Annotated in this window: 55 protein-coding genes (2 of these 55 running past the window's edge); 37 read left to right on the forward strand and 18 right to left on the reverse strand. The window is 55.1% G+C overall.

Annotated features, from left to right (window positions below; all coding sequences use genetic code 11):
- On the reverse strand, positions 1-221 hold the start of the coding sequence (locus tag ACRQ84_RS02195) for a HutD/Ves family protein (protein ID WP_483817071.1). The gene continues 319 nt to the left of window position 1, outside the view; only the first 221 of its 540 coding nucleotides appear in the window; its start codon is at positions 219-221; its stop codon lies off the left edge, out of view.
- On the reverse strand, positions 218-1,573 hold the full coding sequence (locus ACRQ84_RS02200) for a formimidoylglutamate deiminase (RefSeq protein ID WP_483817072.1): 1,356 nt from the start codon (positions 1,571-1,573) through the stop codon (positions 218-220). Before ACRQ84_RS02200 ends, ACRQ84_RS02195 begins: the two co-directional genes overlap by 4 nt.
- An 85-nt stretch (positions 1,574-1,658) precedes the next feature.
- Between ACRQ84_RS02200 and hutI the strand changes: the two genes are divergently transcribed.
- The 7 genes from hutI to ACRQ84_RS02235 all read left to right on the forward strand — a co-directional run bounded on the left by hutI (position 1,659) and on the right by ACRQ84_RS02235 (position 8,639).
- A complete protein-coding gene (gene hutI, locus ACRQ84_RS02205; protein WP_483817073.1) occupies positions 1,659-2,876 on the forward strand; it encodes an imidazolonepropionase in 1,218 nt (405 codons plus the stop codon).
- The gene (hutG, locus tag ACRQ84_RS02210) at positions 2,873-3,664 is read left to right on the forward strand and encodes an N-formylglutamate deformylase (RefSeq protein ID WP_483817074.1); all 792 of its coding nucleotides are present in this window, start codon (positions 2,873-2,875) and stop codon (positions 3,662-3,664) included. Before hutI ends, hutG begins: the two co-directional genes overlap by 4 nt.
- A 377-nt stretch (positions 3,665-4,041) precedes the next feature.
- A complete protein-coding gene (locus tag ACRQ84_RS02215) occupies positions 4,042-4,893 on the forward strand; it encodes a transporter substrate-binding domain-containing protein (RefSeq protein ID WP_064740679.1) in 852 nt (283 codons plus the stop codon).
- A gap of 12 nt (positions 4,894-4,905) precedes the next feature.
- Entirely contained in the window at positions 4,906-5,625 is a 720-nt protein-coding gene (locus ACRQ84_RS02220) for an ABC transporter permease (RefSeq protein ID WP_483817075.1), read from the forward strand.
- An 11-nt stretch (positions 5,626-5,636) separates the two neighbouring features.
- Complete coding sequence (locus ACRQ84_RS02225) at positions 5,637-6,365, forward strand: ABC transporter permease (RefSeq protein WP_483817076.1); 729 nt, start codon at positions 5,637-5,639, stop codon at positions 6,363-6,365.
- Position 6,366: 1 nt separating this feature from the next.
- Positions 6,367-7,161: an ABC transporter ATP-binding protein gene (locus ACRQ84_RS02230; RefSeq protein WP_064740682.1), complete on the forward strand. Its 795-nt coding sequence runs from the start codon at positions 6,367-6,369 to the stop codon at positions 7,159-7,161.
- Entirely contained in the window at positions 7,158-8,639 is a 1,482-nt protein-coding gene (locus ACRQ84_RS02235; RefSeq protein WP_483817077.1) for an HAL/PAL/TAL family ammonia-lyase, read from the forward strand. The genes ACRQ84_RS02230 and ACRQ84_RS02235 overlap by 4 nt, the downstream gene beginning before the upstream one ends.
- Before the next feature lie 83 nt (positions 8,640-8,722).
- Here the strand turns inward: ACRQ84_RS02235 and ACRQ84_RS02240 are convergent, their stop codons facing one another.
- A complete protein-coding gene (locus ACRQ84_RS02240) occupies positions 8,723-9,358 on the reverse strand; it encodes a flavin reductase family protein (RefSeq protein ID WP_064740684.1) in 636 nt (211 codons plus the stop codon).
- Between the two features lie 127 nt (positions 9,359-9,485).
- Here ACRQ84_RS02240 and rlmF point away from each other — a divergent pair, with 127 nt between their 5' ends.
- Positions 9,486-10,412: a 23S rRNA (adenine(1618)-N(6))-methyltransferase RlmF gene (rlmF, locus tag ACRQ84_RS02245; RefSeq protein WP_483817078.1), complete on the forward strand. Its 927-nt coding sequence runs from the start codon at positions 9,486-9,488 to the stop codon at positions 10,410-10,412.
- Between the two features lie 2 nt (positions 10,413-10,414).
- On the opposite strand, the gene ybiO is transcribed toward rlmF, so the two are convergent.
- The 6 genes from ybiO to rhtA form a co-directional block, all read right to left on the reverse strand.
- Entirely contained in the window at positions 10,415-12,691 is a 2,277-nt protein-coding gene (gene ybiO, locus ACRQ84_RS02250; RefSeq protein WP_483817079.1) for a mechanosensitive channel protein, read from the reverse strand.
- A 156-nt stretch (positions 12,692-12,847) separates the two neighbouring features.
- Positions 12,848-13,570: a glutamine ABC transporter ATP-binding protein GlnQ gene (glnQ, locus tag ACRQ84_RS02255; protein WP_483817080.1), complete on the reverse strand. Its 723-nt coding sequence runs from the start codon at positions 13,568-13,570 to the stop codon at positions 12,848-12,850.
- On the reverse strand, positions 13,567-14,226 hold the full coding sequence (gene glnP, locus ACRQ84_RS02260) for a glutamine ABC transporter permease GlnP (RefSeq protein WP_007887744.1): 660 nt from the start codon (positions 14,224-14,226) through the stop codon (positions 13,567-13,569). The genes glnQ and glnP overlap by 4 nt, the downstream gene beginning before the upstream one ends.
- A gap of 83 nt (positions 14,227-14,309) precedes the next feature.
- Positions 14,310-15,056, reverse strand: coding sequence for a glutamine ABC transporter substrate-binding protein GlnH (glnH, locus tag ACRQ84_RS02265; RefSeq protein WP_064740688.1), 747 nt, complete (start codon positions 15,054-15,056; stop codon positions 14,310-14,312).
- Between the two features lie 322 nt (positions 15,057-15,378).
- Positions 15,379-15,882, reverse strand: a complete 504-nt coding sequence (dps, locus tag ACRQ84_RS02270; protein ID WP_036620516.1) for a DNA starvation/stationary phase protection protein Dps — start codon at positions 15,880-15,882, stop codon at positions 15,379-15,381.
- 297 nt (positions 15,883-16,179) lie between these two features.
- Complete coding sequence (rhtA, locus tag ACRQ84_RS02275) at positions 16,180-17,088, reverse strand: threonine/homoserine exporter RhtA (protein WP_064740689.1); 909 nt, start codon at positions 17,086-17,088, stop codon at positions 16,180-16,182.
- A 379-nt stretch (positions 17,089-17,467) separates the two neighbouring features.
- Here rhtA and ompX point away from each other — a divergent pair, with 379 nt between their 5' ends.
- Positions 17,468-17,980 carry an outer membrane protein OmpX gene (ompX, locus tag ACRQ84_RS02280; RefSeq protein WP_483817081.1) on the forward strand — a complete coding sequence of 171 codons (513 nt, stop codon included), beginning with the start codon at positions 17,468-17,470 and terminating at the stop codon, positions 17,978-17,980.
- Between the two features lie 138 nt (positions 17,981-18,118).
- On the opposite strand, the gene ACRQ84_RS02285 is transcribed toward ompX, so the two are convergent.
- A complete protein-coding gene (locus ACRQ84_RS02285; RefSeq protein ID WP_064740691.1) occupies positions 18,119-18,313 on the reverse strand; it encodes a hypothetical protein in 195 nt (64 codons plus the stop codon).
- 202 nt (positions 18,314-18,515) lie between these two features.
- Here ACRQ84_RS02285 and mntR point away from each other — a divergent pair, with 202 nt between their 5' ends.
- From mntR to ACRQ84_RS02320, 7 genes are all read left to right on the forward strand, one after another.
- Positions 18,516-18,974 (forward strand): manganese-binding transcriptional regulator MntR, encoded by a 459-nt coding sequence (mntR, locus tag ACRQ84_RS02290; RefSeq protein ID WP_008102536.1) that lies wholly within the window; start codon positions 18,516-18,518, stop codon positions 18,972-18,974.
- Between the two features lie 20 nt (positions 18,975-18,994).
- Positions 18,995-20,104, forward strand: coding sequence for an SLC13 family permease (locus ACRQ84_RS02295; RefSeq protein ID WP_483817082.1), 1,110 nt, complete (start codon positions 18,995-18,997; stop codon positions 20,102-20,104).
- A 115-nt stretch (positions 20,105-20,219) separates the two neighbouring features.
- Positions 20,220-21,350: an HlyD family secretion protein gene (locus ACRQ84_RS02300; protein WP_483817083.1), complete on the forward strand. Its 1,131-nt coding sequence runs from the start codon at positions 20,220-20,222 to the stop codon at positions 21,348-21,350.
- Positions 21,347-22,915 (forward strand): DHA2 family efflux MFS transporter permease subunit, encoded by a 1,569-nt coding sequence (locus ACRQ84_RS02305; RefSeq protein WP_483817084.1) that lies wholly within the window; start codon positions 21,347-21,349, stop codon positions 22,913-22,915. The genes ACRQ84_RS02300 and ACRQ84_RS02305 overlap by 4 nt, the downstream gene beginning before the upstream one ends.
- 1 nt (position 22,916) lies before the next feature.
- On the forward strand, positions 22,917-24,446 hold the full coding sequence (locus tag ACRQ84_RS02310) for an efflux transporter outer membrane subunit (protein WP_064740696.1): 1,530 nt from the start codon (positions 22,917-22,919) through the stop codon (positions 24,444-24,446).
- 416 nt (positions 24,447-24,862) lie between these two features.
- The gene (locus ACRQ84_RS02315; protein WP_008102525.1) at positions 24,863-25,264 is read left to right on the forward strand and encodes an H-NS family histone-like protein; all 402 of its coding nucleotides are present in this window, start codon (positions 24,863-24,865) and stop codon (positions 25,262-25,264) included.
- Positions 25,265-25,456: 192 nt separating this feature from the next.
- Positions 25,457-27,049 (forward strand): ABC-F family ATPase, encoded by a 1,593-nt coding sequence (locus ACRQ84_RS02320; RefSeq protein WP_176970927.1) that lies wholly within the window; start codon positions 25,457-25,459, stop codon positions 27,047-27,049.
- A 420-nt stretch (positions 27,050-27,469) separates the two neighbouring features.
- Here the strand turns inward: ACRQ84_RS02320 and moeB are convergent, their stop codons facing one another.
- Both moeB and moeA read right to left on the reverse strand, forming a co-directional pair.
- Complete coding sequence (gene moeB / locus ACRQ84_RS02325; RefSeq protein ID WP_064740697.1) at positions 27,470-28,222, reverse strand: molybdopterin-synthase adenylyltransferase MoeB; 753 nt, start codon at positions 28,220-28,222, stop codon at positions 27,470-27,472.
- A complete protein-coding gene (moeA, locus tag ACRQ84_RS02330; protein ID WP_483817085.1) occupies positions 28,222-29,457 on the reverse strand; it encodes a molybdopterin molybdotransferase MoeA in 1,236 nt (411 codons plus the stop codon). Before moeA ends, moeB begins: the two co-directional genes overlap by 1 nt.
- A 317-nt stretch (positions 29,458-29,774) precedes the next feature.
- Between moeA and ACRQ84_RS02335 the strand changes: the two genes are divergently transcribed.
- The 5 genes from ACRQ84_RS02335 (at position 29,775) to gsiD (ending at position 36,091) form a co-directional block, all read left to right on the forward strand.
- The gene (locus tag ACRQ84_RS02335; RefSeq protein WP_483817086.1) at positions 29,775-30,740 is read left to right on the forward strand and encodes an isoaspartyl peptidase/L-asparaginase family protein; all 966 of its coding nucleotides are present in this window, start codon (positions 29,775-29,777) and stop codon (positions 30,738-30,740) included.
- 9 nt (positions 30,741-30,749) lie between these two features.
- Entirely contained in the window at positions 30,750-32,606 is a 1,857-nt protein-coding gene (gsiA, locus tag ACRQ84_RS02340) for a glutathione ABC transporter ATP-binding protein GsiA (protein ID WP_483817087.1), read from the forward strand.
- 63 nt (positions 32,607-32,669) lie between these two features.
- Entirely contained in the window at positions 32,670-34,205 is a 1,536-nt protein-coding gene (gene gsiB / locus ACRQ84_RS02345; protein ID WP_061717205.1) for a glutathione ABC transporter substrate-binding protein GsiB, read from the forward strand.
- A gap of 49 nt (positions 34,206-34,254) precedes the next feature.
- Positions 34,255-35,175, forward strand: a complete 921-nt coding sequence (gsiC, locus tag ACRQ84_RS02350; protein ID WP_483817088.1) for a glutathione ABC transporter permease GsiC — start codon at positions 34,255-34,257, stop codon at positions 35,173-35,175.
- A 10-nt stretch (positions 35,176-35,185) separates the two neighbouring features.
- Entirely contained in the window at positions 35,186-36,091 is a 906-nt protein-coding gene (gsiD, locus tag ACRQ84_RS02355) for a glutathione ABC transporter permease GsiD (protein WP_064740702.1), read from the forward strand.
- 178 nt (positions 36,092-36,269) lie between these two features.
- On the opposite strand, the gene ACRQ84_RS02360 is transcribed toward gsiD, so the two are convergent.
- Positions 36,270-37,931 carry a methyl-accepting chemotaxis protein gene (locus tag ACRQ84_RS02360; RefSeq protein ID WP_483817089.1) on the reverse strand — a complete coding sequence of 554 codons (1,662 nt, stop codon included), beginning with the start codon at positions 37,929-37,931 and terminating at the stop codon, positions 36,270-36,272.
- 115 nt (positions 37,932-38,046) lie between these two features.
- Between ACRQ84_RS02360 and ACRQ84_RS02365 the strand changes: the two genes are divergently transcribed.
- Positions 38,047-38,496 carry a DUF4385 domain-containing protein gene (locus ACRQ84_RS02365; RefSeq protein ID WP_483817090.1) on the forward strand — a complete coding sequence of 150 codons (450 nt, stop codon included), beginning with the start codon at positions 38,047-38,049 and terminating at the stop codon, positions 38,494-38,496.
- Here ACRQ84_RS02365 and rimO read toward each other — a convergent pair.
- Complete coding sequence (rimO, locus tag ACRQ84_RS02370; RefSeq protein ID WP_064740705.1) at positions 38,493-39,818, reverse strand: 30S ribosomal protein S12 methylthiotransferase RimO; 1,326 nt, start codon at positions 39,816-39,818, stop codon at positions 38,493-38,495. The two genes, ACRQ84_RS02365 and rimO, sit on opposite strands and share 4 nt — an antisense overlap.
- A gap of 329 nt (positions 39,819-40,147) precedes the next feature.
- Here rimO and ACRQ84_RS02375 point away from each other — a divergent pair, with 329 nt between their 5' ends.
- From ACRQ84_RS02375 to ACRQ84_RS02385, 3 genes are all read left to right on the forward strand, one after another.
- Positions 40,148-40,783 carry a carbonic anhydrase gene (locus tag ACRQ84_RS02375; protein WP_007887698.1) on the forward strand — a complete coding sequence of 212 codons (636 nt, stop codon included), beginning with the start codon at positions 40,148-40,150 and terminating at the stop codon, positions 40,781-40,783.
- A gap of 118 nt (positions 40,784-40,901) precedes the next feature.
- Complete coding sequence (locus ACRQ84_RS02380; protein WP_064740706.1) at positions 40,902-41,558, forward strand: DUF3313 domain-containing protein; 657 nt, start codon at positions 40,902-40,904, stop codon at positions 41,556-41,558.
- A gap of 104 nt (positions 41,559-41,662) precedes the next feature.
- Positions 41,663-42,793, forward strand: coding sequence for a PQQ-dependent sugar dehydrogenase (locus tag ACRQ84_RS02385; protein ID WP_483817091.1), 1,131 nt, complete (start codon positions 41,663-41,665; stop codon positions 42,791-42,793).
- On the opposite strand, the gene ACRQ84_RS02390 is transcribed toward ACRQ84_RS02385, so the two are convergent.
- Positions 42,794-43,450, reverse strand: coding sequence for an HAD family hydrolase (locus ACRQ84_RS02390; protein WP_064740708.1), 657 nt, complete (start codon positions 43,448-43,450; stop codon positions 42,794-42,796).
- 275 nt (positions 43,451-43,725) lie between these two features.
- On the opposite strand from ACRQ84_RS02390, the gene ACRQ84_RS02395 reads away from it, so the two are divergent.
- Positions 43,726-44,931, forward strand: coding sequence for a serine hydrolase (locus tag ACRQ84_RS02395; protein ID WP_483817092.1), 1,206 nt, complete (start codon positions 43,726-43,728; stop codon positions 44,929-44,931).
- Positions 44,932-45,071: 140 nt separating this feature from the next.
- Here ACRQ84_RS02395 and ybjG read toward each other — a convergent pair whose 3' ends face one another.
- Together ybjG and ACRQ84_RS02405 are read right to left on the reverse strand one after the other, a co-directional pair.
- A complete protein-coding gene (gene ybjG, locus ACRQ84_RS02400; RefSeq protein ID WP_483817093.1) occupies positions 45,072-45,677 on the reverse strand; it encodes an undecaprenyl-diphosphate phosphatase in 606 nt (201 codons plus the stop codon).
- Between the two features lie 363 nt (positions 45,678-46,040).
- Positions 46,041-47,729 (reverse strand): aspartate:alanine antiporter, encoded by a 1,689-nt coding sequence (locus ACRQ84_RS02405; protein WP_064740711.1) that lies wholly within the window; start codon positions 47,727-47,729, stop codon positions 46,041-46,043.
- Positions 47,730-47,980: 251 nt separating this feature from the next.
- On the opposite strand from ACRQ84_RS02405, the gene ybjM reads away from it, so the two are divergent.
- On the forward strand, positions 47,981-48,352 hold the full coding sequence (gene ybjM, locus ACRQ84_RS02410; RefSeq protein ID WP_483817094.1) for an inner membrane protein YbjM: 372 nt from the start codon (positions 47,981-47,983) through the stop codon (positions 48,350-48,352).
- 33 nt (positions 48,353-48,385) lie between these two features.
- On the opposite strand, the gene ACRQ84_RS02415 is transcribed toward ybjM, so the two are convergent.
- The gene (locus ACRQ84_RS02415; protein ID WP_064740713.1) at positions 48,386-48,649 is read right to left on the reverse strand and encodes a GrxA family glutaredoxin; all 264 of its coding nucleotides are present in this window, start codon (positions 48,647-48,649) and stop codon (positions 48,386-48,388) included.
- 170 nt (positions 48,650-48,819) lie between these two features.
- Here ACRQ84_RS02415 and ACRQ84_RS02420 point away from each other — a divergent pair, with 170 nt between their 5' ends.
- From ACRQ84_RS02420 to rlmC, 10 genes are all read left to right on the forward strand, one after another.
- The gene (locus ACRQ84_RS02420) at positions 48,820-49,071 is read left to right on the forward strand and encodes a DUF1418 family protein (protein ID WP_483817095.1); all 252 of its coding nucleotides are present in this window, start codon (positions 48,820-48,822) and stop codon (positions 49,069-49,071) included.
- A 15-nt stretch (positions 49,072-49,086) separates the two neighbouring features.
- Positions 49,087-49,809, forward strand: a complete 723-nt coding sequence (nfsA, locus tag ACRQ84_RS02425; protein WP_483817096.1) for an oxygen-insensitive NADPH nitroreductase — start codon at positions 49,087-49,089, stop codon at positions 49,807-49,809.
- A gap of 17 nt (positions 49,810-49,826) precedes the next feature.
- Positions 49,827-50,729, forward strand: a complete 903-nt coding sequence (gene rimK, locus ACRQ84_RS02430; protein WP_064740716.1) for a 30S ribosomal protein S6--L-glutamate ligase — start codon at positions 49,827-49,829, stop codon at positions 50,727-50,729.
- Between the two features lie 87 nt (positions 50,730-50,816).
- Positions 50,817-51,296 carry a YbjN domain-containing protein gene (locus ACRQ84_RS02435; RefSeq protein ID WP_064740717.1) on the forward strand — a complete coding sequence of 160 codons (480 nt, stop codon included), beginning with the start codon at positions 50,817-50,819 and terminating at the stop codon, positions 51,294-51,296.
- Between the two features lie 372 nt (positions 51,297-51,668).
- Positions 51,669-52,778, forward strand: coding sequence for a spermidine/putrescine ABC transporter substrate-binding protein PotF (gene potF, locus ACRQ84_RS02440; RefSeq protein ID WP_064740718.1), 1,110 nt, complete (start codon positions 51,669-51,671; stop codon positions 52,776-52,778).
- Between the two features lie 114 nt (positions 52,779-52,892).
- The gene (potG, locus tag ACRQ84_RS02445; protein ID WP_064741203.1) at positions 52,893-54,026 is read left to right on the forward strand and encodes a putrescine ABC transporter ATP-binding subunit PotG; all 1,134 of its coding nucleotides are present in this window, start codon (positions 52,893-52,895) and stop codon (positions 54,024-54,026) included.
- A gap of 9 nt (positions 54,027-54,035) precedes the next feature.
- Positions 54,036-54,992 (forward strand): putrescine ABC transporter permease PotH, encoded by a 957-nt coding sequence (potH, locus tag ACRQ84_RS02450; RefSeq protein WP_483817097.1) that lies wholly within the window; start codon positions 54,036-54,038, stop codon positions 54,990-54,992.
- The gene (gene potI, locus ACRQ84_RS02455) at positions 54,989-55,834 is read left to right on the forward strand and encodes a putrescine ABC transporter permease PotI (RefSeq protein WP_008102460.1); all 846 of its coding nucleotides are present in this window, start codon (positions 54,989-54,991) and stop codon (positions 55,832-55,834) included. Before potH ends, potI begins: the two co-directional genes overlap by 4 nt.
- A 74-nt stretch (positions 55,835-55,908) precedes the next feature.
- On the forward strand, positions 55,909-56,376 hold the full coding sequence (locus ACRQ84_RS02460; protein WP_483817098.1) for a YbjO family protein: 468 nt from the start codon (positions 55,909-55,911) through the stop codon (positions 56,374-56,376).
- A 48-nt stretch (positions 56,377-56,424) separates the two neighbouring features.
- On the forward strand, positions 56,425-57,284 hold the 5' portion of the coding sequence (gene rlmC / locus ACRQ84_RS02465) for a 23S rRNA (uracil(747)-C(5))-methyltransferase RlmC (RefSeq protein ID WP_483817099.1). 277 nt of this gene lie beyond the right edge of the window; 860 of the gene's 1,137 nt are visible here — the first part of the coding sequence; the start codon lies at positions 56,425-56,427; the stop codon falls past the right edge of the window.

Below are 57,284 nucleotides of genomic sequence, written 5' to 3' on the forward strand. Positions count from 1 at the left end.
TGTTCACTCTGCAGTAAAACGCTGTCGCCGTGCAGTAAGGTAATTACCCGGTCAATGCCGGGAAAGGGCGAAAACGGCCCGTCGGCGGAGATGGTGGCGATGCTGGCGCGCCAGGCAAATTGCGCTTCACCCGGCGGATAGCTGATGATTTCGCGCGTTTCGCCGCCGCCGTTGCGCCAGCGGCTGACGGGAAGCTGCTCATAGACAAAGCGCGTTCTCATTGCAACGCCCTCATCGCCACGGCAAAGCGCGTCGCGGCGTGCTCTTCTGCCACATGATGGCCTTCACTGATCACCTGTTTGCCCGCCACGAATACGTCACGAATCTGTTCGCGCTGCCCGCCAAACAGCCAGCGGTTTAACAATGAAGCGCTGTTGACGCTGCTGAGGAACGCGTCTTCAGCCAGCACCAGCCAGTCGCCACGTTTGCCAATCGCCAGTTCGCCCGCTGGCAAACCACATGCCTGCGCGCCGCCCTGTGCGGCTTGCTGCCACAGCAGATCGCCCACGGAAGGTTGATGGGGCAAGGTGATACGGTTACGGCGACGATCGCGCAGTCGCTGGCCGTACTCCAGCCAGCGCAGTTCTTCCAGTGCGCTGAGCGACACGTGGCTGTCGGAACCAATCCCCCAGCGGCCGCCGCGAGCAATATATTCCACCGCCGGGAAAATGCCGTCGCCGAGATTAGCTTCGGTGGTCGGACACAAGCCCGCCACCGCGCCGCTTGCTGCCATGCGCTGAATTTCGTCGTCATCAAGATGGGTGGCGTGAATCAGGCACCAACGCTGATCGACTTTAAAGCGATTGAGCAGCCAGGCCACCGGGCGTTCGCCGCTCCACGCCAGGCTATCGTTCACCTCTTTTTCCTGCTCGGCGACGTGAATATGCACCGGCACCTCCTGCGGGCAGGCGGCTAATACGTCGTTCATCTGCGCTTCATTCACCGCGCGCAGCGAATGGAAGCAGATGCCATGATTAAGCAGCGGCTTCTCCGCGCTCCAGCGCGCCACGCGCTGCTGCTGTTGCAGGTAGGCATCGGTTTGCTGAATGAAGCGGCGCTGGCCGTCGCTGGCCGGCTGCGAACCAAAACCGCTGAAGCTGTAGAGCACCGGCAACAAGGTTTGGCCAATGCCTGCGCGCTCCGCCGCTGCTATCAGTGCGAGCTGCATAGCGTCATCGGCGTAGGGTTTGCCGTGCGGATCGTGATGCAAATAGTGGAATTCCGCCACCTGGCTGTAGCCGCCTTTCAGCATGTCGATGTAGAGATACGTCGCAATATCACCGACCTGCTCGGGCGACAGGCGCTGCACCATGCGATACATCAGATCGCGCCATGTCCAGAAGCTGTCTTGCGGATCGCCTGCCACTTCGGCCAGTCCCGCCATCGCGCGCTGGAAGGCGTGCGAATGCAGATTAGCCATCGCCGGAATCACCGGCCCGGCAAGACGCGTGGCCGTGCCGGGCTCACTGTTGGGGGTGATCTCGGTGATGTGTCCGGTCGTGTTGGTGGCGATCAGCACGCGCTCATGCCAGCCGTCGGCCAACAGTGCGCGTGGGGCAAAATAGGTTGTCATGGTTGATCCTGCATGGCGGAAAGTTGTATATACATATACATACTTTGATGCGTAGTGTAAATCGCCGAACGTGAAGGGGAGTGGGATGGCAGAAACGAAGCAGATCGACAGCCTGTGGCTGGGGGCCGACATCGTTACGATGCGTGACGGACACTACAATCTGATTGCCGACGGCGCGCTGGCGGTCGATCAGGGGAAACTGATTTGGGTGGGGCCGCGCAGCGAATGCCCGGCGTTTACCGCGCGGGAACAGCACCAATTTTCCGGCGGCATCATCACCCCCGGTTTGGTGGATTGCCATACGCATCTGGTGTTTGGCGGCGATCGCAGCCAGGAGTTTGAGCAGCGTCTCAATGGCGTGAGCTATGCGGAGATTGCGGCGCAGGGCGGCGGCATTCTCTCCACGGTGCGCGCCACGCGTGCGGCAACCCAGCAAGAGCTGGTGGCAAGCGCGCGCTGGCGGCTGGATCGTCTGCTGGCGGAAGGCGTCACTTTGGTTGAGATCAAATCCGGTTACGGCCTTGATGAAGCTAGCGAGCTGACCATGCTGCGCGCCATTCGCGAGCTGGCGGAAACGGTGCCCGCCGATGTAAAGGCCACTTGCTTAGCCGCGCACGGTTTCCCACCGGAGTTTAAAGACAACCCGCAAGGCTGGATCGATATCATCTGCCAACGCCTGTTACCGCAGGTGAAAGCCGAAGGATTGGCGGATGCGGTGGATGCGTTCTGCGAGCATTTAGCCTTTTCACCGCAGCAGGTCAGCGCGGTCTTCGATGCCGCTCAAGCCTTAGATTTGCCAGTGAAACTGCACGCCGAGCAGCTTTCGGCGCTGGGCGGCGCGGCGCTGGCGGCGGGTTACGGCGCGCTCTCCGCCGATCATCTGGAATACGCGACGGAAGCGGACGCAAAAGCCATGGCGCAGCACGGCACCGTAGCGGTGTTGCTGCCGGGCGCGTTTTATCTGCTGCGCGAAACGCAACGTCCACCGGTGTCGCTGTTCCGTGAACACGGCGTGCCGATGGCGCTGGCCAGCGATGCCAATCCGGGCACCTCACCGGCGCTTTCGCTGCGTCTGATGCTCAATATGGGCTGTACGCTGTTTGGTTTAACGCCGGAAGAGGCATTAGCGGGCGTGACTTTGTGGGGCGCCAAAGCGCTGGGATTACAGCACTCGCACGGTTCGCTGGAAGCAGGCAAGGTAGCGAATTTTGTTCACTGGCCGCTGGCGCGTCCGGCAGAGCTGGTTTATTGGCTGGGCGGCGAATTGCCGTGCCAGATTATTTATCGTGGAGAAGCGCAATGACACCTTTTCATTTCACCGCCGGTAAGATTCCGCTGCTGGTCAGCATTCCCCACGCCGGCACGCAATTAACGCCGGAAGTGGACGCCGGCTTGGGCAACGCGGCGCGCGGCTTGCCGGATACCGACTGGCATTTACCGCTGCTGTACGATTTTGTACGCGATCTCGGTGCCAGCGTGTTGATTGGTCACTATTCACGTTTTGTCATCGACCTTAACCGTCCAGCGGATAATCAGCCGCTCTATACCACGGCGACCACCGGCTTATATCCCGAAACCTTGTTCGACGGCAGCCCAACCTTTGCAGCGGGTAAAACGCCGAGCGCCGAGGTGCGTCAGGGTTATCTGGACACGATCTGGCAACCGTATCACCAGCAGTTGCAGCAGGAACTGGCGCGGTTGAAAACGCAGCACGGTTACGCGCTGCTGTTTGATGCGCACTCGATCGCCTCGGTGATTCCCCGCCTGTTTGACGGACGTTTACCGGATCTCAACATTGGTACCAATGATGGCGCCAGTTGCTCAACGGCGGTGATCGACGCGATCAAACAGGTGTGTAATGCGCAAAATGATTACAGCTGGATCGCCAACGGACGTTTTAAAGGCGGTTACATCACTCGCGCGTACGGCCAGCCGGAGCAGGGTGTGCAGGCGGTGCAGCTAGAGCTGGCGCAGCTAAATTATATGGACGAAACGCCGCCGTTTGCCTGGCAGCAGGATCGCGCTGCGCAGCTGCAGAAGGTGCTGAAACCGCTGATGCAGGCGTTTATTGAAGCGGGTAAACCGGTTTAAACCCGCTCCCAACATCCGTAGGGTCGCCATTTATGGCGACCGATTTACCCGGTGCGTACATCCAGACGGTCGCCATGAATGGCGACCCTACGTGCACCATAGTGATGCACACCTCGCCTCCTTGTGGTGCGCTGTTTACGTTCATCGCGTGATTATCCCCTGATTTTACGGCTTTGCTGATTTGGCATAGCGCTTGCTAGGTTGTATGTACAAGTAAAGACCACGCAGCGATTATTCATTTTTATACTGGCTGGCTCACAAAAAGCTTATGCCGACAATGATCTGCCGCAGGCTAACTTGTATATACATGAAAGGTCATCTGTGAGTATTGCATGAGCAGAGACTGCCAAACTTGATTAATAGCCAGGAGAAGCCGCATGACGCACCGCGCCCCGATTCGCCGTTTTTGCCTCACGACCCTGTTTGCCAGCCTGATGATCAGCGGCGTTGCCGTACAGGCGAAAGAGTGGAAATCGATCACCATCGCTACCGAAGGCAGCTATGAACCCTGGAACCTGACGCTGCCAGGCGGCAAGTTAGGCGGCTTTGAACCCGAGCTGATGGACGATCTGTGCAAGCGCATGGGCATCCAGTGCAAGCTGGTGGTGCAGAACTGGGACGGCATGATCGCGGGCCTGAATGCCGGTAAGTACGACGTGATCATGGATGCGATTGTCATCACGCCGGACCGCAAAAAAGTGGTCAACTTCACCACGCCTTATGCCTCAACCCCGGCGACTTTCATCACCACCAAAGAGAGCCCGCTGCTGCCGGCCGATCACAACATCATCAAGCTGCATGACGATGAGAAAGAGATCAACGCGGCGATTGCCCCCCTGAAAGCGGCGCTGAAGGGCAAAACCATCGGTATCGCCTCCGGCACCGTGTACACCCCGTTTATCGATAAGTACTTCAAAGGCGATACCGAGGTACGTGAATACACCTCATCGGCGGATGCGATGCTCGACCTGCAGTCTGGCCGAATCGATGCGGTGTTCGATGACGTGACCTTTGCGCAATCGATGCTGGCGCGCAAAGAGAACAATAATCTGGTCTTCAGCGGCCCACAGCTCGGCGGCCCAATTTGGGGCGAGGGCGAAGCGATGGGCGTGCGCATGGCGGATAACGATCTAAAAGCCAAGCTGGATGAGGCGATCCACGCCGCGTTGGCTGACGGCACGGTGAAAAAACTCAGTGAGAAATGGTTTAAAACTGACGTAACCCCGTAAGTGAGGTGAAAGATGATGAGCCTGCTGAGTTTTGGTGCTGATGGTTGGGGCCGCATGATCCTGAGCGCGGCCTGCACCACGCTGCTGCTGTCGCTGGTGGCGCTGATGATTGGAGCGGTGGTTGGTTCTGGTGTGGCGGCCGCCAAGTTATCGCCTCAACGCTGGCTGCGCTGGTTAGGTGAAAGCTATTCGGTGGTGTTTCGCGGCATCCCGGAACTGCTGGTGATCTACCTGTTCTATTTTGGTGGATCCGGCCTGATTACGCTGGTTGGGCAGATGTTCGGCGCGGATGGCTTTATCGAAGCGCCGCCGTTCCTGATTGGTGCGCTGGCAATCGGGCTCATTTCTGGTTCGTATCAGGGCGAAGTGTATCGCGCGGCGCGTCTGGCGCTGGCTAAAGGCGAAGTGGAAGCCGCAGTGGCGATTGGTATGCCGCGCTGGCGCATTGCCCAACGTATTCTGCTGCCGCAGGTGGTGCGTTACGCGCTGCCGGGTATGTCGAACGTGTGGCAGATGAGCCTGAAGGATTCGGCGCTGGTATCGGTCACCGGCATTGTCGAGTTGATGCGCGCCAGCCAGGTTGCGGCCGGATCCACGCGCGATTACTTCACTTTCTATCTGGTTGGCGGCGCCTGCTATCTGGTGCTGACGCTGGTGTCTAATCATGCGTTTCGTCGGGCGGAGTCGCGCCTCGGTCGTGCGTGGCAAAGTCGCACTGCGGCACAGCATTAAGGAGCAGCAGCATGATCGACTTCGCTTTTCTCTCTGATACCTTTCTCAAGCTGAGCGCCGCGCTGCCGGTGACGCTCGGGCTGTTTATCAGCGCCTTTCTTTGCGGCGGCGTGCTGGCGATGGGTATTTTGTCATTGCGCATGAGCCGCTGGCGGGTGCTGAGCGGTTTCGCGCGCGGTTATATTCTGGTGTTTCGCGGTTCGCCGCTGATGATCCAACTGTTCCTCATCTATTACGGCCTGGGGCAGTTTGGCGTGATCCGCCACAGCTTCGTCTGGCCGTTCCTGCGTGAGCCGTTTATCTGCGCGGTGCTGGCGCTGTCACTGTGTACCGCGGCCTATACCGCCGAGATTCTGCGCGGCGCGCTGCTCGCCGTGCCAGCCGGACAAGTGGAAGCCGGTCTCGCCTGCGGCATGTCGCGCTGGCTGCTGCTGCGCCGCATTATCGCGCCGATCATGCTGCGCTATGCGCTGCCGGCGTACTCCACCGAAGCGATTTTGCTGGTGAAATCCACCGCGCTTGCCAGTCTGGTGACCGTTTGGGACGTCACCGGCGTGGCGCAGCAGATCATTCAGCGTACTTATCGCACCATGGAAGTCTTTGTCTGCGCGGCGGCGATCTACCTGATCCTCAACTTTATTATCGTCCAGCTGTACGCGCTGTTAGAGCGCCGTCTGAGTGTGCAACATCGTGTCGCAAAAAAGCCGTTGCCCGCCGTTAAACCGCTTGCCGGAGAGTAATATGCATTCCACATCACCCGTAACCTTATCCGCCACCGATATCCATAAATCCTTTGGCGCGATGGAAGTGCTCAAAGGCATTTCGCTGCAGGCACACCAAGGCGATGTCATCTCGATTCTTGGTGCCAGCGGCTCGGGCAAAAGTACCTTGCTACGCTGCATCAACCTGCTGGAAACGCCGGATGCCGGTGTCGTTAGCGTCGGCGGCGAAACCATTGAGATGAAGCGCCATGCGCGTGGCCATCAACTGGCGGCCAATCCAAAACAGATTGAGCGCTTGCGTTCGCGCCTTGGCATGGTGTTCCAGAGCTTCAATCTGTGGTCGCACATGACGGTGCTGCAAAACGTCATTGAAGGCCCGCACTATGTGCTGAAGCGCGACAAAAAAAGCTGCATCGCTCAGGCGGAGCAACTGCTGGATCGCGTGGGCTTACTGAATCGCAAAGATTTCTACCCAGCGCAACTTTCGGGCGGTCAGCAACAGCGCGTAGCGATTGCCCGCGCGCTGGCGATGGATCCAGAAGTGATGCTGTTCGATGAACCAACCTCGGCACTCGATCCGGAACTGGTGGGCGAAGTGTTGAAAGTGATGCGCAGCCTGGCAGAAGAGGGGCGCACCATGCTGGTGGTGACGCACGAAATGGGCTTTGCACGTAACGTCTCTAACCGCGTGGTATTTATGCATCAGGGCACCATTGATTGCCAGGGCGCGCCGGAAGAGATGTTTGGCGTACAGGGATCGCAGCGCTTTAAGCAGTTTATTTCCAGCCATCACGGTGCGGAGCAGCCAGCATGACCGTGGTGTGGGGCGATAGCCCATTAACCTGGCAAGAGCTGGTACAGGTGGCGCGGCACGACGCGGAACTCAGTTTGAGCGTCAGCGCCTGGCAGCGCATTGCGCAAGGGCGCACCATTGTCGATGAGATTGTGGCCAGCGGCCAGATCGCATACGGCATCAATACTGGCCTGGGCGCGCTGTGCAACATCACGCTGCCGGAAGAGCAGCTCAGCCAGCTGTCGCGCAATACGCTGCTGAGTCACGCCTGTGGCGTGGGTCCGCTGCTGACGCGTGAACAGGCGCGCGCCATTCTGTGTGCGGCAATTGCCAATTACAGCCACGGTAAATCGGGTGTGTCGGTGGCGCTGGTGCAGCATCTGCTGGCGCTGCTCAATCAGCAGATTACGCCGCAGGTGCCGTCGCAGGGTTCGGTGGGCTACCTCAGCCATATGGCACATATCGGGTTGGCGCTGATGGGTGTCGGCGACGTTGAGTATCAAAACCAGATTATGCCCGCTGCGCAGGCGTTAACGCTGGCGGGTTTGCAACCCTATCGTCCGGGCGCCAAAGAGGGGTTGAGCCTGGTCAACGGTACGCCGTGCATGACCGGTTTATCCTGCCTGGCGCTGGATGATGCGGCGCGTTTGCTGGATTGGGCGGATGTCACCGGCGCGATGAGTTTTGAGGCGCTGCGCGGACAGCTGGTGGCCTTTGATGCCGAAGTGATGGCGCTGAAAGCCAGTCCGGGCATGCAGATGAGCGGCCAACGCTTACGTGAACTGCTCGGCGACAGTCCGCTGCTGGCGGCAAGCATTGGCATTCGTACTCAGGATGCGCTCAGCCTGCGCTCAATGCCGCAGGTGCACGGGGCCAGCCGCGATCAGTTCGATCACGCGGCGCGCCAAATTGAGACCGAACTGAATGCCTGCACGGACAATCCGCTGGTGCTCGGCACGCCGGATAACTGGCGCGTGGTGTCGCAGGCTAACCCGCACGGCGAATCGGTGGCGATGGCGGCGGATCTGCTAGCGATTGCCATGGCGGAAGTCGGCAGCATCGCCGAGCGGCGGCTTGATCGTTTAGTTAATCCCTTGGTGAGCGGTTTACCGGCGTTTCTGGTGGCGCAACCGGGCGTCAACTCCGGCATGATGATCGCGCAGTATGTGGCGGCGTCACTGTGTGCGGAGAATCGCCAACTGGCACAACCGGCGGTGCTGGATAATTATGTCACGTCCGGTTTGCAAGAGGATCATCTCAGCCTTGGCACCGGCGCGGCGCTCAAGCTGCTCAAGCTGGTGGGTAACGTGTGGCAGATTCTGGCGATTGAGTATTTGCTGGCGGCGCAGGCGCTGGATTTCCACGGCGAACAGCAACTGGCGCAAGGCACGGCGCAGGCACTACGTCGCCTGCGCGTGGTGGTGGCCAACTGGCAGGAAGATCGCTGGCTGGCACCGGAGATCGCCCGCGCGGTTGAGGTGTTGAAAAGTGGGTTGTAGCGTGAATTTACGCGGTCGCCATGAATGGCGACCCTACAAACCGCATTGGCCCAGCGTAGGGTCGCCATTTATGGCGACCAGGCTTACGAAGATCGTCTCGCATCCGGGCGCACCAAATCAAAGCGCAGTTCTTCGCTGATGCCGTAATAAGCCGAGGGGCCACCGGCGCGCAGGATCGGCTGTGCTTTGGCGGTTTGGTAAATGCCATTCTCCAGCAAGGCTTCATCAATATGGATGGCGACGGCTTCGCCCAGCACCAGCCAGCTATCAATCGGGTTGCCTTGGGCATCCTGCAGTTGAATCAGCTGCGTCAACTTACACTCAAAGTTCACCGGGCTTTCCGCCACCATGCTGACATTGACGTGTGAGGCAGCAAGCGGCGTTAATCCCGCCAGCGCAAATTCATCTTGTTCAGATGCCACCGAAGCGGAGCTCTCATTCATCGCCTCGGCCAGCGGGCGCGTCGCCAGATTCCAGACAAACTCTTTGGTCTCCGAGATATTCTGCACGCTGTCTTTCCAGCCGCTGCTGGCGAAGCCGATAATTGGCGGGTGGTAGTTAAAGCAGTTAAAGAAACTGTAAGGCGCTAAATTGCGTACGCCGCTGGCGCTTTGCGAGCTGACCCAACCAATGGGGCGTGGACCGACGATGGCATTCAGCGGATCGTGCGGCAAACCGTGTCCAGCGCGTGGCTGATAAGAGTAACGTTGACGTGTCATAACTATCCTTAAAGGGGAAACTGAGTTTACTGCACTAATCTCATCTAATACGGTGAATTCGATTAAGCGCATTGTGCGATGCCGCGAGCCAGAGTATCTTACGCCCGCGCTATTTTCCGGAGAAACTATGAACAAGCCAGCCGCCGCGTCACCTTTCCATCCGCGTAACCGCCACCAAGGCCGTTATGATTTTGCTGCTCTGACCGCAGCCCATCCGCCGCTGGCGGTGAAAGTGCGTCCCAACGGCTACGGCGAGTTGTCGGTGGATTTCGCCGATCCCGAAGCCGTGATGCTGCTGAATCAGGCGCTGCTGAAGCTGTTCTATAATCTCAACTGGCAACTGCCGAAAGGCTACCTTACGCCGCCGGTGCCGGGGCGTGCTGATTATGTGCATGCGCTGGCCGATCTGCTGGCGAGTGACAACGGCGGTGTGATTCCGCGCGATTTGGATGTGATGGATATCGGCTGCGGCGCGAACTGCATTTATCCGCTGATTGGCAACGCCGAATATGGCTGGCGCTTCACCGGTACCGATATCACCGCCGAAGCGATTACCGCTGCGGGTCAGATCGTGGCGAGTAATCCGGGCTTGCAGCGCGGTGTTCGTCTGCGCCGTCAAAAGGATGCGTCGGCCATTTTTGCGGGCGTGGTGCACAAAAATGAGCGCTATCACGCCGTGCTGTGTAATCCGCCGTTCCACTCTTCCGCGCAAGAGGCCGCCACTGTGGGTCAGCGCAAAACGCGTAACCTCGGCTTAGGTAAAAACGCACCGCTCAATTTTGGTGGGCATCACAGCGAGCTATGGTGTGATGGCGGTGAGCGCAAGTTCGTCGGGCAGATGATCGCTGAAAGCGTGGCGCAAGCAGACCATATTGGCTGGTTCACTTCGCTGGTGTCGCGTAAAGAGAATCTACCCGCGCTGCGTGACCAGCTGCGCGATCTCGATGCCTATGAAGTCCGTATCATCGAAATGGCGCAGGGGCAGAAGCAGAGCCGCTTTATCGCCTGGACGTTCCAGCCGCCAGCGACACGCGCTAAACGACTGAAACGCTAGCCTCATTGTGCCGGTGGCAACGCCGGCAAGGTTGCCGCAGAGGTGATATCGCTGCCGGTCTGCATGACTTCCACCGTTTGATGCGGCGCTTTAATGCCGGCCGCATCAAAATGCTTCTTCACCTTATCATCCAGCGCAAAACGCACCGTCCACTGCTTGAGCGGCTGCGTGGTGAATGACACGCGCACGGTAAAGGATTGGTTGGTTAATCCGACTAATCCGGCAAAGCTCGGCTCGCCAATGACCATGCCACGAATATCCGGGTTCTCCAGCAGATCTTTTACCGCAGCTTGCAGCGTTTGGTTCACGCGTTCGCTATCTTCACTGCGATCCACATCATAGTTCGCCACGAACGAGCCAATGCCGCGCACAAAGTTGGCGAATGTGGTGATCGATGACCACGGAATAATGTGATACGCGCCGGTATCCTGACGCACGCCCACCGAGCGGATCGACATACGTTCCACCGTGCCGGTGATTGGGCCAATCGTCACCAGATCGCCAGTGTTCATGCCGTTTTCAAACTGAATAAAGATGCCGGTGATGATGTCCTTCACCAGCGTTTGCGAACCGAACGACACCGCCAGACCGAGCGCACCGGCACCGGCCAGCAGCGGCGCAATATTCACACCCACTTCCGACAGTAAAATCATGATGGTGATGGTGCTGATCACCACCGCCAGCGCGTTACGGAACAGCGTCAACAGCGTGCGGGTACGCGCACTCGGCATTGGACGGCCGTGTGAATCCGAGGCAAGACGGCTTTCGATCAGGCTCGCCAGCAGCGTCCAGCCCACCGCCGACAGCAGCACAATCATCACGATACGAATCAGCACATCGACCATTTTTTGGCCGGTACCGAGCGTGAGCCAGTGCCAGAGATCAAACAGATTCCACGCGTTGAGCAGCAGCAACAGCGTGGCAAATACGGTAACCACGCGCGCCAGTTTCAGCAGCGCTTTCACCCAATCATTGACGCGTTTTTGCAGCTCGGGATAGTTGCGGCGCATATCGGGCGACAGCGTGACGGTTTTGCTGATCCAGCGCGTCAGCATGCCGGAAATCAGCGCAGCGATAACCACGATGGCCAGGCTGCGCACCGTGGCGGACATCATAAACTTCAGGCTGTCACCGGGATTGAAGATGGAGAACAGGAACAGCGCGATAAAATAGGCGCTGGCCAGCCAGTGCCAGACCATGCCGAAGGCGCGGATAAACAGGGCAAAGAAGCTCATGCTGCGATCGGCGAGACGCGACAGTTCTTGATGGATATTGCTTTTGTTGCGGAAAATCAGCCACAGCGCCCAGCCGGTCATGATCCCCATAATCAGCATGTTGACCAGCGCGGCCACCTGAATATTGACCTGATTGGAGACAATCGGTACCACCACCAGTAAACCGTAACCGATGATGCCGCTTAGCCAGCTCAGACGCGTGTTCCAGTAACTGGCGCGCGCATCTGATAAGTGGAAGAAGCGCAGTGCCGGGAAATGCGGGCAGAAAATCAGGCGCAGAACCGCTTTGAAGAATTCAATCAGTGCGAAGGCGTTGAGGAAAAGCCCTTGCTGATAGGCAATGGTGCGGTTGCCGTCGTGATAGTTGTCGCTGATGATTTGACCGACAAACAGCGTTAATGCCAGCAGCACAATATCGAGAACGAAGGCCATCATGATGGTGGCGGGCAAGTGCAACCACTTGGTGCGTTCAAGGTTTTGATGGCGCCCCCAGCGGCCCATACGTCGCCAGACCGGCCACATCAGGCGCCGTGTTAGCCAGTACAAAGCAAACACCGCGGCGGCGAGGGCGGCAAAGTATTTCAGCGCGTTGAGGAAGGTTTGCTGGTTAAAAGACTTGTGTGGCGCATTGGTGATGTTGTCATGCAGCTGGACAAACTGCGCGGCCACCGCGCCGCCATATTGGCGCGTTACGCTGGTGACGCTCTCCAGCACGGTGGGATCGTCCTGAGTGGCCTGCGGCGGCGCGAGCACCGGGTGTTCATCGGTGGATTTGCTGTTAGCGGCCTGGCGCAGTTGATCGATCAGCTCCTGGCGTGAGGTGTTGTTATCCAGAATATTGGCCAGCGCGGCATACGCGGCTTTTTTCTCTTCTACGCTGGGTTCACCTTCGGCTGGTGTCTCAGCGGCGGGCTTTTGCGACTGCTGTGCCGCAACGGCCGCCTGCGGCAGATTAACGGCCTGCGCCGGGGCGATGACAAACAGAGTGAACAAACTGAAAAGTAACCACAGGGTGGAACGACCGGGTGGGCTGGCAGACAACATCGCTTTCTCCTTGAACGGCACAAGAGAGAAGTATAGTCAGTGATGGAAGGTACAGATTCTGAAAGGAAAATTGATTTGTGTGTGGGGCGGTGGGGAAGAAGGTCGTCATCAATGACGACCTTACATAATCGGTCGCCAACCACGGCGACCAAGCTATCAGGATACGTGCTGCAGGAACTCGCGCAGACGATCGCTTGGCGGGTTAGTGATCAAATCGTCCGGGTTACCATCTTCCGCGATGGTGCCTTTGTCGATAAAGATCAGACGTGAAGCGACTTTCTGGGCGAAACCGACTTCGTGCGTCACGATGACCATCGTCATGCCTTCTTCCGCCAGATCTTGCATCACTTTCAACACTTCGTGACGCAACTCAGGATCGAGGGCTGAGGTGGGCTCATCAAACAGCATCATCTTTGGTTTCACCGCCAGCGCACGCGCAATGGCTACGCGCTGTTGCTGACCACCAGAAAGCTCCGACGGGAAGTGATGCGCACGTTCGGCAAGGCCGACCTTGCCCAGCAGTTCGCGCGCCAGTTTATGCGCTTCTTCTTTCTTCGCACCACGCACGCGAATCGGGCCAAAGGCGACGTTATCCAGCGCGCTCATCTGTGGGAACAGATGGAACTGCTGGAACACCATGCCCGCTTCCTGACGAATCAGGCGCTCATCCACTTTCGGATCATTGACCTTCATACCATCGACAATCAGATCGCCGGTGGTGATCTCTTCCAGCTTGTTAATGCAGCGCAGCAGCGTAGATTTACCGGAACCGGATGGCCCGATAATCACCACCACTTCGCCCTGGTTAATCTTCAGGTTGATGTTGTGCAGAACCTGAGTCTGGCCGAAATTCTTCGAGACGTTTTTAAATTCAATCACAGAATTTTCATCCTTTTCTCAATACGGCGCAGCACAAAGCTCAACACCAACGTAATAACCAAATAGATGATGGCAACGGCGCTCCAGATTTCCAGCGCACGGAAGTTGCCGGCGATAATCTCCTGACCCTGACGCGTCAGTTCGGCCACGCCAATCACGATAAACAGCGAGGTATCTTTGATGCTGACAATCCATTGGTTACCCAGCGGTGGCAGCATACGGCGCAGTGCCAGCGGCATGATCACGTAACGCAGGGTTTCGCGGCGCGACAGGCCCAGCGCCAGACCTGCTTCACGGAAGCCTTTGTTGATCGACAGCACCGCACCGCGCGTGATTTCTGCGATGTAGGCACCGGAGTTGATCATGATGGTGACCACTGCGGCGCTAAATGGATCGATACGCAGATCCGGGAAGGCCATTGGCAGGGCGAAGTAAATAAACATCACCTGCACCACGATTGGCGTACCGCGAATCAGTTCGATGAAAACTAAGGCGATGTTGTTGGTGATCCAGCCGCCGTAGGCGCGGGCAAAACCGGCAACCAGGCCGATAATTAAACCGCCGACCAGGCCGAGGACCGAGATCAGCAGGGTCATTTTGGCACCTTCGATTAAAATCGGCAGGGCAGGCCAAATGACGCTCCAGTCAAACTCCATGGTGTGACTCCAAATCTGTTGCGTGGAAATGTAAAAAGCAGGGAGTGTTATGCTCCCTGCTGCAAAATCGGCTGAGGCCGGAATTATTTTGGTTCAGTACCGAACCATTTTTTATAGATGGTGTTGTATGTGCCGTTGTCGCGCAGGGTTTTCAGTGCGCCGTTCACTTTTTCACGCAGATCGTCGCTGCCTTTCGGGAACGCGATGCCATACTGCTGCGCTTCAATCGACTCGCCAACCGCTTTAAAGCGGCCTTTACCGGCAGTGTTAATGAAGTACAGGATGTTAGGGGTATCATGCAGCACGGCATCAGCACGTTGGGTGCCTAACTCCATGTACGCGTTGTCGATGTTAGGGAACTGACGCAGGTCTTTCGATTTGATGTGGGCTTTCGCGTAATCAACCGAACCGGTGCCGCTTTTCACTGCGACCACTTTACCGTTCAGATCGTCGATACTCTTCACATCTTTTTCATTCTCGCGCACCATCACCAGCAAACCGCTTTTGTAGTAGCCGTCAGAGAACTCGATGGCTTTTTTACGTTCTTCGGTAATGGTGATACCCGCCAGCGCCAGGTCAATGTTTTTGGTTTGCAGGGCGGGAATGATGCCGCTGAAATCCATTGGCTTGAAGGCGTAATCGAGTTTCAGTTCTTTCGCGATGGCATCCCACAGATCGATATCAAAACCGACGTATTTATCGCCTTGTTTGAACTCGAAGGGAACGAATGCAGTGTCGGTTGCGACGATCAGTTTTTTGTCTGCTGCGGTGGAGGAAAGCGAGAAGGCCAGCGCCAGCGCGGCCACGGAGACTTTAATCAATGACTTCATCATTTTTTTCCTTATTACCCTTCAGGCCTGATGGCCCGATGTACGGCCTATCATATGAAAAAATTATGCCAACTTTTCATTTTGATCGAAATCAGTAGTTTTAAGCACTTGCTGACACGATTTTGCGCAGACGAAAAGTTTTGCACCTTATTGGTGCTTCATTTTGGTGCGTAGTGCTGTTGTGGTGCAGGCACAGTGTGCACCAAGGGCGGGGAGAGCGAAAGAAGGGATTAAGGAATTGTTAACAACGTCAAAAAAAGCACCATAATGTTACAGGCGTAAAAAAAGGCGGGATAACCCGCCTTCGTTATTACACTGAAATTTATTCGATATTTGATTCGATAAACCACAGGAATTTATCCAGATCGCGCGATGCGGCTGTGAAAATATCCGCGGTGTCTTCATCGCTTACTTCTGTGATAGCTTTACGGGTATCATTCGCCACAATCGCATAACGATCGGCCAGCGCTTTCAGATGATCCTGCACGCTATGAATGTTTAGCGGATAGCTTTTCAAGGGTGTTTTGTCGTTCACGATCTGAGTGGTACCCAGCGCCACACCGCCCAGCTGAACCACACGTTCAGCGATAGTGTCCTGGTGATCGGTAATGGCGGTACGGAAACCATCCAGCATCTCATGTACGCCAATAAAGTTGGCGCCACGCATGTTCCAGTGCGCCTGCTTGGTGATCAGCGACAGGTCAATAAACTCCACTACCAGACGGTTGAGCACCTCGATGGTCGCTTTTTTATCGCTATCAGCGACGTCATTACGGGTGTAAATCAGATCAGACGATTTAGTTTTAACCAGTTTTGCGGTACTCATCATTAATGTCCTCTTATTGATGGTTGTCCTAATCAAGCACGGAAATAAGTATAGCAGCAGTTTTTTAATTTGCAGGCTTGATTAAGTCAATGGCAGGGATAGATAAATCTTAATATTGCTCATGGATTGTGCTTTTTTATTTTTAGTTGTTTAAAAACATAGGCTTGATGCTTGTGTTAATTATTTATTAATCGTGTTGCAAAATAATAACAGAGAATGCTTCAAAATCTCGGTGAAAGTGATAATGAGAATGCTTAAATATTTAGCCTGCCGTCAAGCAGGCTGAAATAAGCCTATTTATTGCGGGTTGGCAATATCCACTTCGCTTATTTTGGCGCTTTTTTGTTTCATGGTTAGCGTCGAGCCTGCCGAGGCGATGATGATCGCCAGTAACGCCAGCCATTGCTTCAGCGTTAACAACTCACCGAGGAACAGCATGCCTGAAAGCGCGGCCATCGCCGGTTCCAGACTCATTAAAGTGCCAAAAATGCGCGCCGGCAGACGCGTCAGCGCCATCATCTCAAGAGAATAAGGAATGGCGCTGGAAAGCAGGGCGATCAGCAGCGCCAGCGGCAGCACATCCCAATGCCAGATTCCCGGTGCGGCAAATATCAGGCCGAGCGGCACAAAAATGACCGAGGCAATCAGCGAGCCCATCGCGACGGTTGCCGGACCATGTTCGGCGCCAGCACGTTGCCCCGCAAGAATATAGACCGCCCAGCAAGCGCCGGCTCCCACCGCCAGCAGCGCACCAAGTGGATCGATATGACTCATCCCTTCACCGATCGGCAACAGGAACCACAAACCGATCACCGCCAGCAGCACCCATATAAAATCGAGTGGGCGGCGCGCGCCAATCAAGGCCAGCGTTAGCGGTCCCAGAAATTCTAAGCCCACCGCCACACCAAGTGGCACAGTACGAATGGCTAAATAAAAGAGATAATTCATGCAGCCAAGCGCTAAGCCATACATCAGCAACGGTTTGCGCTGCTCACGCGTGAAACGCAAACGCCAGGGTTTAAAAATGATGCAGAGGATCAGGGTGCCAAGACCAAGACGTAGCGCGGTAATGCCCGGTGCGCCAACGGTAGAAAACAGCGATTTCGCCAGTGAAGCGCCGCCCTGCAGTGAGAGCATCGCAATCAGTAATACGGCAATAGGGAACAACACCGGGGCCATATTTTTGGTCGTTAGAGGCGCAGACATCCTGTAATCCATTCCTTTTATTTATTAACAGCAGAGTAACAAGCGCTCAGTGTAAAGGAATCTGCAGCAAATAAGGAGGCGCGATGCGGGGAAATAAAACGCGCTGACCGGTCAGAATTTAGCCATTTTTAGTGCCATTTCCGTAAAGAAACGTCAGGTTAGTTTAGGAATTTACTTAAAGGCATTTTTTGTGATCGGAAATTTTGTTGCAGGAATATGATGGTTTTTATAAGTAAAATGAATGACATAGGAAACTTCATTAACTTTCTGTTACACCAAACAATCTGTTAGACAACAAAATGCGGGCAGAGTTTCTTGCTGTTTTTTGTTATATTTATAGCGTTGTCAGGAGAGAAGTATATTCACATTTGAGGTGGTTATGAAAAAAATTGCATGTCTTTCAGCATTGGCTTGTGTACTTGCAGTTTCTGCAGGTTCTGCCATGGCACAAAGCACCGTTACCGGTGGTTACGCTCAGAGCGATTATCAAGGCGTTGCTAACAAAGCAAACGGCTTCAACCTGAAATATCGTTACGAAGATGGTTCTAACCCACTGGGTTGGATCGGTTCTTTCACCTACACCGAGAAAGATCGTACTGATGCTGGCGCTTATAACAAAGCTCAGTACTACGGCATCACCGGTGGTCCAGCTTACCGTCTGAACGACTGGGCAAGCATCTACGGTGTTGTAGGTGTGGGCTACGGTAAATTCCAGCAGAACGACACCTCTGTACGTTCTAAGTCTGATACCAGCGACTACGGTTTCTCTTATGGTGCGGGCATGCAGTTCAACCCAATCGAGAACGTCGCACTGGACGTAGGTTACGAGCAGAGCCGTATCCGCAACGTCGACGTTGGCACCTGGATTGCTGGCGTAGGTTACAGCTTCTAAGTTCTTGCTTAGACCAGTTGCACAATGAACGGCCCTTCGGGGCCGTTTTTTTATGGGTGCAATAAGCGATTTACCCACGTTTATAAACACAAAGCCCGCTACATGAGCGGGCTTTGCTGAAAAGAATGAGTGGGAACGTTAGCCGCGCCAGATCAGTTTTGGGCACGGACGTTCAACCAGCTGTTTGCCGGTGAGCTTTTCAATCAGCATCAAACGCAGCGCAAATGGCGAGCGGGTAAACAGGCACAGCAGCGATTTCAGCTCAAAAGCCGGTTTGCTCTGTTCAGCCTGGAAACATTTGCCACAGTCGAGGCAGTTTTTCATGGTAGTCATGTTCACCTCCCGAGTGAATGACGACATTTTCTTTGTAGCCTTTGTAAGCTATTCGCTTACATTATCAACAAAGATAGCATTGGCTATACTCTTTAGCCAACACTATTTAGGAAAAATTTGTGCTTATTTGAGCCTGGTTTACAATGGGCGCAGCCAGCCCGCACCGTAGGTAAAGTGCGGCAGATAATAAAGAGGAAGTTGAATGAGTCGTCGTGCAAAAATTGCCACCAACATGCCCCAGGGCCCGCTAAAAGAGATCGAGGAGCATGTCGAAGGATTTCGTCAGGTGCGCGAGGCGCATCGTCGTGAGCTGATCGATGACTATGTAGAATTAATCTCTGATTTGATTCGCGAATTTGGCGAAGCGCGTCAGGTGGATATGGCCGCACGTCTGGGCGTTTCCCAGCCCACCGTGGCGAAAATGCTGAAGCGTCTTGGCACCACCGGCTTAGTCGAGCAAGTGCCATATCGCGGCGTGTTCCTGACCGCTGAGGGTGAGAAGCTGGCTGAAGCGAGCCGCGTTCGTCATCATATTGTTGAAACCTTCCTGTTGGCGCTGGGCGTAAGCCCGGAAACCGCACGCCGAGATTCAGAAGGCCTTGAACATCACGTCAGTGATGAAACGTTGGCCGTCTTCCAGAAATTTTACGAGAGTCGTTAACCACAAGGCCTTTCGCCATCATGCCCAATCTGCTTCGTTCCTTAATGCGCGATCGTATTTTGCATTTGTTGTTGTTATTGGGTGTGATCATGTTGCCGCTGGCGAATTTCCGCTGGTCGCAACTGCCGACTGCCGTTGACTGGCATACCATCATGACGCTCACCGGCCTATTGATGTTAACCAAAGGGCTGGAAAACAGCGGCTATTTTGATGTGCTCGGCGCGCGCCTGATCCAACGCTTCCAGCACGAACGCGCGCTGGCGTTGTTCATGGTTTGCGCCGCCGCGTTACTCTCTACTTTTCTCACTAACGATATCGCACTGTTTATTCTGGTGCCACTGACGTTGACGCTGCGCAAATTCTCGCGCCTGCCTATTTCCCGTCTGATCATTTTCGAAGCGCTGGCGGTAAACGCCGGCTCGTTATTAACGCCGGTTGGCAACCCGCAAAACATTCTGCTGTGGAGTCACGGTACGCTCAGCGTGCCCGGCTTTATTGCGCAGATGGCGCCATTGGCGGCATTTTTGATGCTGACGCTGATGGCGCTCACTTGGTGGAGTTTCCCGGCACGCACAATTCAAAAGCATGAGCAAGGTGAAGCCCTGGCGTGGCGCAAGTCTTTGTTCGTCGTCAGCGTGGTGTTGTATATAGTGTTTATCGTCGCGCTGGAGCTTAAAATGACCGGCTGGGCGCTGCTGCTGGTAGCGGCCTGTTTCCTGATCATGGCGCGCAGCGTGTTGATCAGCATTGACTGGAGTTTGCTGCTGGTGTTCGTGGCGATGTTTATCGATGTCTTCCTGTTAATGCATTTATCCTGGCTGCAGCCGCATTTTGCCGCCATTGGTCAGCTCGGTGAAGGCGGCCTCTACCTGCTGGCGATCGGCTTCTCGCAAATTATCAGTAACGTTCCCGCCACCATTCTGCTTTTGCAGAAAGTGCCACCCTCCGACGTGTTAGCGTGGGCGGTGAATATCGGTGGATTTGGCTTACTACCAGGATCGCTCGCCAATCTCATTGCCTTACGTATGGCGCAGGATGCGCGGGTTTGGTGGCGCTTCCATCTGTTTTCTATCCCGATGCTTGCCTGGTCGATGGCGGGCGGATGGCTGCTGTTGCACCTATTGCGCTAGCCGAGTGCCAATGTCGGCTTGTGTAAAGTTGCATTGGCATTTGTCAATTTCCCATCTAAGGTTATGTTGACCGTTTTTGCCCGGGAATCGGGACAACTGCCTACGATGAAAAATTATGAGTGAAAACCAGAACCAACCGTCTGAACGCGATCAGCAAGATCCGCAAAACACCTCTAACACCCATCAAGATAACAACGAACCAGAACGTAAACGTCCCGGAAAGAAGCCGCTGATTTTTCTCGCCATTGTTGTGGTGATTATGATCGTGGTGGGATTATGGTTCTGGCTGACGACCCGCAACATTGAAAGCACTGACGATGCCTTTACCGAAGGCAATGCGGTCACCATCGCGCCGAAAGCGGCCGGTTATGTGGTGAAGTTGCTAGTGAGAGATAACCAGCGCGTGAAGCAGGGCGATTTGCTGGTGGAGATCGACGCGCGTGATAGCGAAGCGCAGCGCGATCAGGCAAAAGCCCAGCTTGGTCTGGCACAAGCGCAGTTGCATCAGGCGCAGGCGCAGTTAGCCTTGTCCCGTGTGCAATATCCGGCGCAGCGCGATCAAGCCCTCGCCGATCAAGCCAAAGCGCAAGCGAATTTGCTCAATGCGCAGGCCGATTATCGTCGTCAACGCGGCGTTGATCCGCGTGCAACTTCACAACGCAATATTGATACGGCCGCCGCGCAGCTGCGTTCAGCAGAAGCGCAACTGCAAAGTGCTAAGGCGCAGGTCGAAGTGGCTTCACAGGTGAAGCTACAAATTCGTCAGCAGGAAACCAATGTGGAAGCGCGCGAGCAGCAGGTTGAGCAGGCACAAGCGCAGCTCAATACCGCTGAATTGAATCTCTCTTATACCCAGGTTCGCGCGCCTTACGATGGCTTTGTCACCAAGCGTAATGTGCAGTTGGGCACGCTGGTGCAGGCCGGCAGCGCACTGTTCTCACTGGTTTCGCCTGAAATCTGGATTAACGCCAACTTCAAAGAGTCGCAGCTGGCGCGAATGAAGCCGGGCGATAAAGTCGACATTAGCGTAGATGCCTGGCCGGATATGAAACTGGAAGGGCATGTGGATAGCGTACAGATGGGTTCAGGCTCGCGCTTCTCCACTTTCCCGGCGGAAAATGCCACCGGCAACTACGTGAAAATCGTGCAGCGCGTGCCGGTGAAAATCGTCATCGATAAGGGATTAGATGCCAATCATCCGCTGCCGCTGGGCTTGTCGGTTGAACCGAAGGTGACAGTGGAATGAGTGCGAGCGAAAGCTGGCGTCCGGCCAGCAATCCGTGGCTGGTCGCCATAACGGTTACGTTGGCGGTGTTTATGGAGATTCTCGACACCACCATCGTCAACGTTGCGCTGCCGCATATTGCCGGTTCGCTCTCCTCCAGCTATGACGAATCGACTTGGGTGTTAACCTCTTATCTGGTGGCAAACGGCATTGTGTTGCCGATCTCGGCGTTCTTTAGCCGACTGTTTGGCCGCAAGCAGTTCTTCCTGATCTGCATCGTGATGTTCACCATCTGCTCCTTCCTGTGCGGCATTGCCACCGAGCTGTGGCAAATTATCTTATTCCGCATCCTGCAGGGCTTTTTTGGCGGTGGTTTGCAGCCGGTACAACAATCGGTGCTGCTTGATTACTTCAAAGCAGAAGATCGCGGCAAAGCTTTTGGCCTGTCGTCGATTGCCATCATCGTTGCACCCGTCATCGGTCCCACGCTCGGCGGCTGGATCACCGATAACTACAGCTGGCGCTGGGTGTTCTTCATTAACATTCCGGTCGGCATATTAACCGTGATGGCCATTTATCAGCTGCTGGAAGATCCGCCGTGGGAGCGTAAGTGGGATAAAGGTCGCCTGAAGATCGATTACATCGGGATCAGCCTGATCACCTTAGGGCTCGGCTGTTTGCAGGTGTTTCTCGATCGCGGTGAAGATGAAGATTGGTTCGCCTCACACTTTATTCGGCTGTTCGCCATGCTGGCGGTAATCGGCATTATTGGGGCCATTTATTGGCTGCTGTATGCGCGTAAGCCGGTAGTCGATCTCACCGTAATGAAAGATCGCAACTTCTGGGTGGCGGGCTTGCTGATGGCGGGCATGGCGATGATTCTGTACGGCAGTTCGGTGGTGCTTCCCCAACTGGCGCAACAGGATCTTGGCTACACCGCAACCTGGTCGGGGCTGGTGCTGTCGCCCGGCGCGATATTGATCGTGTTGACGATACCCATCGTGCTGAAGCTGATGCCGATAGTGCAGACGCGCTACATCATCGCCTTCGGCTTCACCTGTCTTGCCAGCGCGTTCTTCTATTCCACCACGCTGACGCCCAATGTCGATTTCACCACGCTGGTGATGATGCGTAGTGCGCAGTCGATCGGCCTCGGCTTCTTGTTTGTGCCGCTGACGACGATTGCGTTTATCACCGTGCCGCAGCGATTAAATGCCGATGCGTCGGCGCTGTTCACCATGTTCCGCAACGTCGCCGGCTCGATCGGTATTTCGCTGTCGACGGCGGGGATTACCGAACGCATGCAGACGCGATCGGCCACCATGGTGCACAACATGTCGCCGCTCAATGAGCCTTACAATCTCACGCTGCAACACTGGGCTGACTCGATCCGCAATTTCACCACCGCTGTGGGCGATCCGCTGGTGCTGGCGAGTGGGCAGCTCTATCAGGAGATGATCGCGCAGGCGCGCATTCTGGCGTACATCGACGTATTTATGGGCCTGAGTATCGTGGCTCTGCTATTGATTCCATTTTGTTGGTTGCTTTCGCCGATTAAGAGCGAAGGCGGTGCAGGAGCACATTAAAATGAACAAGTTTTCGCGCTCTACGCCGTCACTGACGTTGCTGGCGCTGTCCCTGTTGCTGGCCGGATGCGCCGTAGGACCTGATTATCAGCCACCGCAGGCGCATACGCCGGGCGGTTATCACGATCTGCCTTCACAACAGGCTTCGAAGCCACTGGCGGCGGCGACCCATCCGCTATGGTGGAAAAGCTTTAACGATCCGCAGCTCGATAGCCTGATTGAGCGCGCCATTGCCGGTAATTTAACGCTGCAACAATCGGTGCTGCGCATCGCCGGTGCGCGTGAGCAACTGGCGCAGGCGCGCGGCGGGTTGTTCCCGTCGCTTAACGGCTCGGCGAAAGTCACCCGTCAGCAGTTGGGTTTAAAAGGCTTGCTGAAATCCAACGGTGTTTATGATCAAGTCGATAGCGATGTTGCTAATCAGCTGAACGGTTTAGACCATTCTGTGACTTTATATCAGGGCAGCTTTGACGCCAGCTGGGAGTTGGATCTGTGGGGCAAAGTGCGTCGCCAGATGGAAGCCGCTGATGCGCAGCAGCAGGCGGCGATTGAGCAGCGCAACGATGCGTTGGTGTCGTTGGAAGCCGAAGTGGCACGCGCCTATTTGCAATTGCGTGGTTCACAGGCGGTGCTGGCCACCTTGCAGCAGCAAATTGACGTCGCGCAGCAAACCTGGGAATTGACGCAAAGCCAGCAGAAAAACGGCTTAGCGCCCACGACGGATGTGGAAAATGCACGCGCACAATTGGCATCGTTGAATGCGCAGTTACCGCAATATCAGGCGCAGCAACTTCAGGCAATGAACGGTTTGGCGGTGCTGCTGGGTAAAACGCCTGGCGCGCTGGATAACGAACTGATGAATAAAAAACCGCTGCCCGATTTGCCAAAATTGGTGCCGGTCGGCATTCCGTCCACGCTGGCGCGCCGACGCCCGGATATTCGTCAGGCCGAAGCCACGCTGCATGCACAAACCGCCAATATTGGCGTGTCAGTGGCCGATCTCTTTCCCAGCCTGTCGCTCACTGGCCAGCTTGGCGTGCGAAATACCGATGCCAGCTATCTGGATGACTGGAGCAGCCACTTCTTTAGCGTGGGTCCGTCGCTGTCGATTCCTATTTTTCAGGGCGGACGTTTAGTCTCAAGCGTAAAATTGGCGCGCGCTCAGCAAGCCAGCGCGGCACTCGATTATCGTCAAACAGTATTAACTGCATTACAGGATGTGGAGAACGCGCTGGTAAGTTATCGTGCCGATCAGCAGCAGGTTATCGCTTTGGATGAGACCACCGGCGCATTACAACGCGCATTTGATTTGGCCAGCGACAGTTATCGTCAGGGTATTTCCACCTTCCTGGATGTATTAGATGCGCAGCGACAATTGGCGCAAGCCAAAGCACAATCGACGCAGGCGCGCATGCAAAGTGCGCTTGATTTAGTGGCGTTATATAAAGCGCTTGGCGGTGGCTGGGAACCCTATCAAAATGTCAACCTACCAGACTATTCTGTGTTTGGTCCCGCAACGGAAGTGCATTAATTTTACTTAGCAGCCGGTTAATCACCGGCTTTTTTATCGGCACGATAAGAAAAAATGAGATTCTTCTCTCATCCTCAGCAATATAATAATCCCCTATGAAAAGAGGTTTTCCGTTACACCATTAATCCTTTCTTACCTTTATGCTCACTAATGCTGCGCCGCTCAATAGCCGCTAAATGATTGTTTAATCCTTGGTAATATTGGTTTGAAATCGATTCCAGTTCCAGCATTAGGAACAGGCGAGGGTTGTTAATTCAGGGTTAATTAAAGCGGTTATCCCAGTTTTAAACCACAACGTAAGAAATATGTAAGCAACTTCAGATTAATCCAGGCAATAAAATTAATTTATTTTTTTATTTGAATTAGGTAATCTTGCCACTACAGTTTATTTAACCCCCTTAAGCAAGGACATTGTGATGAGTGACGCATTTAAAGTTCTGAACAACATTCGCACATTACGTGCGCAGGCTCGTGAACTGCCATTGACCGATCTGGAAGAAATTCTGGAAAAATTAACTGTTGTTGTGACTGAACGTCGTGACGAAGTAAACGCTGAAGAAGCGCAGAACCGCGAAAAAGAAGAGAAGCTGTCTAAATATCGCGAAATGCTGCTGGCTGACGGTATTGACCCGAACGAATTACTGGGTGCTCTGGAAGTTGGTAAAAAACGCGCTAAGCGTGCACCACGTCCAGCAAAATATTCTTATACCGACGAAAACGGTGAAGTAAAATCATGGACCGGTCAGGGCCGTACGCCAGCTGCGATTAAAAAAGCACTGGATTCAGGTAAAAGCCTCGACACTTTCCTGATCAAATAATCCGCACAATCCTTGTAAGTGGGAGCCGGGGGCAAATGCCCCCGGCTTTTTTGTTGTTTTTATTTCTGTATGAGCAACAACACCTTTAGCCTATTGCAACGTCTGCCTCTGGCGCAGAGGTGGCGTCCGGGTGCCCGCTTCTGGCATAATGCCCGCTGTTTTTTCCTCCACTGCGTAACAAAGGTCAATGCCGTGTTAGTTTCCAGCAATATCACCATGCAGTTCGGCAGTAAGCCGCTGTTCGAAAATATCTCCGTTAAATTTGGCGGCGGTAATCGTTACGGTTTAATCGGTGCGAACGGCAGCGGTAAATCTACCTTTATGAAAATACTGGGCGGCGATTTGGCGCCAACGGGTGGAAATGTTTCCCTCGACCCAAATGAGCGTATCGGTAAGTTACGTCAGGACCAATTTGCCTTTGAGCAATATAGTGTGCTGGACACCGTGATCATGGGCCACAATGAATTGTGGGCAGTGAAGCAAGAGCGTGACCGTATATATGCATTGCCAGAAATGAGCGAAGAGGAAGGCTATAAAGTGGCCGACCTTGAAGTCGAATACGGCGAGATGGACGGTTACAGTTCGGAATCACGTGCCGGTGAATTATTACTGGGCGTTGGCATTCCGGTGGAGCAGCATTACGGTCCGATGAGCGAAATTGCGCCGGGCTGGAAATTGCGTGTCCTTTTAGCGCAGGCATTATTTGCCAATCCAGATATTTTGTTGCTCGATGAACCGACCAACAACCTGGATATCGATACCATTCGTTGGTTGGAGCAAGTGCTCAACGAACGTAACAGCACCATGATCATCATTTCGCATGACCGTCACTTCCTGAATATGGTGTGTACACATATGGCGGATCTGGATTATGGCGAACTGCGCGTTTATCCAGGTAATTATGACGAATATATGACCGCGGCTACGCAGTCACGCGAACGTTTATTATCGGATAACGCCAAGAAGAAAGCGCAAATTGCCGATCTGCAATCGTTCGTGAGCCGTTTTAGCGCCAACGCCTCTAAATCACGCCAGGCAACTTCACGTGCTAAGCAGATTGATAAAATTAAGCTGGAAGAAGTCAAAGCGTCCAGCCGTCAAAACCCGTTTATCCGTTTTGATCAGGATAAGAAGCTGTTCCGTAATGCGCTGGAAGTGGAAGCGCTGACCAAAGGTTTTGATAACGGTCCGCTGTTTAATAAACTCAACCTGATGTTAGAAGTCGGTGAGAAATTGGCGATTCTCGGTGCTAACGGTATCGGTAAAACCACGCTGCTGAAAACGCTGGTCGGTGAACATACGCCGGATAGCGGTACGGTGAAATGGTCTGAAAATGCGCGCATTGGTTATTACGGCCAGGATCACGCGGAAGACTTCGCTGACGATTTGACGGTATTCGACTGGATGAGCCAGTGGAAGCAGGAAGGCGATGACGAGCAGGCGGTGCGCAGTATTCTCGGTCGTCTGCTGTTTGGTCACGACGAGATTAACAAGCCCGCTAAGGTGCTGTCAGGTGGTGAGAAGGGCCGCATGCTGTTTGGCAAGCTGATGATGCAGAAGCCGAACATCCTGATCATGGATGAACCAACTAACCACCTTGATATGGAATCGATCGAGTCGCTCAACATGGCGCTTGAGATGTATGAAGGGACGTTGATTTTCGTCTCGCATGACCGTGAGTTTGTTAGCTCGCTGGCCACGCGCGTGATGGAGATGAAAGCCGATCGTATTGTCGACTTCACCGGTAACTATGAAGATTACCTGCGCAGCCAGGGCATCGTTTAACGGTGAAAAATCCGGTGCGCATGCATGCGCACCCTACGGGATTGTAAGGTCGCCATTCATGGCCTAATGCCGATCAGTTAAGCAATGAGCCACTTTCGTTCGCCACAGACTGGAGCAGTTTCATTACTGCCGTGCGGCGACCGAGCAGAGGGCACCAGGCCGCGCCCTCTGCACTCCCCGGCCCTGCGCCAGCCCAGCCCGCCGCTACGCGGTTCCTTCACTCACTCACGATTCCTGACGGACCGACGGCGATTCGCTCCTGCTCAGCGCCGCCTCTCGCCGCATCCCTGCGGCTCGCCCTGGAATCCCTCACTCGCTCAGCGGGTTGGGATGTCGCCTCAACACCCACGCTGCAGTAATAATGCCCATGACTGACTCATCATCGCTGTAACGCCTGTAGGGGCGTCATTTATGGCGACCTTATTTCCCGCATACCTCACAATGCGCATCCTGCGCCACCTTCATGCTGCGGAACTCCGCACTCATCGCGTCGTACATCAGTAGGCGCGCGCGCGCGGGTTGACCGAAATCTGTCAGCACTTTTAGGGTTTCCATCGCCTGCATTGCGCCGATCACGCCAACCAGTGGCGCCATCACGCCGGCTTCCACGCAGCTTAACACCTGATCGCCAAACAAACGGCTGATGCAGCGATAGCACGGTTCGCCGGGCTGCCAGGTAAATACGCTGAGCTGGCCTTCCATGCGAATCGCTGCGCCGGAAATCAGCGGCACCTTATGCTGGAAACAGAGGCGATTGATCTGCTCGCGGGTGTCGACGTTATCGGTGCAATCCACCACCGCAGCGTGCCGCGCAATTAACGCGCCGAGCTGCGCATCATCCAACTGCGCATCAATCGGCTCCAGTTGGCAATGCGGATTGATCGCCGCCAGCTGTTGCTGCGCCGAGGTGACTTTCGCTACGCCAATTTTCGCATCGCTGTGCAGGATCTGGCGCTGCAGATTGCTGAGGCTAACGGTATCGAAATCGAGCAACGTGAGATGTCCCACACCCGCCGATGCCAGATAGGGTGTTGCCGCACAACCGAGACCGCCGAGGCCGATCACCAACACGCGTGCTGCCTTCAGCGTCTCCTGGCCATCAAAATCAAAACCGCGCAGTACGATTTGGCGGTTATAGCGCAGCATCTCTTCATCGCTCAACTCAACGCTCATTAGCCCTCCAGTAGACTGTTAAAGGCTTCGATCTCCACCCATTCACCCGGTTCCACATCACCGCGATCGCGCTCGAGCACCACAAAACAGTTGGCCAGCGCAAACGAGCTGAACACATGCGAACCTTGCGCGCCGGTGCTGCGCACTTCCAGCACCCCATCATCACCGCGGCTGAGAATGGCACGCTGGAAGTCGAGACGTCCCGGCGATTTCTTCAAACGCTGTGTGGCGCGCGCGCGTTGGCGCAGCGGCATAATGCGCGTGGTCTGGCCGGTCAGCGTCGCCAGCAGCGGCTGCACCAGTTGGTAGAAGGTCACCGCTGCAGACACCGGATTGCCTGGCAACCCGCAGAACCAGCTGTTGGCCAGCCGACCAAAGGCAAACGGTTTGCCCGGCTTAATTGCCAGTTTCCAGAAGGTGATAGCACCCAACTCTTCCAGCATTGCCCGGGTAAAATCAGCCTCGCCAACCGACACGCCGCCGGTGCTGATCACCACATCGGCCTGGCGATCGGCTTCGGTAAAGGCAGTACGCAGCGCTGCCTGGTCGTCGGCAACCACGCCGAGATCGATCACTTCACAACCCAGCTTATTAAGCATTAACGCCACGGTAAAACGGTTGGTATCGTAAATCTGGCCTGCCGCCAGCGGTTGACCGACCGCCTGCAGTTCATCACCGGTAGAGAAGATGGCCACGCGCAGTTTGCGCAGCACGCTCACTTCAGCAATTCCCAGCGACGCCAGCAGCGGCAGTTCGGCGGCACCGAGGCGCACACCGGCGTCCAGCACCTGCTTGCCCGCCTGAATATCTTCGCCGATGCGACGGATGTTCTGCGCGGCCTGCACCGGTGCGGTTATCACAATGCCATCGTCGCGCTGCTCGGTTTGCTCCTGCATGACCACGGCATCACAACCCGCGGGAATCGGCGCGCCGGTCATGATGCGAATCACGCTGCCTGCTGGCCATGCACCGTTAAACGGCGCACCGGCAAATGCTTTACCGGTTACCGGCAACACGCGATCGGGGGCGATATCGGCGAGGCGCACGGCGTAACCGTCCATCGCGGAGTTATCAAATGACGGCACATCGAGCGGCGAGTTAATGGCTTTTGCGGTGATGCGTCCGGCGGCTTCAAACAGCGAAACGTTCAGCGAATCGCTAATTGGCGTGAGCTGTTGCAGCATCTTTTGCTGCGCGTCTTCGAGGGAGATTAATCCTGCGGTAAAAGGTTCCATGTCTATCTCAGCCTGGTTAATTTCAGATGCGGTCTATTATGGGTAATGCGTGGACGTTAAGCGAGAGCGCGTTTTACGCAATCATTACACATTCCATAGCGGCGCAATTTATTACGCGATAAATCGCGCCGCTACGGAATGTGCGCCCTGAGGTGTTGAGCGAAAAAAGCATAATCCACAATAAAAGGTTATGACCGCGCAGGCAGTTTATGCTTTACAAGATGGGAGTGCCTTCCTATAGTCGAAAATCGCCAAAAAAAGATGAAAACCATTCTAAATCAGTGTTTTTGGTTCTGATTTCTTAACAGGGTACGGTTATGGCTAAAGCAGTTATCGCTATTCACGGCGGTGCGGGCGCGATTACGCGTGCGGCAATGAGCGCCGAAAAAGAGCAGCACTATCGTCAGCAACTCACCGCAATCGTTACCGCAGGCCAGCAGATTCTTGCTGCGGGTGGCAGCGCTTTAGATGCCGTTACCGAAGCCGTGCGCCTGCTGGAAGAGTGTCCGCTGTTTAACGCGGGCAAGGGCGCGGTGTTCACCCATCAGGGCACGCATGAACTTGATGCCAGCATTATGGATGGGCGCACGCTGGACGTGGGCGCGGTGGCGGGCGTCAGCCACATCCGCAATCCGATTCTGGCGGCGCGCAAAGTGCTGGAAAATAGCCCGCACGTGCTGTTTATCGGCGCGGGCGCAGAAGCCTTTGCCGCGGCGCAAGGCTTAGCGCCGGTCAGCGCCGATTATTTTTCCACGCCGGAGCGTTGGGAACAGTTACAGCGCGCGCTGCACAGTCAGCAGATGGTGCTTGATCACGACGGGGAAGCAAACAGCCACAGCGACGATCCGCTGGACCCCGATCGCAAATTCGGCACCGTCGGTGCAGTCGCGCTCGATCTTCAGGGTAATCTGGCCGCCGCCACCTCAACCGGCGGCATGACCAACAAACAGGCCGGTCGCGTGGGCGATTCGCCGCTGGTCGGCGCGGGCTGCTACGCCAGCAACGACAGTGTTGCGGTCTCCTGCACCGGCACCGGCGAAGTGTTTATCCGCACTTTAGCGGCCTATGACGTCGCCGCGCAGATGCATTACGCTGGACGTTCGCTGCAACAGGCCACTGCCAACGTCATCCACGACAAAGTGCAGGAGCTGGAAGGCAGCGGCGGGCTGATTGCGATTGATGCCGCGGGCAATGTGGCGCTGCCGTTTAACAGCGAAGGTATGTATCGCGGATTCGCTTACGTGGATGGCGATGTTGAGGTAGCGATTTACCGCGACAGCTAAGGAGCAGGCATGACGGACCAACAGCTGCAGTTTGCGCCGGAGCAGGTTCTGGCGGTGCGCGATCTTAACGTGCGCTTTGAGCATGAAGGGCGTATTACCGAAGCGGTGCGTAACCTGTCGCTCGACCTGCATCGTGGTGAAACCCTGGCGCTGGTGGGCGAATCGGGCTCGGGTAAATCCGTCACCTCGCTGGCGCTGATGCGCTTGATTCAGCAGGCCGGCGGCGAGGTGAGCGGAGAAATCCAGCTGCGTCGCCGCAATGGCGAGGTGCTGGATGTGATGCGTGCCTCCAACGGACAAATTCGCAAAGTACGCGGCGCCGATATGGCGATGATCTTTCAGGAGCCGATGACCTCGCTCAATCCGGTGTTCACCGTCGGCGAGCAGATTGCGGAATCCATCCGTTTGCATCAGGGGAAAAGTCACCAGCAGGCGCTGGCGGAAGCGCGGCGCATGCTCGATCTGGTGCGCATTCCCGAAGCGCAAAATGTGTTGTCGCGCTATCCCCATCAGCTTTCTGGCGGCATGCGCCAGCGCGTAATGATTGCGATGGCGCTGTCGTGCAAACCGGCGCTGCTGATTGCTGATGAACCCACCACCGCACTCGACGTCACCATTCAGGCGCAAATACTGCAACTGATCCGCGTGCTGCAAAAAGAGATGCAGATGGGGGTGATTTTTATCACCCACGATATGGGCGTGGTGGCAGAGATGGCCGATCGCGTGCAGGTGATGTATCGCGGCGATGTGGTGGAGCGCGCGCCGGTGCAGCAGCTGTTTGCCGAACCGCAACAGCCCTATACCCAAGCGTTACTGGCGGCGGTGCCCAAGCTCGGCGCGATGCACGGCCAGCCGCTACCGGCTAAATTTCCCTTATTACATGTCAACGGACGTGAGGAACAGGCGCAACCGCAGGACACGGTTCGCCACGATCGCCCGCCGATTTTGCAGGTGCGCGATTTAGTCACGCGTTTCGATATTCGCAGTGGTTTGCTCAATCGCGTCAAGCGACGCGTACACGCAGTGGAGAAGGTCAGTTTCGATCTTTATGCCGGTGAAACGCTGGCGCTGGTGGGGGAATCCGGCTGCGGAAAATCCACCACCGGACGTTCACTGCTACGGCTGGTGGCCAGCCAGGGCGGCACCATCACCTTTGACGGCCAGCGTATCGATGCGCTGCAGGGCAATGCGCTGGCATCGCTGCGCCGCGATATCCAGTTTATCTTTCAGGATCCTTACGCCTCGCTCGATCCGCGTTTAACGGTGGGTTTCTCGATTATGGAACCGCTGCTGGTGCATAAAACTCTGGACCGGCGTCAGGCAGAAAAACGCGTCGCCTGGCTGCTGGAACGCGTCGGCCTGCTGCCGGAACATGCGCAGCGTTATCCGCACGAATTTTCTGGCGGTCAGCGTCAGCGCATCTGCATTGCGCGCGCGCTGGCGCTTAACCCGAAGGTGGTGATCGCTGATGAGTCGGTGTCGGCGCTGGACGTGTCGATTCAGGCGCAGATCATTAATCTTATGCTCGATTTGCAGCGTGAGTTTGGTATCGCTTTCTTATTTATCTCGCACGATATGGCGGTGGTGGAACGCATCAGTCATCGCGTGGCGGTGATGTATCTCGGACAGATTGTGGAGATGGGGCCGCGTCAGGCGGTGTTTGAACAGCCGCGCCATCCTTACACCAAAAAACTGATGGCCGCGGTGCCGGTGGCCGATCCGGCCCATCGGCATCGTGAGCGGGCGCTGATGGTGGATGAGATCCCCAGCCCGATTCGCCCGCTGGGCGATGAGCCGGAAGTGGCGCCTTTACTGGAAGTGGCACCGGGCCATTTTGTCGCCCGGCACGCGATTAGCGGCGCCTGAGCAGCAAACAACCGCACATCTTAGGATGTCGCGCATGACAGGGATTACAGGAGAACGATAACGATGCACCATATTATGCGAAAAGGGGTTATCACTGCCGGTTTGTTGAGTTCGGCGCTGGCGCTGCCCGCGTGGGCGGCGAAAGATGCGGTGATTGCGGTGGCCTCGACCTTTACCACACTCGATCCTTACGATGCTAACGATACGCTGTCGCAAGCGGTGGCGAAGTCTTTCTATCAGGGCTTGTTCGGCTTCGATAAAGACATGAAGCTGACCAATGTGCTGGCGGAAAGCTATCAGGCGAGCAGCGATGGTCTGACGTACACCATCAAGCTGCGTTCCGGCGTGAAATTCCAGGATGGCACCGATTTCAATGCCGAAGCGGTGAAAGTTAACCTCGATCGCGCCAGCAATCCGGATAACCATCTCAAGCGCTATAACCTGTTTAAATATATCGCGACCACCGAAGTGGTCGATCCGAGCACGGTGAAAATCACCCTCAAGCAACCGTTCTCGGCCTTCATCAACAACCTCGCGCACCCTGCGGCGGTGATGATTTCACCGACCGCGCTGAAGAAATATGGCAAGGATATTGGCTTTCATCCGGTGGGAACCGGCCCGTTTGCCTTTGATACCTGGAACCAGACCGACTTCGTGAAAGTGAAGAAGTGGGATGGCTACTGGAAAAAAGGCTATCCGAAGCTGGATAGCATTACCTGGCGTCCGGTGGTGGATAACAACACCCGCGCGGCAATGCTGCAAACCGGTGAAGCGAGCTTTGCTTTCCCGGTGCCGTTCGAGCAGGCCAAACTGCTGGAAGGCAACAGTAAGCTTGATGTGGTCACTACGCCGTCGATCATGCAGCGCTACATCAGCCTTAACGTCACGCAAAAGCCGTTTGATAACCCGAAAGTGCGTGAAGCGCTGGAGTACGCGATCAACCGTCAGGCGCTGGCGAAAGTCGCCTTTGCCGGTTACGCCACGCCAGCTACCGGCATCGTGCCGCCGAGCATCGACTTTGCGCAGAGCTATCCGGCGATCAAATACGATCCGGCTAAAGCGCGCGAACTGCTGAAAGAGGCGGGCTTCCCGAACGGTTTTGAAACCACGCTGTGGTCATCACATAACCACAGTACCGCGCAGAAAGTGCTGCAGTTCACCCAGCAGCAGCTGGCGCAGGTGGGCGTGAAGGTGAAAGTGACGGCGATGGATGCCGGTCAGCGTGCCGCTGAAGTGGAGAGCAAAGGGCAGAAAGAGAGCGGTGTGCGCATGTTCTACACCGGCTGGTCCGCTTCAACCGGTGAAGCCGATTGGGCGCTGACGCCGCTGTTCGCCACCACATCATGGCCGCCAGCCATCTTCAACACCGCGTTTTACAGCAATCCGCAGGTGGATAAAGATCTCGCCGATGCGTTGAAAACCACCGATCGCGATCAGAAAGCCAAGCTGTATAAAGACGCACAGGATCGCATCTGGAACGACCATCCGTGGATCCCGCTGGTGGTCGAGCAACTGCTGTCAGCCAACAATAAAAACCTCAGTGGTTTTTATGTCATGCCCGATACCTCATTCAATTTTGATGAGGCCGATCTGAAGTAACAGGCGCGGCCAGCCTTGCGGGGCTGGCCGATGCTGCCCAGGATTTTGCATGCTCAACTATTTTCTCAAACGATTATTGGGACTGATTCCCACGCTGCTGATTGTGGCGGTGCTGGTGTTCCTGTTTGTCCACCTGCTACCGGGCGATCCGGCGCGCCTGATTGCTGGCCCGGAAGCGGATGCTTCGGTGGTGGCGCTGGTGCGTCAGGATCTCGGCCTCGATCAGCCGCTCATCAAGCAATTCTGGCACTTTATGCTCAATGCGGTGCAGGGCGATTTCGGCCATTCGCTGGTCTCGAAGCGACCGGTCATTGACGAAATTGCCGCGCGTTTTTTCCCCACGCTGTGGCTGACGCTCAGCAGCATGGTGTGGGCGGTGATTTTCGGCATGACCATTGGCATTACCTCAGCGGTGTGGCGTAATCGCTGGCCGGATCGCATTGGCATGACGCTGGCGGTGTCAGGTATTTCGTTCCCGGCCTTTGCGCTTGGCATGTTGCTGATGCAGGTGTTTTCGGTCGAACTGGGTTGGTTGCCGACCGTCGGCGCGGATAGCTGGAAACACTACATTTTGCCATCGCTCACCTTGGGAGCCGCGGTGGCGGCGGTGATGGCGCGTTTCACCCGCGCATCATTCGTGGAAGTGATGCAGGAAGATTACATGCGCACCGCACGCGCCAAAGGGGTACGCGAATCGCTGGTGGTGGTGAAACACGGCCTGCGCAACGCGATGATCCCCGTGGTGACCATGATGGGCCTGCAGTTTGGTTTCCTGCTCGGCGGCTCGATTGTGGTGGAAGTGGTGTTCAACTGGCCAGGCTTAGGCCGTTTGCTGGTGGATTCGGTTGAGATGCGCGATTACCCGGTGATTCAGGCCGAAGTGTTGCTGTTTTCGCTGGAGTTCATCCTGATTAACCTGATTGTCGATGTGCTGTACGCGGCAATCAACCCGGCAATTCGCTACAAGTAAGGAGTCGCAATTGAAGAACTGGCGACGCGCCGCGGCATTAACCACTCTGCCGACTATCACGGAAAACCGGGTACGCACGCCGTGGCGCGAATTCTGGCGACGCTTTCGTCGTCAACATGTGGCGCTGCTGGCTGGACTGTTTGTGCTGCTGCTGATTGTGGTGGCCTTTATCGCACCGCTGATTGCGCCGTTTGATGCAGAGAACTATTTCGATTACGACCGGCTGAATGAAGGCCCGTCGCTGCTGCACTGGTTTGGCGTCGATTCGCTGGGGCGCGATATCTTCAGCCGCGTGCTGGTGGGAACGCGCATCTCGCTGATTGCCGGTTTCTTCTCGGTGGCGATTGGCGCGCTGATCGGCACCGTTTTAGGCCTGCTGGCCGGCTATTACGAAGGATGGTGGGATCGCATCACCATGCGTATTTGCGATGTGCTGTTCGCCTTTCCCGGCATTCTGCTGGCGATTGCGGTGGTGGCGATCATGGGCAGCGGCATGAGCAACGTGATTGTCGCGGTGGCGATCTTCAGCATTCCGGCATTTGCCCGTTTGGTGCGCGGCAACACGCTGGTGCTGAAACATCAAACCTATATTGAGTCGGCACGCAGTATTGGCGCCTCGGACTGGACCATTATTATGCGTCACATCCTGCCCGGTACGGTGTCGTCGATTGTGGTCTATTTCACCATGCGAATCGGGACTTCGATTATTACCGCTGCGAGCTTGTCATTTCTGGGGTTGGGTGCGCAACCGCCCACGCCGGAATGGGGCGCGATGCTCAATGAAGCGCGCGCCGATATGGTGATTGCGCCGCACGTGGCGATCTTCCCAAGCCTGGCGATTTTCCTTACCGTGCTGGCGTTCAACCTGCTCGGCGATGGCCTGCGCGATGCGCTTGATCCGAAATTGAAGACCTGATGGGAAACCCGGTGCGCATAAATGCGCACCCTACAAAACCGTAGGGTCGCCATTCATGGCGACCGTTTCAATCACCGCACACCTCCGGCCGCTCATTGATAGCGACCGTTTCAGTCACCGCACACCTCCGGCCGCTCATTGATAGCGACCGGTGCGAACGGCACACCGATTTATAGCCTCAAAACGTTTCCCAGTTGTCATTACTGTGCGCGGTGGCAGGCTGCACGCGGGTTGGCGCGGCCGCCGGTTTACTTACTTTCGCTACCGGCACGATCGCCTGGCGCGTGCCGGTTTTGAAGCGTGCGACAGCCGATGAGAGGCTGCTGGCCTGCTGCTCCAGCGAGGCCGACGCGTTCGCCGATTCCTGCACCAGCGTGGCGTTCTGCTGCGTCACCCGATCCATCTCGTTCACCGCCTGACCAATCTGGTCGATGCCGCGACTCTGCTCATCAGATGCCGACGCAATCTCGCCCATGATGTCGGTGACGCGGGTGACAGCGCTAACGATCTCCTGCATGGTTTCACCGGCACTGCTCACCTGTTGCGAACCGGTGTTCACTCGCTGGACTGAATTCTCAATCAGCAGTTTGATCTCTTTGGCGGCCTGCGCGCTACGCTGCGCCAGATTACGCACTTCACCTGCCACCACGGCAAAGCCGCGGCCCTGTTCACCGGCACGCGCCGCTTCTACCGCCGCGTTGAGCGCGAGGATATTGGTCTGGAAGGCGATGCCATCAATCACGCTGGTGATGTCAGCGATTTTCTTCGAACTGTCAGCGATATCGCGCATGGTTTTCACCACGCCATCCACCACGTTGCCCCCTTTATCAGCGGTTTCCGAGGCGGTTTTCGCCAGCTGCGTGGCCTGACGCGCATTATCGGCGTTCTGTTTCACCGTGGCGGTTAACTGTTCCATGCTCGCGGCGGTCTCTTCCAGTGACGCCGCTTGTTGCTCGGTGCGTGAGGAGAGATCGTTATTGCCGGTGGCAATCTCGCTGGCGCTGCCAAAAATCGCATCCGCGCTATCACGCACATTGTTGATGGTGCTTAGCAGCGACTGCTGCATATGGTTGAGGCTGGCAGCAATCGATGCCATTTCACTGCGGCCTTCCACCTGCAAACGGGCAGAGAGATCGCCGTCGGCGAAGCGCTCCATCTGCTGCTGTACCTGCTTCATTGGCGCCAGCAGAATGCGACGCACCAGCATCCACACGGCAATCAGCAACAGCACCACCACCACCGCCATTACGGTGACTAACACCAACATGTACTGATAGGTATTGTCATATTCCGCATTGCGCTCGGCCAGCAGTTGCACGTTCTGTTCGCGCCACTGCTTGTAAGCGGCTTCCAGATCGTCCTGCGCCTGCTGAGCATCAAGATTGCCATAGGCGGCATAATCATTGGCTTGCAGGAACGCCGCCGACTGTTTTAGCAATTCAGCGAAGGCAGCAAACTTAGCGTCGACTACACTGGCTGAATCCGCGCTTTGTCCGGCCATGCGCGGCATGTTTTTGTAGCGTTCATAATGTTGCTTTGCCTCATCCAGTGACGCACCGGCGCTGATTAGCAGCTTGTTGATGGCGGCGACTGACGCTTCATCCGTCTGTTTTTTCAGGATACGAATGGCAACGCGGTTGATGATCACGCGGGTTTTTACCAACGTTTGCCAGCCGTCGGCCAGCTCGCGCTGCTGATGTGACAGCTGATTGCTGGTGGTGAAATTATGCTGACCGTTAATCAGTGAGGATAAAAACAGCGAGCCGGAAATCGCCTGCATTGCGGTGAAAACCACCAATATCATCATGATGGCCGTCACAATTTTCATTCGTTTAAACATAGGTGCGTCTCTGAGGAAGTAGGCTAATAGTTAGGTTATCGGTGTAAAAGCACACCGCTTAAGTGCCAGCAGGAAATAATTACGTCACGGGATGATGAGAGGCAGGAAAAAACAGATGAAAGCGTTTAATTATGAGCAAGATTTCAAGCACATCGACTTTCGCCAGCAGCCCGATCTTTATCAGGTGGGACGCGGCGAGCAGGGCGTGCTGATGGTCGAACCTTACAAAAGTGAGATTCTTCCGCACTGGCGTTTTCGCACCGTGGAACTGGCAAAACAATCTTCCCAGCAGATCATGCAGCTATTTGAGGCGTATCGCGCGCAGGACGATTTTGTCGGCATGGACATGGCGCGCAAATATATTCAGATGGGTTATACGCGGGCGCGCCGTTACAGCAATCATCAGGGCGGGCGCAAATATGACGAGGCGGGCAACGAACTGCCGCGCACCACAGAAAAAGAAAAGGCCGCTGCGGCGGCCGTTTTCAAAGCGTGCTGGGATAAACTGCGCGCGGATACTGACTATCTGGCGCGCAAGCGTGCGCACCAGCAGAAGTATGGTTAAACGCGCGTGCCCCAGAGATCGTATTCGTCGGCGTGTTCGACTTTAACGCGTACCACGTCGCCGACTTTTACCTGACGATCGCCGTTCAGATAGACCGCGCCATCGATTTCCGGGGCATCAGCCATGCTGCGGCCCACCGCGCCTTCCTCGTCCACTTCATCAATCAGCACCAGCACTTCGCGGCCGATTTTCTCCTGCAGACGTTCGCTGGAGATCTTCTGCTGCAGCTGCATGAAGCGATCGAAACGATCCTGCTTTATCTCGTCCGGTACCTGATCCGGTAGCTGGTTCGCGGTCGCACCCTCCACCGGGCTGTACTGGAAGCAGCCAACGCGATCGAGGCGCGCTTCCTGCAGGAAGTCGAGCAGCATCTGGAAATCTTCTTCGGTTTCTCCAGGGAAACCAACGATGAAGGTTGAACGCAGCGTCAGCTCCGGGCAGATTTCACGCCAGCGCTTAATGCGCTCCAGCGTACGCTCTACCGCGCCAGGACGCTTCATCAGCTTCAGGATACGCGGACTGGCGTGCTGCAGCGGAATATCGAGGTACGGCAGAATCTTGCCTTCGGCCATCAGCGGGATGACGTCATCCACATGTGGATAAGGATAAACGTAGTGCAGACGCACCCACACGCCGAGTTTGGCTAACTGCTCGCACAGGCTCACCATGCTGGTTTTCACCGGCGATCCGTTCCAGAAACCGGTGCGATGTTTTACATCCACGCCGTAAGCGGAGGTGTCTTGTGAGATCACCAGCAGCTCTTTCACGCCCGCCTCGACCAGACGTTTGGCTTCGTCGAGCACCGAGCCGATGGGACGGCTATCAAGATCGCCACGCATGGAGGGAATGATGCAGAAGGTACAGCGATGGTTACAGCCTTCGGAAATTTTCAGATACGCGTAATGGCGCGGTGTCAGTTTGACACCTTGCTCCGGCACCAGGCTGAGGAACGGGTTGTGCTCCGGCTTTGGCACATAGGTGTGCACATGCGACAGAACCTGTTCGTAGCTGTGCGGGCCGGTGATCTCCAGCACCTTAGGATGCACTTCGCGGATTTGATCCACTTTGGCGCCCAGACAGCCGGTGACGATCACTTTGCCGTTTTCGTTAAGTGCTTCACCAATCGCTTCCAGAGATTCCTGTACGGCGCTATCAATAAATCCACAAGTGTTAACGATGACGATCTCTGCATCATCGTAGCGTGGCACCACGTCATAGCCTTCAGTCCGCAGTTCCGTCAGGATGCGTTCAGAGTCGACGAGGTTTTTCGGACAGCCGAGGGAGACGAACCCCACGCGTGGTGGATTTTTGACATGGCTCATAAGGATAAAAATTCATCATATTTAGTGTGGATAGGGGGGCGATTGTACAGAGGTTGCAGAGGAAAATGTATAGGCTGTGTAAGAATCTCCTTAAGGGGTAACCAATATGTTGTGATTATGCTTAACTCATTTGGCGGTGCGTTTAATTCGTTGTGGCGCACCCTCTACGCGCCCGGCTGCAGAGGGTCATCCGAGTTGTGTAAGCGGGCGCCTTTTGCTTAAATGTTGGGTCGGTGAAGGTAAGTTGTTATCTTCACTGAAAATTTCAAATCGCACTGATGGTGAATCCTCACTGCCAGGGCAGAAGTGGATAATGTGAGAGCAGACATATGCAAGAGATCGTCAAAGGTTTTCTGAATTTTCAACAGAATGTGTTCCCTGAAAGGAAGGATCTTTTCAAAAGTTTGGCATCCAACCAAAATCCCAAAGCCCTGTTTATCTCCTGCTCAGACAGCCGTCTGGTGCCAGAGCTGGTGACGCAGTCAGAGCCTGGCCAGCTGTTCGTGATCCGTAACGCCGGTAACATTGTGCCGCCGTTTGGACCCGAGCCAGGTGGTGTGTCAGCAACCATTGAGTACGCGGTCGTAGCGCTGGGTGTGACCGAAATTATTATTTGTGGTCACTCCAACTGCGGAGCCATGAACGCGATTGCTTCTAATGCCGATCTGGAAACCATGCCAGCGGTCGATCACTGGTTGCACTACGCTAACGCGGCTAAAGCGGTGGTGGAAGAGCGCAACTACGATAGCGTGGAGAAACGTCTCAATGAGATGGTGAAAGAGAACGTGATTGCGCAGCTGCACAATATCAAAACACACCCTTCCGTGGCGGTGGCGCTGCGTAAAGGCAAAGTTCGCCTGCACGGGTGGGTTTATGATATTGAGAGCGGCGGGATTATCGCGCTGACCAAAGGCGGTGAATCCTTCATTTCATTGTCGGAAAATCCAGAAACCTGCTTCGAGTAATTCCCGCTAACCACCTGCAAAGCAGGTGGTTTCTCTTCGCATTTCATGAATATTTCCCACCGCGCTGAAAACCAACCTCTACACTTGAGAAGCAATTACCTCTGATAAGGGCTTTCTCATGCGATTTCCCCTTTTTGTTCCTGTGTTAACGCTGGCATTGCTGGCGGCGGGCTGTACTTCTCATGTCGCTGACAAACAACAATATTCGGGCTTTCTCGGCGATTACAGTCAGTTGCAACCGGAAAAATCACCGAGCGGCAAACCAACGCTACGTTGGGTATCTCCCGATTATCGCGATGCGGATTATCGCGGCGTGGTCTATACGCCAGTGGTCTATTATCCGGTGCCACATCCCAATGCACGTGTCAGCCAGCAAACGCTGGACGAGGTGCGGAGCTATACCGATAGCCAGCTGAAACGTGCAATCTCTGAGCGCAAACCGCTGGTAACACAAAAAGGTCCACAAACGCTGGTGGTGAAAACGGCTATCACTGCGGTGTCGGCTGAAAACAAGGGCATGCAATTCTATGAGGTGGTGCCGGTCGCGGCGGTAGTGGCGAGTACCATGGCGGCCACCGGACATCGCACACAAGAGAGTGCACTGTTCCTGGAAGTGGAAGCGGTTGATGGACAAACCGGTAAGCCGCTGATCAAAGTGGTGCGTAAAGCCTTCGGCAAGCCGTTGCCGAACAGCAGCACGCCAATCACACTCAACGATCTCCGTCCGGCGATTGATGAGATGGTGCGCGATGTAGTGGCGTTTTCCACACCGTAACGTCGAGCCCGGCCTTGCGCCGGGCTTAATGTTTTGTAAATCCGTCCCATCCTTTGTTACGCGCTGACTACCCTTAACGGCAGACCGTGATAAAGGAGAATGCCATGCGATTACTGCCCGCCGCGCTTCTGTTTGGCGCCTTAAGCTGTTCCTCCCCGCTGCTCGCTGCCGATGTGCAGGTGCAGGTTTTGCAAGACAAGCTCGATCATCCGTGGTCGGTGGCCTTTCTGCCCGACAATCAAACGCTATTAATTACTGAACGATCCGGCCAACTTCGCAGCTGGCAGCCAGGCCGAGGCTTGTCGCAGCCGATCGGCGGTGTGCCAAAGGTATGGGCGAATCGTCAAGGTGGCTTGCTGGATGTGGTGCTGGCGCCGGACTTCACCCAAAGTCGCCGCGTGTGGCTCAGCTACACCACCGCAGATGAGAGCGGTCGCGCCGGTGGCGTGGTGGGTTTTGGTCGTCTCAGCGATGACAACCGCCAGCTCAATGATTTCAAGGTCGTGCTGGAGCAAACGCCAAAGCTATCGGGTGGCGCCAATATCGGCACGCGCCTGGCTTTTGATCGTCAGGGCTTTCTCTATATCGCCTTTGGTGACAACTTTGCCAGCAGCAGCGCGCAACAGTTGGATAAGCTCTCCGGCAAAATCGTGCGTCTGACCAAAGACGGTGAAATCCCGCCGGACAATCCGTTTGTCGATCGTCAGGGCGCGCGCGCTGAAATTTGGTCCTACGGCATGCGCAATCCGCAAGGGCTGGCGCTCAATCCGTGGACGCAGCAAATGTGGGAAAGTGAACACGGTCCACGCGGCGGCGATGAGGTAAATATCCCAGAGAAGGGCAAAAATTACGGTTGGCCGCTGGCGACGCACGGCATTGACTACAGCGGCCAGAAAGTTCCGGAAGCAAAGGGCAGTGAGGTCGAGGGAACAGAGCAACCGCTGCATTACTGGAAAGTCTCACCGGCCATCAGCGGCATGGCGTTTTACAACAGCGCACGTTTCCCGCAGTGGAAAAACTCACTGTTTATCGGCGCGCTGAAGGAAAAGAGCCTGATACGTTTACAGATCAACGGCGAAAAAGTGGTTGAAGAGCAGAGATTACTCGGTGACCGTGGCGAGCGCATTCGTGATGTGCGGCAGGGGCCGGATGGTTATCTTTATGTGCTGACCGATGCTGCTAACGGCAAGTTACTGAAAGTGGGGCTGACGGACGCCAGCACCCCGCAAGGATAGTTATCGCACCCAGTTACACACTTCCCATCCGCGCTGTTGCGCTTCCTGCAGCAGCAGCGGATTAGGATTTACGACCCACGCATGATCGGCATGCGTCAGCAGCGGTAAATCATTCATCGAATCACTGTAAGCCCAGGTGCGTTCAAAGTGTTGATCCTGCTGTAACGCTTTCCAGTCACTCAGGCGCGTCACTTTGCCTTCGCGATAGGTCATGGTGCCGTAAGTGTGTCCGCTGTAGCGTTCATCCACCACTTCTACACCAATCGCCAGCGCACCGTGTACACCAAGACGATCGGCGATGGGAACGGCCAGGTGATCGCCGCTGGCGGTGATGATCATTACCGTGTCGCCGCGCTGCTGATGCCACTCAATGCGCTCGCGGGCGGCGGGGTAAACGCGGGGCATGATGTCGCGATGGATAAAGCGGCGCACCCAGCCTTCAACGGTCATGGTGGCCATGCCCGCTAATGGTGCCAGCGTGGTGTTCATATACTCTTCAATTGATAACGTGCCGGTGTGATATTTCTCCATCAGGATTTTTTCCTGATGAATGATCTCTTCGGGGGCAAATCCCTGTGAAACCAACCAGCGCAGCCACAGGCTGGTGCTGTCTTCACAAATCAGGGTTTCGTCCAGATCGAAAATGGCTAAGTCCATCGCTGTTCTCCTCAGGCTGACTGGATTCAGGTTAGCGGAAATTTGTGACTGGCTTAACCGTTCTGCGAAAAATCGGAATTACACGCAATTTTTATCGGCATGTTTAGGGGGAAAGGTGGCGGCGCTGCACGGTTGCTGCCAGGGTTACTCTAATAAACTCTATAAAACTTTACGATTGGACGGTTTTTTTCGCTGTCCTTAACCGTTAGCGTGGGGCGAGACATGTCTTGCCTGCAAGAAAATCGAGATTTAACAAGGACAATCTGGTCACGCTCATGAGAAAAAACACCTTCGCTTCTGTCTGGCGGCCGCTGGCTGCATCTTCACTCCTGTTACTTTTTATTCCCACTGCCACCCTGGCTGTACAGGCACCTGCGGCACCGCAAATTGATGCCAAAGCCTGGATTTTGATGGATTACAACAGCGGCAAAGTGCTGGCGGAATCTAATGCCGATCAGCGTCTCGACCCCGCCAGCTTGACCAAAATGATGACCAGCTATGTGGTCGGCCAGGCGCTGAAATCAGGCAAAATCACCAACGATGACATGGTCACCATCGGCCAGGATGCCTGGGCAACCGGCAATCCAAAACTGCGCGGTTCGTCGCTGATGTTCCTCAAACCTGGCGACCGTATTCCGGTGTCAGAACTGAATAAAGGTGTGGTGATTCAATCCGGTAACGATGCCTGTATCGCGCTGGCGGATTATGTCGCGGGCAGCCAGGATTCGTTTATCGGTTTGATGAACAACTATGTCAAAGCGTTTGGCCTGCAAAACACCCATTTTATGACGGTGCACGGTCTGGATGCCGAAGGGCAGTACAGCACCGCGCGTGATATGGCGATTATTGGCCAGCGTTTGATTAGCGATGTGCCGGAAGAGTATGCGCTGAATAGTGAAAAAGAGTTCACCTTCAACAAAATCAAACAGATGAACCGAAATCGTCTGCTTTGGAGCACCAATTTGAAGGTGGATGGCATCAAAACCGGCCACACCTCCGGCGCAGGCAATAATTTGGTGGCGTCGGCAACAGAAGGGGATATGCGCCTGATTTCCGTGGTGCTGGGTGCCGCGACGGATGCGACGCGTTTCCGCGAAAGTGAGAAATTACTGACGTGGGGCTTCCGCTTTTATGAAACCGTCACGCCAATTAAGGCCGACAAACCCTTTGCTCAGCAACGCGTATGGTTTGGCGATCGCAGTCAGGTGAATCTTGGTGTGGCAAAAGACGCAGCGATTACCGTGCCGAAAGGGCAGATGAAAAACCTTAAAGCCAGTTTTACCCTCAACGCGCCCCAGCTGGAAGCGCCGCTGGAGAAAAATCAGGTCGTCGGCACGATTGATTTCCAGCTGGATGGCAAAACCATTGAACAACGTCCGTTGGTCGCAATGGAAGCAGTACCGGAAGGCGGCTTTATAGGTCGGATTTGGGATTTCATCATGATGAAATTCCACGGCTGGTTCGGGAAGTGGTTTAGTTAAGTGTCAGGAAATAAACGGTGCGCATCAATGCGCACCTGGTCGCCATGAATGGCGACCCTACGAACTCAATAGTGAGTTAAGAACTCTTAAAGGCGTACTTCTGGCAGTTGTAGGGGCGCCATTCCTGGCGTCCTTATCGCTCACTCGCGAATCCAACCCTTCTTAATCGGCATGGCAAACAGCGCACGATATACCTGATGTGTAAATGCCAGCATCCGCTCACCATAAAGCTGCCACGCCATGTGCGACGCCAGACAACCCAGCAAGCCAACCAAAAATCCGCCCAGCATATCCATCGGCCAGTGCACGCCAAGATAGACGCGGGACCAGGCGATGGCGCTGCCGACCACCAGTAAAAGCACACCTGACCACAGGCGATGCCAGAAGATAAACGCCAGTGCAAAGGTGAAAATGGTCGTGCCGTGATCGCTCGGATAGGAATCGTCAGGCCGGTGCGACAGGAACTGATGGCCAAAACCAATAGCGAACGGACGCGGATGCGGCAGCAGCTGTCCGACGCACCACGAAATGCTCAGCGCGTAAAGCAGCGCCATGCCGGTTTTTAGCACCAGCTCGCGTTGAGACTGCACTTGAGCGCGCGGTCCCCACAGCCACAGCGCCACAATCAGCAGCGGCACGATGGCAATCACATCTTTGGCGATAAAAGTCGCCAGACTAATCAACCACTGCGGTGAATCCTCTGTGGCGTTGATCCATAAAAAGAGCGTGTGGTTCAGTGCTTCCATCACGATTCCTTGTCCTCGTCTTGTTTACCCAAAAAACACCAGCATAAAAATTGCCAGCAAAATAAAGCTGATAGCCTAGAAGCGTCCGAACCAGGATTAAATAGTCGTGCTCTTAATCTTATCGCGGGTTGTTGGAGTGTTTAACTTTGATGAAAGTTGCATGAAGATTTAAAAATACGACATCAGGATGGCAGAGTGGCAATTTAATCTGAGGAAAACCTTAAGCGGCAGAATTGCAGCCATAAAAAAACCCGCAAGTCAGTGACCGGCGGGCTCCACAATTTGGGGATTTCAAAGAAAAGCAGTGGCACTTATTCAGACTGCGACCCAAAAAGAAAGTTCGAAATAGCGTCAAATATATTTTTAGAACGGCAATAGTGGCCAGACGATGACGATCAAGGTGCCTGCCAGAGTCAGTAATACGTTGGCAATCGCATAGGTACCTGCATAGCCCAAGGCTGGAATACTGCTGCGCGCGGTATCGCTGATGATCTCCATCGCTGGCGCACAGGTGCGGGCGCCCATAATGGCACCAAACAGCAGGGCGCGGTTCATGCGCAGCACGTAAGCACCGAACAGATAGCAAATCACCACCGGCAGCAAACTCACCAATAAGCCGCTGAGCAGCATCAACGCGCCAGCACTGCCAAAGCCGTGCTGCAAACCGCTGCCCGCGCTCAAACCAACGCCCGCCATAAATACCATCAGGCCAAACTCTTTTACCATCGTCAGCGCACCCTGCGGGATATAGCCAAAGGTGGGATGGTTAGCGCGCATAAAGCCGAGCATGATGCCGGCGAACAACAACCCAGCGGCGTTACCGATGCCGAAGCTGAAATTACTGAACTGAAAGGTGATCATCCCGACCATCAAACCGACAATAAAGAACGCGCAGAAGGCGAGCAGATCGGTGATTTGACTGTGAATAGCGATAAAGCCAATGCGATCGGCCAGGCTTTTCACACGGCGCGCCTCGCCGCTCACCTGCAACACATCGCCTTTGTTCAGCATAATGCTGTCATCAATCGGCATTTCAATCTGGCTACGGATCACACGATTGAGGAAGCAGCCGTGATCGGTCAGCTTGAGGTGGCTCAGACGCTTGTTAACTGCGTTATGATTTTTCACCACGATCTCTTCCGTGACGATGCGCATATCCAGCAGGTCGCGATCGAATACTTCTTTGCCGTTACGGAAGCTAGGATCCAGACGCGCGTGCGCATCGGGATAGCCCACCAGCGAGATATCATCGCCCAGTTGTAACATCGCATCGCCGTCGGGGCTGGCGAGAATACCGTTGCGGCGCAGACGCTCAATGTAGCAACCGGTCTGGCGATGGATGCCCAACTCACGCAGGTTTTTACCGCCGCTCCATTCCACCAATTCAGGACCCACGCGATATGCGCGGATCACCGGCAGAAACACTTTGCGCTGGCTGTCAGCGTCGAGGCCGCGCTCGCGCGCAATTTGCTGCGCACAGGTCGGTAGATCCTGATGTTGCAGGCGCGGCAGATAGCGCGCGCCAAAAATCAGGCTGACTAAACCCACCAGATAGGTCAGGGCATAACCGAGGCTGAGATTATCCTGCATTAATGTGAGTTGATGGCTGTCGCTGATGCTTTGCCGCAAGGTATCTCCGGCACCAACCAGCACCGGTGTCGACGTCATCGAACCGGCTAACATGCCCGCGGTTAAACCAATATCCCAGCCGAACAGTTTGCCAAGCGTCAGGGCGATTAACAGCGCACTAACGACCATGACAATCGCCAAAAAGAAATAGTTTTTACCGTCGCGGAAGAATATTGAGAAAAAGTTAGGCCCGGCTTCAACGCCCACACAAAAAATAAACAGCATAAAGCCAAGACTTAATGCATCAGTATTAATGGCGAAATGCTGTTGACCTAGAATCAACGAAACAACCAGTACTCCAATGGAATTACCGAGTTGGACTGAGCCAAGGCGTAATTTGCCTAAGCAGAGTCCGAGTGCTAAAACGACAAATAATAACAGAACGTCATTTCCGCTTAACAATTCTGCGACGTTAATGTTCACGGTTTAACTTCTTCTTAACTTGTAACCAGTTGATGAGAGGGTCTTTTTTCGCTATCTTGTGCCGACGCCAAGGTTTGGCCGCATGGATAGCGCAGACCAAATCTAAAGCGGCGTCATTCTAATCATAATTAACACCCTCAGCTATCGGCAGTTTTCATTCCTTCCGCCTTAAGCTGTTTCTTTTTATTTCCAGTCGTGCGCATCAGGGCAAAAAAGTTTCATAATTGTTAACGTAAAAGTTGAGGCTAATTATGTTGCAGCGCAATAATCGCTGGCCAGCATCGGTTCTGGGCGTGATGCTTTATACGCTGGTGTTTATTTATGCACATCATTTCTGGGCCGCCGCCAGTGAACAAGCCGTGCGCGGACAACCAGAATTACTGCTGTTTTTATTACCGGGGATGTTAATGGCGCTATTGCAGCCAGAGAGTCCGCTGGTCAGCACCTTGTGGGTGGCGCTAGGCGGCACGCTGCTGGGAATGATGTGGCTGATGCTGTTCATACCGATGACGCATAGCGTCTTGCTGATTGTGGCCTGGAGTTTAAGTGCGCTGTTCTGGGCGGGCTGTGGTGCGCTGCTGGTACGCTTGCTGCGTATAATGCTGGCGATGCGTGCCCAATAGCACGATCAAAAACGGGCCCGCAGGCCCGTTCTCTTACGCTTCGATACCCAGATTTTCTTTCGTCCAGGCAGCGAATTCGGTGTAACCGCCTACGTGCTGATCGTCGAGGAAAATCTGCGGCACAGTGGTGACCGGCTTGCCAGCACGCGCTTCCAGATCGGCTTTAGTAATGCCGGTGGCCTGAATATCAACATACTGATAGTTAAAGTCGTCGCGCTCACTGGTCAGCCTGGCAGCCAACTCTTTCGCGCGTACGCAGTAAGGGCAGCTTGAACGGCCAAAAATCACTGCAATCATTGCTTCTCTCCTTCCGCTGCTGTTTTGTGACTAGAATCACATCACAGCGTGAATAATGCGTCACATCATGCCCGCCCATCCTGCTTAAAGGAAGAAGAAGTTACCTGTTATTCTGATACCTGCTGCCTATGCAGACGCTAAAACTGATTGTACGTTAAAGGATCCATCGCATGCGTAATCTCGCCACATTACCCAAACCCGTGTTGCTGCTCGAAGTGCTCGGCGTGCTTGCTGTGGTTGGCGCACTGCTGCTGACCAACGACTGGGTGAGCGCTCCCAACTTCATCGCGAAAAAGCCGCTGGCGACGCTACTGTTTTTTCTTGGCATCGCGCTGATGCTGCCTGCCGCATGGATGATGATGTGGCGCACGGCGAAGGCGATGGCCCCGCAATTGTTCAATCAATCCAACAAAAAGAAGTAACCACCGGAGAGGTTTATGACGCCGACTATCGATTTACTGTGCAGCCACCGTTCCATTCGCGCCTTTACTGAACAGGGCATTAATGAGGCGCAACGCAGCGCCATTATTGCAGCGGCACAAGCGGCTTCCACCTCCAGCTTTTTGCAGTGCTCCTCCATTATTCGTATCACCGATCCGGCAAAACGCGAGCAACTGGTGCAGCTGACTGGCGGCCAGCCGTGGGTGAGCGCGGCGGCGGAGTTTTGGGTGTTCTGCGCGGATTTCAATCGCCATCAGCAGATCTGCCCGGATGCGCAACTGGGACGTGCTGAACAGCTGCTGCTCGGCTGCGTTGATACCGCGCTAATGGCGCAAAATGCCATGGTGGCGGCCGAATCGCTCGGCCTTGGCGGCGTATTTATTGGCGGCATTCGCAATAGCATCGCTGAAGTGACCGAACTGCTTGAGCTGCCGAAGTTTGTACTGCCGCTGTTCGGCTTCTGCATGGGCCATCCGGCTGATGTACCGGACGTTAAACCGCGCATGCCACAAGCGATGCTGGTGCATGAAAATAGCTATCAACCCGTCGATAAAAGCGTGCTGGCACAGTACGATGAGCAAATTACCGCCTATTATCAGCAGCGCGACAGCAACCAGCGTTCTGAAACCTGGAGTCAGCTGATTCAGCGTCTGATCATCAAAGAAACGCGTCCCTTTATTCTGGATTACCTGCATCAGCAGGGGTGGGCGACACGCTAATCACAAGGAACTCTGCAATGAAGATGGCCATTCTCACCCGCGATGGATCGATTTATTCGTGTAAACGTCTGCACGACGCCGCGGAGGCGCGTGGCCATCAGGTGCAGATCATTGATCCGCTCTCCTGCTACATGAATATCAACTCCGATTCGCCGGCGGTGCATTACCGCGGCGAGGCGCTGGGGCATTTTGATGCGGTGATTCCGCGCATCGGCACCGCCACCACTTTTTACGGTACTGCAGTGCTGCGCCAGTTTGAGGTGCGCGGCAGCTATCCGCTCAATGAGTCGGTGGCGATTACCCGCGCGCGCGACAAACTGCGTTCGCTGCAGTTGCTGGCGCGTGAAGGTATCGATATGCCGATCACCGGTTTTGCCTCCTCGCCGGATGATACCGAGGATTTGATCGCCATGGTCGGCGGGGCACCGCTAGTGGTGAAGCTGGTGGAAGGCACGCAGGGCATTGGCGTGGTACTGGCGGAAACGCGTCAAGCGGCGGAGAGTGTGATCGATGCCTTTCGTGGCCTCAATGCCCATATTCTGGTGCAGGAATTCATCAAGGAAGCGCAAGGCCGCGACATTCGCTGTCTGGTGATTGGCGACGAGGTGGTAGCGGCGATTGAGCGCGAGGCGAAAGAGGGTGATTTTCGTTCCAATCTGCATCGCGGCGGCACAGCGCGCGCCGTGCAGATCACCGATCAGGAGCGGGATATCGCGGTAAAAGCCGCCAGCACGCTTGGGCTTGCCGTGGCCGGTGTGGATATTCTTCGCGCCCATCGTGGGCCGCTGGTGATGGAGGTGAATGCCTCACCGGGACTGGAAGGGATTGAAGGCATTACCGGTTTAGATATCGCCACCATGATGATCAAGTGGATTGAGCAGCATGCTTGCCCCGGCTATCGTCCTAAAACCGGCGGCTAAGCCGCGCTTTTCAGCGGTTTTCGTGGCATCCAGATCGGTTTTTCCGTAAGCTAAGGCGCTCATTTCTTCACCCCACAGGATATTACGATGGATTCACTGGTCGTTCCGGACATTGACGTACTGCGTCGCTGGCTGGATCAACAAAATATCACCTGGTTCGAATGCGATGCCTGTCAGGCACTGCACCTGCCGCACATGCAGAATTTTGACGGGGTGTTTGATGCAAAAATTGACCTGGTGGATAACGTCATCCTCTTTTCCGCGCTGGCAGAAGTAAAACCCACGGCGCTGATTCCGCTGGTAGGCGATTTATCGCAGATCAACGCCAGCTCGCTGACCATTAAAGCCTTTGTTGATATTCAGGACGACAATCTGCCGAAGCTGATTGTTTGCCAGTCGATCAGTACCAGCGCCGGATTAACCTTCGGTCAATTCTCCCACTTTATGAAGCAGAGTGAAGAGGGCGTTTCCATGGTAATTATGGAAGCCTTTGCCAACCACTTGCTGATAGTGGAAGAAGATGAGGAGCGACAACCCAGCGCCAGCAGCCACGCGATGCTGCACTGAGTTCCCCGCCTCGCTAACTGCCGCTTTTTGCGGCAGTTTTCATTTTAGCCCTACCACTTTTTATTCTGCATTTTGCCCTTTATTGCCAGATATTAGTTGTGCTTTATGCCACTAGTGCCAAACCCCATAGCAGAAACATGCATAACTTATCGCAAAAAGGCGTTTTTTAAGCTGGGATCTGGTGAAGGTGGTGCGGGGGGGCTATTCTTGCGGGGCTGCTTGAGACGTGCAACCTCAGCGCAGGTATAGGTTTTTGCTATTAAACTCCCGCTGAATATTGATTCATTGTGTGCCTGTAATTTTTACAGTAATCGCAACGTTCGGATCGCGTGTATACAGCGTTGTAATGACCCGCTCAGGAGGAAGGAAAACATGTTCAACCAACGTCAAAAATGGTTGCCAGGTGTGGTTGCTGGTGTGCTGATGGCTGCGGCCGCCGGTGCTCAGGCAGAAGATAAAACGCTGCATGTCTATAACTGGTCCGATTATATCGCGGCGGATACGGTACCGAATTTTGAAAAGCTGACCGGCGACAAGGTGGTCTACGACGTTTTCGATTCTAACGAGGTACTGGAAGGCAAACTGATGGCCGGCAGCACCGGCTATGACGTGGTGGTGCCATCGTCCAGTTTCCTTGCACGTCAGTTGCAATCGGGCGTATTCCAGGAGCTGGATAAGAGCAAACTGCCGAACTACAAAAACCTCGATCCCGATCTGATGGCGAAAGTGGCCCAGCACGATCCGGGTAACAAATACGCGATTCCTTACCTGTGGGGCACCACCGGCATCGGCTATAACATCGATAAAGTGAAAGCCGCACTGGGCAAAGATGCGCCGCTGGATAGCTGGGATCTGGTGCTGAAACCAGAGAATCTGGAAAAACTGAAAGGTTGCGGGGTGTCCTTCCTCGATGCGCCAGAAGAGATTTTTGCCACCGTGCTCAACTATCTCGGCAAAGATCCGAACAGCTCTGACGCGAAAGATTACTCTGGCGCGGCTACCGATTTGCTGCTGAAGCTGCGTCCGAACATCCGTTACTTCCACTCGTCGCAGTACATCAATGATCTGGCGAACGGCAATATCTGTGTCGCAATTGGTTGGTCGGGCGATATCCTGCAGGCCAAAGATCGTGCGGACAAAGCCAACAATGGTGTGCATCTCGGCTATATCGTGCCGAAGCAGGGCGCACTGGCGTTCTTCGACATGTTCGCGATTCCAAAAGACGCGAAAAATGTGGAAGGCGCATACAAGTTCCTGAATTACATGATGGATCCAAAAGTCATTGCTGATGTTTCCAACAACATCAACTACGCCAACGGTAACAAAGCGTCGCTGCCGCTGATTAATGCGGACGTGCGTAACAATCCGGGCATTTTCCCAACGCCGGATGCCATGGCCAAACTGTTTGTGCTCAAGGTCCAGGATCCGAAACTGGATCGTGTGCGTACCCGTGCATGGACTAAAGTAAAAAGTGGTAAGTAACTCGTTCTGAACGATTATTGCCTGAAGACGACAACAGAGGTGCGGTATTGGCCTCTGTTGTGCCATTTTTAGCGGCTGGCTGTGCCGCGCGATTTTAGCGCCGGAGAAATGTTAGTGAACGATGCGATTCCCCGCCCCCCAAATAAAACCGCTAAGGCGTTAACGCCGCTGCTGGAAATTCGCAACCTGACCAAATCTTTTGACGGTCAGCATGCCGTGGATGATGTCAGTCTGACCATTTACAAAGGTGAGATTTTTGCGCTGCTGGGTGCTTCCGGCTGCGGCAAATCGACCTTATTGCGTATGCTGGCGGGATTCGAGCCACCCACCAGCGGCCAGATTGTGCTGGATGGTCAGGATCTCTCGCATGTTCCGCCGTATAAGCGCCCGATCAACATGATGTTTCAGTCTTACGCGCTGTTCCCGCACATGACGGTGGAGCAGAACATCGCTTTTGGATTGAAGCAGGACAAACTGCCGAAAGGCGAAATCAGCAGCCGCGTCGAAGAGATGCTGTCACTGGTGCATATGCAGGAGTTCGCCAGGCGTAAGCCGCATCAGCTTTCTGGCGGTCAACGTCAGCGTGTGGCGCTGGCGCGTAGCCTGGCGAAGCGTCCAAAATTACTGCTGCTTGATGAACCGATGGGCGCGTTGGATAAAAAACTGCGTGATCGTATGCAGCACGAAGTGGTCGATATTCTCGAACGTGTGGGTGCCACCTGCGTGATGGTGACGCACGATCAGGAAGAAGCGATGACCATGGCGGGCCGCATCGCCATCATGAACCGCGGTAAATTCGTGCAGATCGGCGAGCCGGAAGAGATCTACGAGCATCCCACCAGCCGCTACAGCGCCGAGTTCATCGGTTCAGTCAATGTGTTCGAAGGGTTGCTGCGCGAACGTGGTGAAGACGCGCTGATCATTGATGCGCCCGGCCTGGTGCATCCGCTAAAAGTGCAGACCGATGTCTCAATCGTCGATAACGTGCCGGTGCACGTTGCGCTGCGTCCGGAAAAAGTGATGCTGTGCGAAGAGGTGCCAGCCGATGGCTGCAACTTTGCTGTCGGTGAAGTGGTACACATTGCTTATCTCGGCGACCTGTCGATTTATCACGTGCGTCTGCGCAGCGGCCAGATGATCAGCGCACAGTTGCAAAACGCCCATCGCTACCGCAAAGGCGCGCCAACATGGGGCGATGAAGTGCGTCTCTGCTGGGACGCCGACAGCTGTGTGGTTCTGACGGTTTAAGGGGGCGATATGAGCCAGATTTCTCAACGCAGCGCGCCTGAAGTGGTGGGCACGCCGCTGCAGCGCTGGGCCACGCGTATCAAAATGCAGCACGGTCGCAAGCTGGTCATTGCTTTGCCTTACCTGTGGCTGATCCTGCTGTTCCTGCTGCCGTTCCTGATCGTGCTGAAGATCAGCTTCGCCGATATTGCGCGCGCGATTCCGCCGTATACCGATTTGGTTACCTGGGCGGATGGTCAGCTCAATCTGGTGCTCAATCTCGGCAACTACTTCACGCTGACCGACGATCCGCTGTATGCCGATGCGTATTTGACGTCGCTGAAAGTGGCGGGCATCTCCACCATTATCTGCCTGATGATCGGTTATCCGCTGGCGTGGGCGGTGGCGCACAGCAAGCCGTCGATGCGCACCATTCTGCTGTTGCTGGTGATCCTACCGTCGTGGACCTCCTTCCTGGTGCGCGTTTACGCGTGGATGGGGCTGCTCAATAACAACGGTATTCTCAACCGCTTCCTGATGTGGCTCGGCGTTATCGATCATCCGCTGGTGATTCTCTATACCAATACCGCGGTGTATATCGGCATCGTTTACTGTTATCTGCCGTTTATGGTACTGCCGATTTATACCGCGCTGACGCGTATCGATTATTCACTGGTGGAAGCGTCGCTGGATCTTGGCGCACGCCCGCTGAAGACCTTCTTCAGTGTGATTGTACCGCTGACCAAAGGCGGGATTATTGCCGGTTCAATGCTGGTATTTATTCCAGCGGTGGGCGAGTACGTGATCCCTGAACTGCTGGGCGGTCCGGACAGCATCATGATTGGGCGTATTTTGTGGCAGGAGTTTTTCAACAACCGCGACTGGCCGGTCGCATCCGCGCTGGCGGTGATCATTTTGTTGATCCTGATTCTGCCGATTATCTGGTTCCATAAGCATCAAAACCGTGAAGTGGGAGAGAAGGAATGAGCCAGTTACCGACCATTCGATCTCCGTGGCGCACCGTGATTCTGGTGCTGTGCTTTATGTTCCTGTACGCGCCAATGCTGCTGCTGGTGGTGTACTCCTTTAACAGTTCGCCGCTGGTCACGGTATGGGAGAATTTTTCATTCCACTGGTACAAAGTGTTGTTTCAGGATCAGGCAATGCTCGATGCGGTGGGCCTCAGCCTGACTATCGCCGCGCTTTCAGCCACCATGGCGGTGGTGCTCGGTACCATGGCGGCGGTGGTGATTGTGCGCTTTGGCCGTTTCCGTGGGCATAACGGCTTCGCCTTTATGCTAACCGCGCCGCTGGTGATGCCCGATGTGATCACCGGTTTATCGCTGCTGCTGCTGTTTGTGGCGATGGGCAATACCTTTGGCTGGCCAAGCGATCGCGGCATGCTGACCATCTGGCTGGCGCACGTCACCTTCTGTACCGCTTACGTGGCGGTGGTGATTAACTCACGATTGCGCGAGCTGGATCGCTCGATTGAAGAGGCGGCGATGGATCTCGGCGCAACGCCGGTGAAAGTGTTTTTCGTCATCACGGTGCCGATGATTGCGCCTGCTATCGTGACTGGCTGGCTGCTGGCGTTTACGTTATCGCTCGACGATTTAGTGATAGCCAGCTTTGTGACCGGCCCTGGCGCGACCACCTTGCCGATGGCGATTTTCGCCACCGTGCGTCGTGGCGTGAATCCGGAGATCAATGCGTTAGCCTCGCTGATTCTGTTTGTCGTCGGTTTAGTCGGTTTTATCGCCTGGCGTTTTATGGCGCACGAAGAAAAGCAGCGTTTACGCGATATTCAGAAAGCAAAACGTGGCTGAACGTCGTAACATTTGCCACCATAAGAACGGGCTGATTATATCGGCCCGTTTTATTATGGTGACGGAGCCAAACCATGTCGGAAACCCTGAAAAACGGTGCAATGATTAACGTTACGCCGGTGCCTGTGCTGGTGGCGGGCAACGCCATCATTATTACGCGCTGCCTCAGCGTGTTGATGCTGGCTAACGAACTGGGTTATGACGAACTCGCCAACTTTGTGCATCGCAGCGCACAAGCCTGGGATTCCACCCTGATCTTTATCGCCAGCCAGCTGATTTTCCTGTTTGAACTGCGTTGTGCCTTTACCCTGATGCGCGGCAATAATCGTGGGCGCTGGGGCTATGTTGCGACACAAATCATTGTACTGATCTATATGTTGATGGCCTCGGTGGGCTGGATTTACCCGGAGATTTTCAGCATTCCCGGCGAAAGTAACGCGCAGATTATTCACCACACGCTGCTGCAAAAGCTGCCGGATGTAGTGGTGCTAGGACTGCTGTTTGTGCCCGCCAGCAGCCGCGCTTTTTTCCGGTACCGGTGATACAATCGCCCCCCATTTTTTCTCCCGATTCTGAATACAGGCATTTGCATGCATTGCGCGCTTTATGATGCCGGTCGCTGTCGCTCGTGCCAGTGGCTGGAAAAACCCTATCCGCAACAGCTCAACGACAAGCAGTCGCTGCTGGAACAACTGCTGGCTGAGAGGCCGGTAGGCGAATGGCTGACGCCGGTGGCATCCGGGCAGCAAGGGTTTCGTAATAAGGCCAAAATGGTGGTGAGCGGCAGCGTTGAGCGGCCGATTCTCGGTATGGTGGCACGCGACGGTGAGCCGGTGGATTTATGCGCCTGTCCGCTGTATCCGCATAGCTTTGGCGCGGTATTTGAGGTGCTTAAACCCTTTATCGCCCGCGCCGGTTTAACCCCCTACAACGTGGCGCGCAAACGCGGTGAGCTGAAATTTCTGCTGTTAACTGAAAGCACGCAGGGTGGCATGATGCTGCGCTTTGTGCTGCGTTCCACCAGTAAGTTACAACAGCTGCGCGATGCCCTGCCGTGGCTGCAACAACAGCTGCCGCAGTTGAAGGTGATCTCCGCCAATATTCAGCCAGTGCATATGGCGATTCTTGAAGGTGATGAAGAGATTGCGCTGACGTCCGATCAGGCGCTGGCGGAAAGCTTCAATCAGGTACCGCTCTATATCCGTCCGCAGAGCTTCTTCCAGACCAACCCAAAAGTGGCGGCCGATCTTTACGCCACCGCACGCGATTGGGTCGCGCAGTTGTCGGTGAGCAGCATGTGGGATCTGTTTTGTGGTGTGGGGGGATTTGGCTTGCACTGCGCCACGCCTGAGATGCAGCTGACCGGCATCGAGATCAATGCCGAGGCCATCGCCTGTGCGCAGCAGTCGGCCCAACAGCTTGGATTAGAGAAAGTGAGCTTTGCCGCGCT

The organism is Pantoea sp. E2023-21 (genome assembly GCF_051302795.1).
GTDB classification, from domain to species: domain Bacteria; phylum Pseudomonadota; class Gammaproteobacteria; order Enterobacterales; family Enterobacteriaceae; genus Pantoea; species Pantoea ludwigii_A.

Bases quoted from the DNA above. Each gene is read 5' to 3' on its own strand.
- ACRQ84_RS02225 (WP_483817076.1), top strand. From the start codon at position 5,637: ATGATCGACTTCGCTTTTCTCTCTGATACCTTTCTCAAGCTGAGCGCC.
- nfsA (WP_483817096.1), top strand. From the start codon at position 49,087: ATGACGCCGACTATCGATTTACTGTGCAGCCACCGTTCCATTCGCGCC.
- ACRQ84_RS02375 (WP_007887698.1), top strand. From the start codon at position 40,148: ATGCAAGAGATCGTCAAAGGTTTTCTGAATTTTCAACAGAATGTGTTC.
- mntR (WP_008102536.1), top strand. From the start codon at position 18,516: ATGAGTCGTCGTGCAAAAATTGCCACCAACATGCCCCAGGGCCCGCTA.
- ACRQ84_RS02240 (WP_064740684.1), bottom strand. From the start codon at position 9,358: ATGACACGTCAACGTTACTCTTATCAGCCACGCGCTGGACACGGTTTG.
- ACRQ84_RS02360 (WP_483817089.1), bottom strand. From the start codon at position 37,931: ATGTTTAAACGAATGAAAATTGTGACGGCCATCATGATGATATTGGTG.
- ybjM (WP_483817094.1), top strand. From the start codon at position 47,981: ATGTTGCAGCGCAATAATCGCTGGCCAGCATCGGTTCTGGGCGTGATG.
- potH (WP_483817097.1), top strand. From the start codon at position 54,036: ATGAGCCAGATTTCTCAACGCAGCGCGCCTGAAGTGGTGGGCACGCCG.
- ACRQ84_RS02310 (WP_064740696.1), top strand. From the start codon at position 22,917: ATGAACAAGTTTTCGCGCTCTACGCCGTCACTGACGTTGCTGGCGCTG.
- moeA (WP_483817085.1), bottom strand. From the start codon at position 29,457: ATGGAACCTTTTACCGCAGGATTAATCTCCCTCGAAGACGCGCAGCAA.
- ACRQ84_RS02460 (WP_483817098.1), top strand. From the start codon at position 55,909: ATGTCGGAAACCCTGAAAAACGGTGCAATGATTAACGTTACGCCGGTG.
- rimK (WP_064740716.1), top strand. From the start codon at position 49,827: ATGAAGATGGCCATTCTCACCCGCGATGGATCGATTTATTCGTGTAAA.
- ACRQ84_RS02435 (WP_064740717.1), top strand. From the start codon at position 50,817: ATGGATTCACTGGTCGTTCCGGACATTGACGTACTGCGTCGCTGGCTG.
- ACRQ84_RS02215 (WP_064740679.1), top strand. From the start codon at position 4,042: ATGACGCACCGCGCCCCGATTCGCCGTTTTTGCCTCACGACCCTGTTT.
- hutI (WP_483817073.1), top strand. From the start codon at position 1,659: ATGGCAGAAACGAAGCAGATCGACAGCCTGTGGCTGGGGGCCGACATC.
- gsiC (WP_483817088.1), top strand. From the start codon at position 34,255: ATGCTCAACTATTTTCTCAAACGATTATTGGGACTGATTCCCACGCTG.
- ACRQ84_RS02305 (WP_483817084.1), top strand. From the start codon at position 21,347: ATGAGTGCGAGCGAAAGCTGGCGTCCGGCCAGCAATCCGTGGCTGGTC.
- glnH (WP_064740688.1), bottom strand. From the start codon at position 15,056: ATGAAGTCATTGATTAAAGTCTCCGTGGCCGCGCTGGCGCTGGCCTTC.
- ompX (WP_483817081.1), top strand. From the start codon at position 17,468: ATGAAAAAAATTGCATGTCTTTCAGCATTGGCTTGTGTACTTGCAGTT.
- potI (WP_008102460.1), top strand. From the start codon at position 54,989: ATGAGCCAGTTACCGACCATTCGATCTCCGTGGCGCACCGTGATTCTG.
- ybiO (WP_483817079.1), bottom strand. From the start codon at position 12,691: ATGTTGTCTGCCAGCCCACCCGGTCGTTCCACCCTGTGGTTACTTTTC.
- ACRQ84_RS02200 (WP_483817072.1), bottom strand. From the start codon at position 1,573: ATGACAACCTATTTTGCCCCACGCGCACTGTTGGCCGACGGCTGGCAT.
- ACRQ84_RS02300 (WP_483817083.1), top strand. From the start codon at position 20,220: ATGAGTGAAAACCAGAACCAACCGTCTGAACGCGATCAGCAAGATCCG.
- ACRQ84_RS02385 (WP_483817091.1), top strand. From the start codon at position 41,663: ATGCGATTACTGCCCGCCGCGCTTCTGTTTGGCGCCTTAAGCTGTTCC.
- ACRQ84_RS02415 (WP_064740713.1), bottom strand. From the start codon at position 48,649: ATGATTGCAGTGATTTTTGGCCGTTCAAGCTGCCCTTACTGCGTACGC.
- ACRQ84_RS02235 (WP_483817077.1), top strand. From the start codon at position 7,158: ATGACCGTGGTGTGGGGCGATAGCCCATTAACCTGGCAAGAGCTGGTA.
- ACRQ84_RS02285 (WP_064740691.1), bottom strand. From the start codon at position 18,313: ATGACTACCATGAAAAACTGCCTCGACTGTGGCAAATGTTTCCAGGCT.
- ACRQ84_RS02315 (WP_008102525.1), top strand. From the start codon at position 24,863: ATGAGTGACGCATTTAAAGTTCTGAACAACATTCGCACATTACGTGCG.
- ACRQ84_RS02295 (WP_483817082.1), top strand. From the start codon at position 18,995: ATGCCCAATCTGCTTCGTTCCTTAATGCGCGATCGTATTTTGCATTTG.
- ybjG (WP_483817093.1), bottom strand. From the start codon at position 45,677: ATGGAAGCACTGAACCACACGCTCTTTTTATGGATCAACGCCACAGAG.
- dps (WP_036620516.1), bottom strand. From the start codon at position 15,882: ATGAGTACCGCAAAACTGGTTAAAACTAAATCGTCTGATCTGATTTAC.
- hutG (WP_483817074.1), top strand. From the start codon at position 2,873: ATGACACCTTTTCATTTCACCGCCGGTAAGATTCCGCTGCTGGTCAGC.
- rhtA (WP_064740689.1), bottom strand. From the start codon at position 17,088: ATGTCTGCGCCTCTAACGACCAAAAATATGGCCCCGGTGTTGTTCCCT.
- potF (WP_064740718.1), top strand. From the start codon at position 51,669: ATGTTCAACCAACGTCAAAAATGGTTGCCAGGTGTGGTTGCTGGTGTG.
- ACRQ84_RS02380 (WP_064740706.1), top strand. From the start codon at position 40,902: ATGCGATTTCCCCTTTTTGTTCCTGTGTTAACGCTGGCATTGCTGGCG.
- ACRQ84_RS02420 (WP_483817095.1), top strand. From the start codon at position 48,820: ATGCGTAATCTCGCCACATTACCCAAACCCGTGTTGCTGCTCGAAGTG.
- gsiB (WP_061717205.1), top strand. From the start codon at position 32,670: ATGCACCATATTATGCGAAAAGGGGTTATCACTGCCGGTTTGTTGAGT.
- glnP (WP_007887744.1), bottom strand. From the start codon at position 14,226: ATGGAGTTTGACTGGAGCGTCATTTGGCCTGCCCTGCCGATTTTAATC.
- ACRQ84_RS02220 (WP_483817075.1), top strand. From the start codon at position 4,906: ATGATGAGCCTGCTGAGTTTTGGTGCTGATGGTTGGGGCCGCATGATC.
- rimO (WP_064740705.1), bottom strand. From the start codon at position 39,818: ATGAGCCATGTCAAAAATCCACCACGCGTGGGGTTCGTCTCCCTCGGC.
- ACRQ84_RS02365 (WP_483817090.1), top strand. From the start codon at position 38,047: ATGAAAGCGTTTAATTATGAGCAAGATTTCAAGCACATCGACTTTCGC.
- ACRQ84_RS02335 (WP_483817086.1), top strand. From the start codon at position 29,775: ATGGCTAAAGCAGTTATCGCTATTCACGGCGGTGCGGGCGCGATTACG.
- ACRQ84_RS02390 (WP_064740708.1), bottom strand. From the start codon at position 43,450: ATGGACTTAGCCATTTTCGATCTGGACGAAACCCTGATTTGTGAAGAC.
- rlmF (WP_483817078.1), top strand. From the start codon at position 9,486: ATGAACAAGCCAGCCGCCGCGTCACCTTTCCATCCGCGTAACCGCCAC.
- ACRQ84_RS02395 (WP_483817092.1), top strand. From the start codon at position 43,726: ATGAGAAAAAACACCTTCGCTTCTGTCTGGCGGCCGCTGGCTGCATCT.
- ACRQ84_RS02230 (WP_064740682.1), top strand. From the start codon at position 6,367: ATGCATTCCACATCACCCGTAACCTTATCCGCCACCGATATCCATAAA.
- gsiA (WP_483817087.1), top strand. From the start codon at position 30,750: ATGACGGACCAACAGCTGCAGTTTGCGCCGGAGCAGGTTCTGGCGGTG.
- moeB (WP_064740697.1), bottom strand. From the start codon at position 28,222: ATGAGCGTTGAGTTGAGCGATGAAGAGATGCTGCGCTATAACCGCCAA.